The sequence below is a fragment of the Thalassotalea marina genome (genome assembly GCF_014656435.1).
Taxonomy (GTDB): Bacteria; Pseudomonadota; Gammaproteobacteria; order Enterobacterales; family Alteromonadaceae; genus Thalassotalea_C; species Thalassotalea_C marina.
The window spans coordinates 403,700-461,370 of sequence record NZ_BNCK01000001.1 but is presented as its reverse complement, the minus strand read 5'-3'; the positions used below and the strand labels follow the sequence as shown (position 1 = coordinate 461,370).

Annotated in this window: 47 protein-coding genes, 1 tRNA gene, 1 pseudogene and 1 riboswitch (1 of these 50 cut by a window edge); of the genes and pseudogenes, 21 read left to right on the top strand and 28 right to left on the bottom strand. The window is 39.3% G+C overall.

Features of this window, described 5'->3' with window-relative positions; genetic code table 11:
• Positions 1–245: 245 nt before the first annotated feature.
• Positions 246–785: a peptide-methionine (S)-S-oxide reductase MsrA gene (gene msrA, locus IE199_RS02015; protein WP_189767036.1), complete on the top strand. Its 540-nt coding sequence runs from the start codon at positions 246–248 to the stop codon at positions 783–785.
• A gap of 53 nt (positions 786–838) precedes the next feature.
• Here msrA and IE199_RS02010 read toward each other — a convergent pair whose 3' ends face one another.
• The 6 genes from IE199_RS02010 to folB all read right to left on the bottom strand — a co-directional run bounded on the left by IE199_RS02010 (position 839) and on the right by folB (position 7,178).
• On the bottom strand, positions 839–2,620 hold the full coding sequence (locus IE199_RS02010) for a DUF885 domain-containing protein (RefSeq protein ID WP_189767035.1): 1,782 nt from the start codon (positions 2,618–2,620) through the stop codon (positions 839–841).
• A gap of 414 nt (positions 2,621–3,034) precedes the next feature.
• Positions 3,035–3,883 carry a tetratricopeptide repeat protein gene (locus tag IE199_RS02005; RefSeq protein WP_229854485.1) on the bottom strand — a complete coding sequence of 283 codons (849 nt, stop codon included), beginning with the start codon at positions 3,881–3,883 and terminating at the stop codon, positions 3,035–3,037.
• A 178-nt stretch (positions 3,884–4,061) separates the two neighbouring features.
• Complete coding sequence (locus IE199_RS02000) at positions 4,062–5,219, bottom strand: acyl-CoA dehydrogenase family protein (protein ID WP_189767034.1); 1,158 nt, start codon at positions 5,217–5,219, stop codon at positions 4,062–4,064.
• Between the two features lie 278 nt (positions 5,220–5,497).
• A complete protein-coding gene (locus tag IE199_RS01995; protein ID WP_189767033.1) occupies positions 5,498–6,313 on the bottom strand; it encodes an undecaprenyl-diphosphate phosphatase in 816 nt (271 codons plus the stop codon).
• Positions 6,310–6,822: a 2-amino-4-hydroxy-6-hydroxymethyldihydropteridine diphosphokinase gene (gene folK / locus IE199_RS01990; RefSeq protein ID WP_189767032.1), complete on the bottom strand. Its 513-nt coding sequence runs from the start codon at positions 6,820–6,822 to the stop codon at positions 6,310–6,312. The genes IE199_RS01995 and folK overlap by 4 nt, the downstream gene beginning before the upstream one ends.
• Complete coding sequence (gene folB, locus IE199_RS01985) at positions 6,822–7,178, bottom strand: dihydroneopterin aldolase (protein WP_189767031.1); 357 nt, start codon at positions 7,176–7,178, stop codon at positions 6,822–6,824. The genes folK and folB overlap by 1 nt, the downstream gene beginning before the upstream one ends.
• Before the next feature lie 149 nt (positions 7,179–7,327).
• On the opposite strand from folB, the gene plsY reads away from it, so the two are divergent.
• The gene (plsY, locus tag IE199_RS01980; protein WP_189767030.1) at positions 7,328–7,924 is read left to right on the top strand and encodes a glycerol-3-phosphate 1-O-acyltransferase PlsY; all 597 of its coding nucleotides are present in this window, start codon (positions 7,328–7,330) and stop codon (positions 7,922–7,924) included.
• Here plsY and tsaD read toward each other — a convergent pair.
• Entirely contained in the window at positions 7,921–8,946 is a 1,026-nt protein-coding gene (gene tsaD, locus IE199_RS01975) for a tRNA (adenosine(37)-N6)-threonylcarbamoyltransferase complex transferase subunit TsaD (protein WP_189767308.1), read from the bottom strand. The genes plsY and tsaD overlap by 4 nt on opposite strands.
• A gap of 225 nt (positions 8,947–9,171) precedes the next feature.
• On the opposite strand from tsaD, the gene rpsU reads away from it, so the two are divergent.
• The 4 genes and pseudogenes from rpsU to rpoD form a co-directional block, all read left to right on the top strand.
• Positions 9,172–9,387 (top strand): 30S ribosomal protein S21, encoded by a 216-nt coding sequence (gene rpsU / locus IE199_RS01970; protein WP_011045067.1) that lies wholly within the window; start codon positions 9,172–9,174, stop codon positions 9,385–9,387.
• A gap of 30 nt (positions 9,388–9,417) precedes the next feature.
• Positions 9,418–9,864: a GatB/YqeY domain-containing protein gene (locus IE199_RS01965; protein ID WP_189767029.1), complete on the top strand. Its 447-nt coding sequence runs from the start codon at positions 9,418–9,420 to the stop codon at positions 9,862–9,864.
• Positions 9,865–10,007: 143 nt separating this feature from the next.
• Positions 10,008–11,765: a DNA primase gene (gene dnaG, locus IE199_RS01960; protein ID WP_189767028.1), complete on the top strand. Its 1,758-nt coding sequence runs from the start codon at positions 10,008–10,010 to the stop codon at positions 11,763–11,765.
• Positions 11,766–11,906: 141 nt separating this feature from the next.
• A pseudogene (gene rpoD, locus IE199_RS01955) lies at positions 11,907–13,784 on the top strand (RNA polymerase sigma factor RpoD); the annotation flags it as partial.
• A 69-nt stretch (positions 13,785–13,853) separates the two neighbouring features.
• Here the strand turns inward: rpoD and IE199_RS01950 are convergent.
• Both IE199_RS01950 and IE199_RS01945 read right to left on the bottom strand, forming a co-directional pair.
• Positions 13,854–14,975, bottom strand: coding sequence for an MbnH family di-heme enzyme (locus tag IE199_RS01950; protein ID WP_373304745.1), 1,122 nt, complete (start codon positions 14,973–14,975; stop codon positions 13,854–13,856).
• 8 nt (positions 14,976–14,983) lie between these two features.
• Complete coding sequence (locus tag IE199_RS01945; RefSeq protein WP_189767026.1) at positions 14,984–15,745, bottom strand: MbnP family copper-binding protein; 762 nt, start codon at positions 15,743–15,745, stop codon at positions 14,984–14,986.
• Between the two features lie 133 nt (positions 15,746–15,878).
• Between IE199_RS01945 and IE199_RS01940 the strand changes: the two genes are divergently transcribed.
• Both IE199_RS01940 and IE199_RS01935 read left to right on the top strand, forming a co-directional pair.
• Positions 15,879–18,635 carry a choice-of-anchor B family protein gene (locus IE199_RS01940; RefSeq protein WP_189767025.1) on the top strand — a complete coding sequence of 919 codons (2,757 nt, stop codon included), beginning with the start codon at positions 15,879–15,881 and terminating at the stop codon, positions 18,633–18,635.
• Between the two features lie 150 nt (positions 18,636–18,785).
• Positions 18,786–18,862: transfer RNA gene (locus IE199_RS01935), tRNA-Ile, on the top strand.
• A gap of 231 nt (positions 18,863–19,093) precedes the next feature.
• Here IE199_RS01935 and IE199_RS01930 read toward each other — a convergent pair.
• The 4 genes from IE199_RS01930 to IE199_RS01915 all read right to left on the bottom strand — a co-directional run bounded on the left by IE199_RS01930 (position 19,094) and on the right by IE199_RS01915 (position 23,924).
• On the bottom strand, positions 19,094–20,629 hold the full coding sequence (locus IE199_RS01930; protein WP_189767024.1) for a hypothetical protein: 1,536 nt from the start codon (positions 20,627–20,629) through the stop codon (positions 19,094–19,096).
• 265 nt (positions 20,630–20,894) lie between these two features.
• Positions 20,895–21,263: a hypothetical protein gene (locus IE199_RS01925; RefSeq protein WP_189767023.1), complete on the bottom strand. Its 369-nt coding sequence runs from the start codon at positions 21,261–21,263 to the stop codon at positions 20,895–20,897.
• 3 nt (positions 21,264–21,266) lie between these two features.
• Positions 21,267–22,829, bottom strand: coding sequence for a S41 family peptidase (locus IE199_RS01920; RefSeq protein ID WP_229854482.1), 1,563 nt, complete (start codon positions 22,827–22,829; stop codon positions 21,267–21,269).
• A gap of 183 nt (positions 22,830–23,012) precedes the next feature.
• On the bottom strand, positions 23,013–23,924 hold the full coding sequence (locus IE199_RS01915; RefSeq protein WP_189767021.1) for a LysR family transcriptional regulator: 912 nt from the start codon (positions 23,922–23,924) through the stop codon (positions 23,013–23,015).
• Between the two features lie 113 nt (positions 23,925–24,037).
• On the opposite strand from IE199_RS01915, the gene IE199_RS01910 reads away from it, so the two are divergent.
• The 5 genes from IE199_RS01910 (at position 24,038) to IE199_RS01890 (ending at position 29,145) form a co-directional block, all read left to right on the top strand.
• A complete protein-coding gene (locus IE199_RS01910; protein ID WP_189767020.1) occupies positions 24,038–25,387 on the top strand; it encodes a S41 family peptidase in 1,350 nt (449 codons plus the stop codon).
• 77 nt (positions 25,388–25,464) lie between these two features.
• Positions 25,465–26,232, top strand: coding sequence for a TSUP family transporter (locus IE199_RS01905; RefSeq protein WP_229854480.1), 768 nt, complete (start codon positions 25,465–25,467; stop codon positions 26,230–26,232).
• Positions 26,233–26,388: 156 nt separating this feature from the next.
• Positions 26,389–27,075 carry a response regulator transcription factor gene (locus IE199_RS01900; protein WP_189767019.1) on the top strand — a complete coding sequence of 229 codons (687 nt, stop codon included), beginning with the start codon at positions 26,389–26,391 and terminating at the stop codon, positions 27,073–27,075.
• Positions 27,076–27,156: 81 nt separating this feature from the next.
• The gene (locus tag IE199_RS01895; protein ID WP_189767018.1) at positions 27,157–27,888 is read left to right on the top strand and encodes a CPBP family intramembrane glutamic endopeptidase; all 732 of its coding nucleotides are present in this window, start codon (positions 27,157–27,159) and stop codon (positions 27,886–27,888) included.
• A 198-nt stretch (positions 27,889–28,086) separates the two neighbouring features.
• Complete coding sequence (locus IE199_RS01890; RefSeq protein ID WP_189767017.1) at positions 28,087–29,145, top strand: serine hydrolase domain-containing protein; 1,059 nt, start codon at positions 28,087–28,089, stop codon at positions 29,143–29,145.
• Here IE199_RS01890 and IE199_RS01885 read toward each other — a convergent pair.
• Positions 29,132–30,718 (bottom strand): winged helix-turn-helix transcriptional regulator, encoded by a 1,587-nt coding sequence (locus tag IE199_RS01885; RefSeq protein ID WP_189767016.1) that lies wholly within the window; start codon positions 30,716–30,718, stop codon positions 29,132–29,134. The two genes, IE199_RS01890 and IE199_RS01885, sit on opposite strands and share 14 nt — an antisense overlap.
• 297 nt (positions 30,719–31,015) lie before the next feature.
• Positions 31,016–31,104, top strand: a riboswitch (cyclic di-GMP riboswitch).
• Positions 31,105–31,176: 72 nt separating this feature from the next.
• Here IE199_RS01885 and gbpA point away from each other — a divergent pair.
• The 3 genes from gbpA to IE199_RS01870 all read left to right on the top strand — a co-directional run bounded on the left by gbpA (position 31,177) and on the right by IE199_RS01870 (position 35,560).
• Complete coding sequence (gene gbpA, locus IE199_RS01880) at positions 31,177–32,622, top strand: N-acetylglucosamine-binding protein GbpA (protein WP_189767015.1); 1,446 nt, start codon at positions 31,177–31,179, stop codon at positions 32,620–32,622.
• A gap of 138 nt (positions 32,623–32,760) precedes the next feature.
• Positions 32,761–33,669: a polysaccharide deacetylase family protein gene (locus IE199_RS01875; RefSeq protein WP_189767014.1), complete on the top strand. Its 909-nt coding sequence runs from the start codon at positions 32,761–32,763 to the stop codon at positions 33,667–33,669.
• A 136-nt stretch (positions 33,670–33,805) separates the two neighbouring features.
• Entirely contained in the window at positions 33,806–35,560 is a 1,755-nt protein-coding gene (locus IE199_RS01870) for a sensor domain-containing diguanylate cyclase (RefSeq protein WP_189767013.1), read from the top strand.
• On the opposite strand, the gene map is transcribed toward IE199_RS01870, so the two are convergent.
• On the bottom strand, positions 35,557–36,354 hold the full coding sequence (gene map / locus IE199_RS01865; RefSeq protein WP_189767012.1) for a type I methionyl aminopeptidase: 798 nt from the start codon (positions 36,352–36,354) through the stop codon (positions 35,557–35,559). The two genes, IE199_RS01870 and map, sit on opposite strands and share 4 nt — an antisense overlap.
• Positions 36,347–36,571, bottom strand: coding sequence for a ParD-like family protein (locus IE199_RS01860; protein ID WP_189767011.1), 225 nt, complete (start codon positions 36,569–36,571; stop codon positions 36,347–36,349). The genes map and IE199_RS01860 overlap by 8 nt, the downstream gene beginning before the upstream one ends.
• 151 nt (positions 36,572–36,722) lie before the next feature.
• Between IE199_RS01860 and IE199_RS01855 the strand changes: the two genes are divergently transcribed.
• On the top strand, positions 36,723–37,646 hold the full coding sequence (locus tag IE199_RS01855; RefSeq protein ID WP_189767010.1) for a C1 family peptidase: 924 nt from the start codon (positions 36,723–36,725) through the stop codon (positions 37,644–37,646).
• A gap of 64 nt (positions 37,647–37,710) precedes the next feature.
• On the opposite strand, the gene IE199_RS01850 is transcribed toward IE199_RS01855, so the two are convergent.
• A complete protein-coding gene (locus tag IE199_RS01850; protein ID WP_189767009.1) occupies positions 37,711–38,760 on the bottom strand; it encodes a WD40/YVTN/BNR-like repeat-containing protein in 1,050 nt (349 codons plus the stop codon).
• Positions 38,761–38,878: 118 nt separating this feature from the next.
• On the opposite strand from IE199_RS01850, the gene IE199_RS01845 reads away from it, so the two are divergent.
• Positions 38,879–39,721 (top strand): HDOD domain-containing protein, encoded by an 843-nt coding sequence (locus tag IE199_RS01845; RefSeq protein WP_189767008.1) that lies wholly within the window; start codon positions 38,879–38,881, stop codon positions 39,719–39,721.
• Positions 39,722–39,738: 17 nt separating this feature from the next.
• Here IE199_RS01845 and IE199_RS01840 read toward each other — a convergent pair whose 3' ends face one another.
• The 3 genes from IE199_RS01840 to IE199_RS01830 all read right to left on the bottom strand — a co-directional run bounded on the left by IE199_RS01840 (position 39,739) and on the right by IE199_RS01830 (position 45,749).
• A complete protein-coding gene (locus tag IE199_RS01840; protein WP_189767007.1) occupies positions 39,739–44,034 on the bottom strand; it encodes a PAS domain-containing protein in 4,296 nt (1,431 codons plus the stop codon).
• Between the two features lie 21 nt (positions 44,035–44,055).
• The gene (locus tag IE199_RS01835) at positions 44,056–45,183 is read right to left on the bottom strand and encodes a PQQ-dependent sugar dehydrogenase (protein ID WP_189767006.1); all 1,128 of its coding nucleotides are present in this window, start codon (positions 45,181–45,183) and stop codon (positions 44,056–44,058) included.
• Positions 45,184–45,374: 191 nt separating this feature from the next.
• Positions 45,375–45,749, bottom strand: a complete 375-nt coding sequence (locus tag IE199_RS01830) for a YacL family protein (protein ID WP_189767005.1) — start codon at positions 45,747–45,749, stop codon at positions 45,375–45,377.
• A 194-nt stretch (positions 45,750–45,943) separates the two neighbouring features.
• Here IE199_RS01830 and IE199_RS01825 point away from each other — a divergent pair, with 194 nt between their 5' ends.
• Positions 45,944–46,750 carry a hypothetical protein gene (locus IE199_RS01825; RefSeq protein WP_189767004.1) on the top strand — a complete coding sequence of 269 codons (807 nt, stop codon included), beginning with the start codon at positions 45,944–45,946 and terminating at the stop codon, positions 46,748–46,750.
• 82 nt (positions 46,751–46,832) lie between these two features.
• On the opposite strand, the gene IE199_RS01820 is transcribed toward IE199_RS01825, so the two are convergent.
• Positions 46,833–48,119 carry a polysaccharide deacetylase family protein gene (locus IE199_RS01820; protein WP_189767305.1) on the bottom strand — a complete coding sequence of 429 codons (1,287 nt, stop codon included), beginning with the start codon at positions 48,117–48,119 and terminating at the stop codon, positions 46,833–46,835.
• Between the two features lie 397 nt (positions 48,120–48,516).
• Here IE199_RS01820 and IE199_RS01815 point away from each other — a divergent pair, with 397 nt between their 5' ends.
• On the top strand, positions 48,517–49,386 hold the full coding sequence (locus IE199_RS01815) for an AraC family transcriptional regulator (protein ID WP_189767003.1): 870 nt from the start codon (positions 48,517–48,519) through the stop codon (positions 49,384–49,386).
• Between the two features lie 32 nt (positions 49,387–49,418).
• On the opposite strand, the gene IE199_RS01810 is transcribed toward IE199_RS01815, so the two are convergent.
• The gene (locus IE199_RS01810; RefSeq protein ID WP_189767002.1) at positions 49,419–49,658 is read right to left on the bottom strand and encodes a VF530 family protein; all 240 of its coding nucleotides are present in this window, start codon (positions 49,656–49,658) and stop codon (positions 49,419–49,421) included.
• Between the two features lie 193 nt (positions 49,659–49,851).
• On the opposite strand from IE199_RS01810, the gene IE199_RS01805 reads away from it, so the two are divergent.
• Positions 49,852–50,250, top strand: a complete 399-nt coding sequence (locus tag IE199_RS01805; protein ID WP_189767001.1) for a CBS domain-containing protein — start codon at positions 49,852–49,854, stop codon at positions 50,248–50,250.
• A 10-nt stretch (positions 50,251–50,260) separates the two neighbouring features.
• On the opposite strand, the gene IE199_RS01800 is transcribed toward IE199_RS01805, so the two are convergent.
• The 6 genes from IE199_RS01800 to aceE all read right to left on the bottom strand — a co-directional run.
• Positions 50,261–51,010, bottom strand: coding sequence for a substrate-binding periplasmic protein (locus IE199_RS01800; RefSeq protein ID WP_189767000.1), 750 nt, complete (start codon positions 51,008–51,010; stop codon positions 50,261–50,263).
• Positions 51,011–51,114: 104 nt separating this feature from the next.
• Entirely contained in the window at positions 51,115–51,480 is a 366-nt protein-coding gene (locus IE199_RS01795) for a hypothetical protein (RefSeq protein ID WP_189766999.1), read from the bottom strand.
• Positions 51,481–51,559: 79 nt separating this feature from the next.
• Positions 51,560–53,500, bottom strand: a complete 1,941-nt coding sequence (locus IE199_RS01790) for an alpha/beta hydrolase family protein (protein ID WP_189766998.1) — start codon at positions 53,498–53,500, stop codon at positions 51,560–51,562.
• 82 nt (positions 53,501–53,582) lie between these two features.
• Positions 53,583–55,016, bottom strand: a complete 1,434-nt coding sequence (gene lpdA, locus IE199_RS01785; RefSeq protein WP_189766997.1) for a dihydrolipoyl dehydrogenase — start codon at positions 55,014–55,016, stop codon at positions 53,583–53,585.
• Positions 55,017–55,248: 232 nt separating this feature from the next.
• A complete protein-coding gene (gene aceF, locus IE199_RS01780; protein ID WP_189766996.1) occupies positions 55,249–56,916 on the bottom strand; it encodes a dihydrolipoyllysine-residue acetyltransferase in 1,668 nt (555 codons plus the stop codon).
• Between the two features lie 20 nt (positions 56,917–56,936).
• On the bottom strand, positions 56,937–57,671 hold the final stretch of the coding sequence (aceE, locus tag IE199_RS01775; protein WP_189766995.1) for a pyruvate dehydrogenase (acetyl-transferring), homodimeric type. 1,944 nt of this gene lie beyond the right edge of the window; only the last 735 of its 2,679 coding nucleotides appear in the window; its start codon lies off the right edge, out of view; it ends in the stop codon at positions 56,937–56,939.

Sequence of the window (57,671 nt, the reverse complement as noted above, 5' to 3'; positions counted from 1 at the left end):
TGTGCAGTTATCATGTTGACCATGCATTCCCATAGGGCGAGCTTTAAAGGCTTATATGCTGTGTTATTGATTTTAATAAGGACGCTACAGGGATGTAGCTTATGAGAGAACGCAGGAGCACGTTCTCCTGAATAACCATTCTTTGCAATCAATGCCTTGCATCTAAGCCTTTAAACTCTCGCTAAGTGAGCAATCTCTTATACGGATTGGTATAATCTTGCCACCATTACTTGGGAATAAATCAAATGAGTTCAACATTAGCACAAGCAACCTTAGCTGGCGGTTGTTTTTGGTGTATTGAAGCGGCGTTTAATAGCCTACAAGGTATTGTTAAAGCAGAATCAGGGTATATGGGTGGACACACTGAAAACCCAACCTACAAGGCCGTGTGCGAAGGCAATACCGGCCACGCTGAGGTTGTACAATTAACCTTTAATCCAGAGCTAATCACCTACCGCGATATTTTAGAAATATTTTTTGCTCTGCATGATCCAACTCAGCTAAACCGCCAAGGCAATGATATTGGCACACAATACCGCTCTGCTATCTTTTTCCATGATCAAAGCCAGCAAAAAGCTGCGCTAGAGATTATTCAAGAAATGACAGATGACAATACTTGGCCTGATGCCATCATCACTGAAGTTAGTCCATTGGCGACGTTTTACTGCGGCGAAGATTATCACCAAGAATATTTTAACAATAACCCTGAAAACCAATATTGTCAGGCCGTTGTTTCACCAAAACTAGCTAAATTTAAGAAGAAATTTGCTGAGAAGTTAAAATAAGCAACACAGAAATCAGATCATAAAAAAGCCCACTTTTGTGGGCTTTTTGTTAGCTATTTTTTTGCTTTTTCTTTAGCAATAAATTCTTCAATTTTCAGCTCTAACACTTTCAGTGGTATCGCGCCATTGGCCAATACCGCATCGTGAAATGCTCGAATATCAAATTTCTCGCCCAGCTCTTGTTCCGCTTTTTTGCGTAAACGTTTAATGGTCAATTCACCAATTTTGTACGACAGTGCCTGTCCTGGCCAAGAGATATAACGATCAATTTCCGTCGTTACGTTATGCAGTGATAAAGCCGTATTACCAGCCATAAAGTCTAACGCTTGCTGACGAGTCCAACCCATCGCATGCATACCAGTGTCAACAACTAAGCGGGCAGCACGCCACATTTCATATGTTAAACGGCCAAAGTTGCTGTAGGGATCCTTATAAAAACCCGCTTCTAAGCCTAAGTATTCTGCATATAGTCCCCAACCTTCACCAAAGGCCGAAATGTAACTATAACGTCTAAAATTAGGTAAATGATCTAGCTCTTTGTTTAAAGATATTTGTAAGTGGTGACCTGGTACCGCTTCATGCAAAGTAAGCGCTTCTAATTCATATAATGGGCGTTTATCTAATGCATAGGTATTTACCCAATAAAAGCCAGCTTGATCATCACGGCTGGCACCACTGTAACGGCCAGTAGTATATTTTGGTGCTATTTCAGCTGGTACTGGCACTATCCCGTATGGTTTACGTGGCAGTAAGCCAAAATATTTAGGTAGTACAGCGTCGGCCTTTTTCGCGATAAATGACGCTTCTTTTAGCAACTCTTCTGCTGACGTTGCATAAAACTTTGGATCGGTGCGCAAGTAGTGAAGGAAATCACTGAATGAGCCGTCAAATTCCAACTCTTCAATAATAGTTTCCATCTCTGCTCGAATACGTTTTACTTCTTTTAAACCTAATTCATGCACTTGCTCTGGTGTCATATCAAGCGTAGTAAAATAGCGAACGCGGTTTTGATAAAACGCTTTACCATCTGGCAGTTCATAAGCTGCAATTTCTTTACGTGCATTTGGAATGTATTCGTTAACCATAAAGTCATAAAACTTTTGGTAACTTGGCAATACACTATTTTTAACCTGTGCTAAGCCAGCAGCTTTAAGCTTTTCCTGAGTGTCAGCAGGTATGTTATCAGGGAAGGTGGTAAATGGTTTAAAGTAAACACTTTCTTCTGCTGGAACTAAAAACGCTTCAATGCTTTGTTCAAAACCTTTAAGTACCACTTGAGCAGGCGTATTTCCTACCGCTAAGCCTTCTTTTAGCCACGAGGTTTGCTGATCAAAGTATTTTGGTAATGCACCTAACTTAGCAATATAGTTCTCGTAGGCAGTTTCTGTTTTAAAATTACCTTTGGCCATGCTAGCAATATAAGCATGAAAGCCACTTTCTGACGTCAAAGGAATTTGATGTGCTTTAAATCGATAGTTATCCACTGAGTTTTGCAGTTGATAAATCAAAATTTGTGCATTGATTTTCTGCTCAGCAGATAGCTTACTTTGGTTAATCGCTTTTGCGTCTTTTAACAGCTCTACACGTTTAGCATTTTGAGCAGCTAAGTACTCAGGAGATAAATCAGACAGCTTTTTCGCAGCGTCTTTATCTTTTTTATCTGCAGACGTTCTGAATTTCCATTCTCGATCAATCAGTTGACTAAGTTTTTTGTCTTCAGCTGTCTCATTAACAGACTGGCTAACCACTGATTCTACTGGTGCGGTGTTTTGACATGCTGAAACACCAAGCATAATAAAAGATGCCGCAATGAGGGGGCGAGTTTTAGATAACATTTTTTACACACATTCCTTTCATAAAAAGACTTGTAGCAAGTTCTTATTAAAGTGACAGTTTGTATCAATAAGCATCTAATTAACGACTTGCTTTTGGCCGATGCCCAAAACACAGAGCTGTAATATGATTAACTTATTGAGATCATGACGCTCTGTACCAGTGAATACAACTTTGTTCTCAAGAGGGGGTGTTACACAGCGTAAAACGATTTTTCATTAAAGGCTTAAGCTTAACAATTGCTGTGTTGACATACATAATAAATGCGGTCGATGAACTTAATAAATCGATAACACGCTATGTAATCAATAACGCAAACATTTATGCATACACTTTTGTGAAAACATAAAGAACCTTAAACAAAAAACCCTTACGTTTATCTCCATAAGGGTTTCGTATGCTTTCAGTTTACGCGTTTAATACATCAGTGTGTAGAGCTTTCTGCGGAATTTTGTCGCTAGAGGGTCGCCATCAGGTAAGGCTTTAAGTACATCTAGTAGTAATTGCTTACTATCAGTATCAGTTCTATCAGATTGCACTAGCCTAAACAAAATGGTTAACGCTTCTTCATTACGATTAACTTGGTTGTATTGTGCAGCTAACTTTTGCTGTAGCTCTCGATTATCCGGATCTGCTTCAAGTGCTTGTTCTAGCGCTTGGATTTCTGGTGAATCAGCCGCTTGCGTGGCTAACTCTAACTTGGCAACTAGCGCTGCATAGTCGCTGTTTTGATCAACCATTTTGATAGTTTCAAGCAACGCTTGTGCGTCTTCTAATTTACCTAATTGTAGCAATACATCAATTAATACAAACTTTATATCTGCTCTTTCATTTGCTAACTCATAGGCTTTAACAATAACAGTATAAGCTTCGTTTACTTGCCCTTGTGTTAACAATTCTTTAGCTTGAGTTAACAAGCCATCTTCTACTTTAGGTAAATGCTTACCAATAAATGCTTCGATACTTTCATCTGTTTGTGGGCCAGAAATACCATCAATAGGCTGACCATCTTTAACTAAAATAGCCGTTGGTAAACCTTGAATGCCAAACTGCATAGCAATTTGCTGTTCAACAGCGCAATCTAAGGTTGTCATCAGAACATGTTGCTCTGCACCTGCTACTCGCGCTGTAAGTTTATCTCTTAATTCAACACTTTCAGGCACTTGATCAGCCCAAAAAGCGACAAGTACCAATTTTTCTTTTGAGTCTTCCAAAATAATGTTTTGGAAATTTTCCATATTGATCGCAATGGCAGGATTTGACACGTTTTATCCTCTTAAACTGGGTGTTTTAAACAACAGATAAGCTAAATAATTGGGGCACTTGCTTGTGATTACAAGTCTTTTATTTAATGAGGTTTAGTGTAGGAAATAAAGGTAGAGATTTGTTAGAGCACGTGACAAAACATGCTCTAACTAAATGCAGTTGGTATGTAGCTAAGGGTTATTGCACTTCGCTTAATAATGCTCTGGCAATAATCACCTTTTGAATTTCGCTGGTACCTTCATAAATAGAAGTAACACGTACATCACGAGCAAAGCGCTCAAGTGGGTATTCTTTGATATAACCAGCACCACCCATCATTTGTAACGCGTCATAACAAGCAACATTTGCTTTTTCAGCGGCAAATAACTTCGCCATTGATGCTTGTTTGCCAAACGGTAAACCTTGCTCTTTGGTATAAGCTGCCTGCATTAATAACAAACGTGCAGCTTCTAGTTCTGTATAACGCTCGGCTAATTTCCACTGTAAACCTTGGAAGTTTGCTAGTGGTTGGTCAAATTGTTTGCGCTCAGTTAAATAGGCACGTGCATAATCCATAGCAGCTAATCCAACCCCTAACGCCAAAGAACCGATACCAATACGACCACCCGCTAATTCACCAACGGCTAAAGCAAAACCTTTGTTTTCTTCACCTAACATTGCGCTAGCTGGCACGCGGCAGTTTTCAAAATGCACTTCGTTAGTTGGTGAAGCTTTTTGACCCATTTTGTCTTCAGTTTTACCAATTGTCATACCAGGCGTTCCTGATTCAACAATAAAACACGAAATGCCTTTACCTTTTTTCGCTTGTGGATCGGTTACAGCCCAAACAACAAACACATCAGCAAAAGTACCACTGGTGATATATAGTTTACTGCCATTAATAACATAATAGTCGCCGTCTTTTGTCGCAGTTGTTTTCATTCCTGCTGGATCAGAACCCGCGGTATTTTCCGTTAAACAAAAGCCACCGGCACGATATTCACCACCACAAATTTTTGGCAAATAGTTTTGCTTTTGATCTTCATTACCTACTGCTTGAATGACCTCTGCCACCATATTGGTAACAGACGTTGTCACCGCCGTTGAAGCACAAGCTTTTGCAAGTTCAGTAATTGCTAAACTAAACGCAACCGTACCAGCTTCTACTCCACCGTACTCAGCCTTTATGTTTAATCCCATAAACCCTAGTTCAGTCAACTTGGCTAAATTATCTAAGAATATGGTTTGATCTTGTGTTTCATCTAAATGTGCAGCTACTGGCGCTAATTCCGACTCAGCAAATTTCTTTGCCATGTCTTGAATCATCATTTGCTCTTCAGTCAGCGATAAATTCATGTCACTACCCGTTGTTCATTATGTGTTGTGCGATAAGTGTTGCAGTTATTCTATACAAACTTGTTGCATTAAACACCTACTAATTTGACGTTTACGTAAACTTCAACACAGCAAAACTACAACATTTTTATTAGTGCTAGATACGAAAGGTTTTTATTGTTTGATCAAAAAAGCCAGTGATTTGACTCACTGGCTTCATTAAAACTATTTAACCTCAGATTTGAATAAGAAACAGCACTAAGTCAAATAAAACATAAACTTAGCAGTTTCTTAAAGTTCTAGTTCATAATAAACCAAACGAGGATTGCACCGAGTATCAGTCGGTAAATAACAAATGGCATCATGCCAAGGCGACTTACAATAATAAGGAAATAGTGAATACAAGCATACGCGCTAATAAACGCCAAAACGCTGCCTAGGCCTAATACTTGCCAATCAACAGATTCAGCTGTACTCACCAACTTATAAGTCAGGTATCCGCCCGGCATCATGATGCCTGGGATAGAAAGTAGAAATGAAAAACGCGCAGCGTTTTCTTTGCTCAAGCCCAACATCATTCCCGTTGTCATGGTAATACCTGAGCGAGATGTACCAGGGATAAGCGCTATCGCTTGCGATACGCCAATCAGTAACGCACCTTTTAAACCTAATTGCTCAACGGTAACATTTTCTTTAGCTATGATATCGGCAAAACCGAGTAACAAACCAAAAACAATTGTTGTTGCAGCAATCACGGCAACACTACGTAGATGGCTTTCAATAAAATCAGCCCCTAAAAAGCCGACTAGCCCTAAAGGAATTGAAGCAAATAAAATCCACCATGCTAGCTTGCCGTCAAATGAGCTTTTGTCATGTTTACCAGGGCCTACACCTAAAGTGCCAAACCAGGCCACCGCCATCGCGCCCACTTCTTTGCGAAAATATAGTACCACCGCCAACAATGTGCCAACATGCACTGCCACGTCAAAGTCTTGCCCTTGATCAGCCCAGCCGAGTAACGCTGATGGCAGAATTAAATGCGCCGAGCTCGATATTGGTAAAAACTCTGTGAGCCCTTGTATCAACGCAAGTAAAAATATTTCCATAAAACTCATAAATGTTTAACTTCCTTAGGTACTGTCCAAGTTAATGGGATTTTTGTTAATTGTTGTGAAGATTTATCAAATGCCGCCCACATATCGCCATAAGTTTTGCCGTTGACAGGATGTTTCTGCTCTGCCGCCAGTTCTGAAAGAGGCCACAAAACAAAAGCGTTAAAAGTGATTTCATCACGGGGCAACTGAGCTGGTGAATCACAAATAACGTCATCATAAAGCAGCAGATCAATGTCTATCGTGCGCGGGCTAAACTTTTTGGCGTCTGGCTCACGACCATGGGCGTATTCCATTTCACGTAAAAAAACCACAAGTGCCTCTAAAGCCATTGTGGTTTCAACTTTAACGACCATGTTGTAAAAGTCGGTACCTTCAAAACCAACCGAAGAACTATCAAACAACGATGACAGCTCTATTGATCCAAAGGCTTTATGTAAAGAAGTTAGGCAGGCATTAATACTTGCTTCGCGATCAACATTACTGCCTAACGACAAATAAATCGTTGCCATTAAGCCTTCACACCACGTTCAATTTCAACACCAACTGACACTGCATTGTGCACAGCGGTTGGTTTATTAATTCTAAGTTTTAACCATGGTATGGCGTATGTTGTCATTAAAAATGCCGCCATTCTTTCCGCTAACGTTTCCAATAAATCGACAGGATTATCATTGGCAAACGTGTCAATTTGTTGAGAAATGTCGGCATAATCTAGTGTTTTTGCCAGCTCATCATTTTTAGCGGCAATAGAAGTGTCCCACCCCATTTCTAGATCTATGACCAAAGTCTGTTTGATCTCTTTTTCCCAAGCGAAAAAACCAATAGTGGTTTGAATTGATAACCCCTGAATAAAAACTTTATCCATGAAACGTGCTTTATTGTTGTAAAAATTATTGGCGAGTTTACCTGTACAGGCTTAGAAAAACTAGCATATCGCTATTGATTATTTCAATTGCTTTGACGAAAGGCTACAATGACAACAACTTAGAATGATCAAGACGGATTTGGCTGTAAATGTTGGTTTTAACACTTGCAATGATAGTAGTTGCCTACCTAATGGGCTCAGTATCAAGTGCTATCTTGATCTGTCGACTACTTCAACTGCCTGACCCACGTTCTAAAGGATCTGGCAACCCCGGCGCAACTAACGTCTTACGAATAGGCGGTAAAATTGCAGCACTTTCCGTACTAGCCTTTGATGTACTAAAAGGCACTATTCCTGTTTGGGGTGCTTATTTTTTAGGTATTGAACCTATTTATCTTGGCGTTATTGCTATTGCGGCCTGTCTTGGCCACATGTACCCAATATTTTTTCAGTTTAAAGGCGGTAAAGCAGTTGCCACCGCTTTTGGAGCTTTATTGCCGATAGGCTTAGATTTAGGCGCTTTGTTGGTGATCACTTGGTTTAGCGTCGCAAAAATAACGAAATATTCTAGCTTGGCAGCCATTATCACGGTTTGTTTAGCACCGTTTTATACTTGGCTACTAAAGCCTGTTTATACTTATCCAGTGCTGATGCTCAGCATTATTATTTTAGTTAGGCACAGGCATAATATGGCTCGCTTAATTCAAGGAAACGAGCCAAAAATTACTGACAAAAAACTGAGTTAGATTGACGGTAAGGTATCAAGCGGCCAACGAGGTGTCGCTTTAAAAGATAAGTCAGCAAAATTGCCCGCTTTCAATCTTTGCATACCTGCATAGGCAATCATCGCACCATTATCCGTACAAAATTCAGGTCTTGGGTAATATACTTGGCCACCTAACTTTTTGGTGATAACGGCTAGTTTAGTTCTTAGTTCCGTATTAGCACTTACACCACCGGCAATAACTAGTCGATTAAGCTGACATTGCTCTAACGCACGGCGACACTTAATGGCGAGTGTATCAACCACAGCTTCTTGGAATGCATAGGCAATATCAGCATGCGTTTGTTCATCTAACTCGCCCTTTTCTTTTGCGCTGTTAATCGTATTTGCAGCAAAGGTTTTTAACCCACTGAAGCTAAAATCTAAACCAGGTCTATCTGTCATTGGCCTTGGGAATTTATAGCGCCCCTTGGTACCCGACTCTGCCATTTTGGCTAAAACTGGGCCCCCAGGATAATCAAGACCTAATAACTTAGCGGTTTTATCGAAGGCTTCACCAGCAGCATCGTCTACTGACTCGCCCAACATTTCATATTCACCAATACCGTTTACTCTCACTAACTGGGTATGACCACCAGAAACCAGTAAAGCAACAAACGGAAACTCAGGCACATCCTCTTCCAACATAGGCGCCAATAAATGACCTTCCATATGATGAACAGGCACTGCTGGAATATTCCAGCCATACGCTAAACTGCGACCAATAGAACAGCCAACAAGCAGCGCACCAATTAAACCAGGGCCAGATGTATAAGCAACACCGTCTAAATCTTTAGGTGTTAAATTAGCTTCAGCTAAAACTTCTCTGATCAAAGGTAAGGTTTTTCTAACGTGATCACGCGACGCCAATTCAGGTACTACACCACCATAATCGGCATGCACTTTAATTTGGCTATAAAGGCGATGCGCAAGAATGCCTTGCTCTTCATCATAAATGGCGATCCCCGTTTCATCACAAGAGGTTTCAATACCCAAAATACGCATATTTACTACTTTGACCATAAGCTAACTTAAACTGGAGGGCGATTTTACCTAGCAAAGCACAAATAAACCAGTTAAAAGCGAAATTAACCTTTACTTTCCACCTAGCATGGCAGTAGAATACCGCACCATTTTTTAACAGAGTGGGCGAAAGTAAGGCGTGAATAACCAAAAGCGCGTAAAGCATTTCGTCAAATCTATAGAGATACAACTAAGGTAAGAGGCACAATGCCAGTAATTAAAGTTAGAGAAAACGAACCATTTGACGTAGCACTACGTCGCTTCAAACGTTCTTGTGAAAAAGCAGGAATCTTATCAGAAGTTCGCCGTCGCGAATCATACGAGAAGCCAACTTGGGAGCGTAAGCGCAAGAAAGCTGCTGCTGTTAAGCGCGCTGCTAAGAAAGTATCTCGTGAGAACGCACGCCGCGTTCGTATGTACTAAGCCGACCTTAGTTGCATATCGAGAAGTAGCATGAGCCTACTTGAAAAGCTCAAAGAAGAAATGAAAAACGCTATGCGTGCCAAAGACAAAAATCGTCTTGGCGTTATACGCATGGCGTTGTCAGCGATTAAACAAGCTGAAATTGATCACGGTACTGAAGCAATCGACGAAAACGTTATTGCCGTTTTAACTAAAATGGTTAAGCAACGTAAAGAGTCAATTAAAATGTATGCTGAAGGTGGCCGCGAAGAATTAGCTGATAATGAAAGAGCTGAAGTTGCAACGTTAGAAGAGTTTCTTCCTCAAGCATTAACTGCTGAAGAAATTGCTCAACTAATTAACGATGCAATCGGTGAAACTGGTGCCGCTTCAATGGCTGACATGGGTAAAGTCATGGCAATATTGAAACCAGCGATGCAAGGCAGAGCTGATTTAGGCGCAGTAAGTGGTCAGGTGAGAGCCGCACTTAACAGCTAAGTTAAAAAGATTTAAGGAAAACCGTAAATGGCAACATTTGCGGTTTTTTTTTCTCTTAAAGTGAAAAAACCACTATTTTTCTGTTTGTTGTTTGTACTAAAGTACAACAAATGCTTATGTCATTGTTTGACAAGGGGAAACGAATGGCCGGGATGATCCCGAGACAGTTTATTGATGATCTATTAGCGCGTGCTGATATTGTTGAGATCATTGATTCGCGTGTTCCTCTCAAAAAGGCAGGTAAAAACTATCAAGCCTGTTGTCCTTTTCACACAGAAAAATCTCCATCATTTAGCGTAAGCCCCGACAAGCAGTTTTATCATTGCTTTGGCTGTGGTGAACATGGCAATGCAATTTCATTTTTAATGGAATTTGACCGGCTAGAATTCCCTGACGCCATTGAAGAACTTGCCAGTTTTTACAATATGGACGTGCCACGCGAACAGGCACATCAAACACCAGCGCAACTAAAACAGCAACAACAAGCATACCAGCAAAAGCAAGACGACTATCAGCTAATGGAAAACATTAGCCGCTTTTATCAGCAACAACTTAAAGTTGCTCAGGATAAAAACATTGCTGTTGATTATCTTAAAAGCCGTGGCCTAAGTGGTCAAATTGCCAAATCGTTTGGCATAGGTTTTATTAGCGATCAATGGGACGGCATGATGAAGGCGTTTGCCAACAATCGTAACGTTACTCAACAGTTAGTTGATTTAGGTATGGCAATCCCTGGCGAACGTAAACAACCTTATGATAGGTTTCGTGGTCGCATCATGTTTCCAATTCGCGATAAACGTGGTCGTGTTATTGGTTTTGGTGGCCGCGTTATAGGTGATGGCACGCCAAAATATCTAAACTCGCCTGAAACCCGAATTTATCATAAAGGCCAAGAGCTGTATGGCCTTTATGAAGCAAAGCTGGCCAATAAACAATTGCAGCGATTAGTGGTTGTTGAAGGTTATATGGACGTTGTTGCCTTAGCGCAACATGGTATCAACTACGCGGTTGCCTCCCTAGGCACATCTACAACACCAGAGCAATTACAGACCTTGTACAGAACAGTTAAAGAAGTGATTTGTTGTTATGATGGCGACCGAGCGGGTCGTGATGCCGCATGGCGCGCCATGGAAAATGCCCTGCCATTAGTGCAAGACGGCATATCACTAAAATTTGTTTTCTTACCTGATGGTGAGGATCCAGATTCTTTGGTCAGACAACAAGGGCAACAAGCCTTTGAGCAAATATTGCAACAAGCTACGCCACTATCGCAGTTTATTTTTGACAAGTTTTTAGAAGACAATCCTGCAAACAGCCATGAAGAAAAAGCAGCACTAGTTGACCAATTACAACCTTTGCTCAATAAAATGCCAGACAGCATTATAAAAAACAGCTTAATCGAAGAAATGGCGTCGCGTTTTAGTATTACCAGTGAAAAACGACTAATTGAATTGCAAAAGCGCAGTCAGCAACCAACCGCTGCTCAGACGGTACAAAAACGCCAAAAAGTCACGCCGGTAAGACTTGCTATTGCATTGTTAATAGAGCGCCCCAATATAGTAAATGCACTGCCTGATAGACACATGTTGCACGGTGTAGATTTACCGGGAGTAGCCTTGCTTAACCAGTTAATTGAGCTCACATACAAGCGCCCTAATGTAAACAGTGCACAACTGTTAGAAAATTTTAGGGGAACCAAAGAGGGTGAACAGCTCACTAAACTAATGTGCTGGGAACATCATGTGGTTGAAGAAGCAGCTGAGCAAGTTTTTATCGACAGTATTGAGAAGCTTCTTAGTCAATTTGTTGAGCAAAGAACAGAGTTTTTACTCGCTAAAGCGAGAACCGGCGAAATGTCGCCACAAGAGAAGCAAGAATTACAGGTGTTATTAAATGCCTAAAAACAGGTCTAATCAGCCTGCACTTGCTATAATTTAACTGATTTAAACAGAGCAGAGCAGTTTTTTAAGCTGGCAATTTTGCATTCAATTTGCTAAAATTTTCGGCTTTACTGTTCGTAATTTAACGTCAAACAAGGTGGACACTCGTCAATGGATCAAGCCCCACAATCTAGACTTAAAGAGTTAATAACCAAAGGTAAAGAACAAGGTTATTTAACTTTTGCCGAGGTTAATGATCATCTTCCTCAAGACATTATAGATTCAGACCAAGTTGAAGACATCATTCGCATGATCAACGACATGGGTATTCAAGTATTTGAAAGTGCCCCTGATAGCGATGAACTAATGATGTCAGAAGCTAATACTGATGAAGATGCAGCAGAAGCTGCGGCACAAGCATTAGCAACTGTAGAGAGTGAAATTGGTCGAACTACCGATCCAGTGCGCATGTACATGCGTGAAATGGGTACCGTAGAACTTCTTACACGTAAAGGCGAAATTGTTATCGCTAAACGTATTGAAGAAGGTATCAAAGAAGTACAACGTAGTGTTGCAGAATACCCACCAGCAATTAATTATCTATTAGAGCAATGGGATAACTTCGAAGCAGAAGAAGGTCGTTTAAGCGATATCATTCTTGGCTTTTTAGACCCTGACGCAGAAGAAGACGAAATTCCAGCTGCTGCAACACATATCGGCTCTGAGCTTTCTGATGAAGAGCTTGAAGACGAAGATGAAGATTTAGAAGAAGATGAAGACGATAACGACTCTGATTCAGACTCTGATGATGAAGAAGAAGATACAGGTCCAGATCCAGAATTAGCACGTGAAAAATTTGGCGCCCTTCGTGAAAAATACGAAGCAGCGAATAAAGTGATTGATGCTAAAGGACGTGGTCATGAAGACGCAGTAAAAGCGATTGATGAACTAGCTGATATTTTCAAAGAGTTCCGCTTAGTACCAAAAGTATTTGATCGCTTAGTGAAAAACATGCGTGAAGTCATGGACAGATTACGTGTTCAAGAACGCTTGATCATGAAGCACTGTGTTGTTGGTGCAGGCATGCCAAAAGCAACTTTCATCAAAATTTTCCCAGGTAACGAAACTGACTTTGCTTGGTTTGAAGCACAAAAAGCTGCTGGCGAGCCATGGTCGAAAAAATTATCTGACGTTGAGCCTGACGTAGAACGTTGTATTCAAAAGTTAGGTCAACTTGAAAAAGAAACCTTCTTAAACGTACACGGTATTAAAGATATTAACCGTCGTATGTCTATCGGTGAAGCAAAAGCTCGCCGTGCTAAAAAAGAAATGGTAGAAGCGAACTTACGTCTTGTAATTTCAATCGCTAAAAAATACACCAACCGTGGTTTGCAGTTCTTGGATCTGATCCAAGAAGGTAACATTGGTTTGATGAAAGCGGTAGATAAGTTCGAATACCGTCGTGGTTACAAGTTCTCAACTTATGCAACATGGTGGATCCGTCAGGCAATTACGCGTTCAATCGCTGACCAAGCCCGTACGATTCGTATTCCTGTGCACATGATTGAAACAATCAATAAGCTAAACCGTATTTCTCGCCAAATGCTTCAAGAAATGGGTCGTGAACCGACACCAGAAGAATTAGCAGAACGCATGGTTATGCCGGAAGATAAAATCCGCAAAGTATTGAAAATTGCTAAAGAGCCAATTTCAATGGAAACACCAATCGGCGATGATGAAGATTCGCACTTAGGTGACTTTATTGAAGATGGTAGCGGTGAGCTTCCTGTTGATTCAGCAACCTCTGAAAACTTAAAACATGCTACGCATGAAGTGCTAGCAGGTTTAACGGCTCGTGAAGCAAAAGTATTACGTATGCGTTTTGGTATCGACATGAATACTGACCACACGTTAGAAGAAGTAGGTAAGCAATTTGACGTTACTCGTGAGCGTATTCGTCAAATCGAAGCGAAAGCACTTCGCAAGCTTCGCCACCCTTCTCGTTCTGAGCAGTTAAAGAGTTTCTTAGACGGCGAATAAGCCGCTTAAGCTCAAGCATAAAAAATCCAGCCAATAGGCTGGATTTTTGTTTTCTGGTGACTTAAAAGTTTAGTTATTCGGCGCAGCATGTGCTGGATTAGTTAAAAACTGTTCATCGGTTAAAGTGAGTAAAAACGCAAGTAAGTCTTGCTTTTCCTGCTCTGTCATTTCTATACCTCGAACAAATTGACTTTTCAGCGGGTTATTTCTGCCATCACCAGCAAACTTGCCTGAGGTTAATAACCTGCCGCCAGCGGCGTAAAAGTCTATCACCTGTTCTAACGTCGCCAAACTACCGTCATGCATGTAAGGTGCTGTACGCTCAATGTTTCTTAATGTAGGTGCTCTAAAGCGGCCATTATCTCGCTCAATACCTGACACCTCAGCCAAACCAATATCTTTTTTAGGATAACCACCCTCTTGCTCAATAAAGTACAACCCAGTGTTATGAAACGGCCTGCGATCTATAACTTGCTGCTCATGGCTAGTTGATTGCGTAAAGTTAAACCCTCCATGACAGTGATGACACTCAAACTTCTCTGAAAAAAATAAATTCATGCCGCGCAAAGCAGATTCAGAGATGGCATTGTCTTGTCCTCTGTAAGCATAATCATCAAAAGGTGCATTTAGAGAAATAAGGCTGCGCACAAAACTCGCCAGCGCTTTGCTGATCAGTAAAAATGAAATATCTTCATCAGGATAAGCTTGTTCAAAAAGCGATTGATACTCTTTGGTTTTAAATCGAGCAAGCACTTGTTGTTCATGACCAGTAATACCTAACTCCACAGGCTCTTCACCGAACATTGGCAGCAACACCTGTTGTTCAATAGCGGTAATACCATCGTGTGCCCAAGTTAAGGTTTTGTTGTAGGCGACATTCACTAGTGCTTGAGAGTTTCTTCGGTGAACTTGCCCGGTAGAGCCCACTGATGTCGCGCTATTTTCTCCAAAGCCATATTGCTGTTGATGACAAGAAGCACAAGATTGTGTTTGATTGGCAGACAAATTAGTATCATAAAAAAGCTTACGTCCTAGTGCCACTCGCTCTGTCGTCATGGCATTGTCAGCAGGCACTTGCGGCAAAGGAAATCCTTTTGGCATTGGCCATTGATAGGGGGTTGATTTAGGAGCTGGCTTGCAACCAACAACCAAAGCAATAATTCCCCCTAGTAAAACCCAAGTTATTTTCACTATGACACCTATAAAACACTTTTAGCCAAGTTATTGAATATTTGCTGGCAATATTGGTTATCTTGAGCGGATTGGCAACTTGTTTGTTCAGCAATTTTTACCTCAGCAAACCAAGGTGCAATATCTAAATTGACCTTTTTAACCTTATCCGTTGTTTCTAATGGTAAGGTGACTGTGTACAAATTTGGATATTTACACGCTGCACTAGGTGACCTTAAAGCACTCGCCGATGAACACCCAGTAGAGCCCAAGTGAAATACCCATTGCTGATCTTGGTTTTCTAATTCAAAACGAACAAATTTATGACCCGTTTGCCAAACCCAAAACATATTTGACACATTAAGAGGGCTAGCCTGAGTTAAAGGGTTTTGATGATTTAATTCAAACGGTACACCAAGTGAAAATCGAATGGCAGTGGCTTGGTTAATATCGGCATTTTCAGCAAATTTAAGTTGCCAATGTGCAGGCTCTTGGCCACCGCACTCAGTACCTAACATCGCCACTTGCTGACTCTGGTATTTATTATCGGCAAGTGATACTTGACGCCACTTTTGATCCTGACCTTTCACTTCAATATGACTTAAATACAAATAAAATTGGCTCAGCTGCCACGATGTTTGTTGATCAACAATCAAACTGTCGCAACTTAAAGGCGCATCACCAAAACTAACTTTAAAATCAAGATGTTGCTGAGGTGACTTACTACAGCCAGCTACTAAACCTATACCTAAAACCAAAGCCAAAGTTGTATAAACTAATTGATTATTCACTACTTATTCCATCAATGTAAATGCCAAGCTGAGTATACAGTAACCAATTAAAAAATAACTCGCCAATATTTTAAAAAAGTGCTAACAATTGTTAAAGTGATGTAATAATGGACAGCTATCAATTGGATTGCATATGAAAAAATTAAACGCAGCCTTACTAGGCATAATGGCGCTCTCTTTGTCTTCAGGGGTTATAGCGCATTCAGAGCACGATAAAGCCCGCTTCGTCGCGCCTAATGGTAAAGATGAAGGACGATGTGATAACGCATTAAGACCTTGTAGTTCTATCGCCTATGCAGTTAAACAAGCCAGTAAAGGTGATCGTGTTTTATTGGCTGCTGGCCAATACGATATTGCTTCTGATGAAGAGCTGTTTTATTTAAAAAGTACGCTAGTACCAGTGCTGGGTGGTTACAATAGATATGATCACTTTCAGTCGCAAAGTCCAGCAACAAATATTACTTCTTTGTCAAACGTACCAAACGAAATGGCTGACGAGTTAAGACAACGAGGCTTTAAGGTACTTATTGATGGTAAGTCGATTGCTAAAAATAAAGCCCTTAGCAAAAAGTTAGATAGCTACAACAAACTAAGCTACAGCAAAAGTAACGTCGCTTGCGAAGGTGGAAAAGCAGATATTTACGATTGTAGTAATGTTGATTTATTGGCACATTTATCACTAGATGATATGTCGACAAAGCCAGTTGAAGGTAACGATATTTGGGGTCACGTTGATCTAAATAACAATCGTGAATACGCTATTATGGGTATACGCAATGGTGCTATTGTTGTTGATGTTACTGACCCAACCAATATAAAAGAAGTTGGCACAGTAACCGGTGTAGATTCTGGTTGGCGAGATGTTAAGGTATACCAATTCTTTGATAGTAGCTTAAATGTTTGGCAAGCATATGCATATGTTACTTCAGAAGGTTCTCGCCAAGGAGATGTGGATCACGTCACTATAATTGACTTAAATTCGCTACCTAACTCGGTAAGCTTGGTAGAAAACAGTAAAGTAGTCAACACTGCACATAATGTTTACATCAGCAATGTAGACTACACACTTAATATTCCTTTACCTAACCAAACCGCATCCTTGCAACTAGTGGGGGCAAACAATGTTGGCGGAGCATTCCAGAATTACTCATTGTCAAACCCTCGTTCTTTGTCAAAAAGCAATAATGAATATTTTGGCTCAGGTTACACTCATGATGGTTCATCAATAAATATCAATGATGCCAGAGCGCAAAGTGATTGTGGTTTATCCGATGGCAGTTGCACCGTATTCTTAGACTTCAATGAAAAAGAAATCAAACTTTGGGACATTTCAAATCCAGAAAACTCAAAGCAGCTTAGCCAAATTAGCTACAACGATGTACCCGTTAATAATCAATATGTTCATTCAGGCTGGGGTACTGATGATCAACAGTACATACTTGTACACGACGAGTTTGACGAAATACTTGGCGGGCTTAATTCAACCGTTCGCATTTTTTCGATATCAGACCTAAACAATCCCGTACAGGTCGGTCAGTGGACCGGTCCAACAGCGGCTATAGATCACAATGGCTTTGTTCGAGGTAACAGGTATTATATGTCAAATTACACTCGTGGTTTGACCATTCTTGACATCACTGATCCCACTAGCCCTCAAGAAGTAGGTTTTTTTGATACCTACCCTTCATTTAATAATGCGAGCTTTAACGGTGCTTGGGGCGTATACCCATTCTTACCATCGGGTAACATCTTAGTAAGTGATATCAACAGTGGTTTATACGTACTTAAAGACAATGCCAAAGAATCAGCCGTTGGGCAGTTTAGTTTTGACAGTAAACAAATTAACACTGAACAAAACGTTGAGTTAACCATCAATGTAAATAGAAACGGCAACACCTTAACTAGCGCAACAAGCGTCAGCTACCAAGTAATTCCTGGCAGCGCCAAAGCAGATGATGATTACACCTTGGCTGATGGCACCATAAACTGGGCGGCAAACGATAACGATGTTAAAACAGTTAGTATTAACATTGCACCAGAAGCGAGCGCAGACGAATTACCTGAATCATTTTTTATCCGTTTATATAATCCAACAAATGGTGCAACTCTTGGCCAGAATAGTTATGCCACGGTAAATGTTGCCGGCAGAATTGATACTGGCGCTGGCAGTTTTAGCTCACCAGAGGTCAAAATTGCTGAAAATGCTGGTGCTCGTTTAATTGAAGTTCATCGCACAGGTTCTTCAACAGGTGAACTATCGTTTACCTATGAAACCATTGCTGGCACTGCAACGTCAGGTGAAGATTTTGAAGAAGCAGCAGGTCAAATAACATGGGCTGATGGCGAAAGTGATGTGAAAACTATCAGTATTAATGTGGTAAATGACGATACAGAAGAAGACGCTGAAACCTTCACGCTGTCATTAAATAGTATTGGCGACAGCCGCCTAGGTGCAAACCCAACGGTGATAATAACGATTGCTGATGATGAAAAAAATGACGCGCCTAATGTCACCTTGCCAGAAAACTTTGAAGCGAATACTTCTGCACAAGTCTCGTTAACAGCATTGGTAACGGATACTGACGATGATGATATGACTTACCTATGGCAACAAACAGCTGGCTCTGATGTTTCACTTAGTAATGCAGAAAGTCTAACAGCAAGCTTTACAGCACCTACAGCAGCAGGGCAATTAACCTTTAGCTTTACGGCAACCGACTATAGAGGAGCGGCTACAACACAGTCAGTAACCGTAACCGTAGTTAAGCCTCCTGAAGTTATTACCGTTACACCAAAATCGTCAGGTGGCGGTGGCTCAATGTATTTATTAGGCTTACTACTATTGCCATTAACTTGGTTAAGAAAAAAAAAGCAGTTGAGCTCGCAGTAAAAAATGCTGACAAACCACTTATTTGATTAACAAATAAGCTAACGCACCACCGAATGTTAAATTTTATAACTTCGGTGGTGACAACAAAAAAATAATTGCTTATACTGCTCGCCGTTTTGGAACTACTGTAACAAAACACCTTTCTTAAATGGCCCTTTAGCTCAGTTGGTTAGAGCACCCGACTCATAATCGGTAGGTCCCCAGTTCAAGTCTGGGAGGGGCCACCATTTAAACTTCCTAACATGTACTTTGGGTTACAGACCGAATAAACCCAATAAAAACAGCATATTCAAGACTTACACTGTCCTCTATTGTCTTGCGTTGACTAGTATTTGTTGTACCATCAGATGTACCAACGAGACGACATTTCATAATTTATTGGTATTACATGCCTAACCAAGTGACACCATTAACCAGTTCGCCAAATTGGAAATTAATTGAGATCAGTCCCTCACTATTTATAAGTCAAACATCAGCACATCACCCTCAGCGTATATTCTACAGGCAGAGGTCAGGTTTTCTTGACGTCGGTATTTTTCACATACTTCTAATGCAGCTTGGTTTGCTATACTTTGGTTTGCCCTGTTAACATTCTGGCCCCATGCAAAGTTACCATCACTATCAATCGCTACAGCAAAAGCTTTAGATTCTTTATAGTTGTAATAATTACTAAAAGCTTTATTAATTGCATCTCGATAGTTTATAACAAGAGTTGATTCCTTAGACTTTTCTGCTTTTTCTTCAATAAGTGCTATGACATCATTTTTATTCGATAAACCATCTAAAAACTGCTCTGCCTTATTAGCGCTTCGATCTTTTAGTTGCAAATACAATTTTAAGTGGAATTCTGCTTGATCGTCTTTATCTAGCTCAATATCACCTATATGTGCTTGCACAAATTCTGGTCTTGAATAGATAAATCCATCTAATAACTCTACTTTGAAGCGATTTACATCTATCCCTTCTTGGCGTGACAACCAAATAAGCCCTTGTTCGGCTTTGTCACTAGGCCAACTCTGTACGATATCATTTAAAGCTTCATTTTTATTTTCTTCATCTAGTAACAAACTATCTGCTGCGTTTTCTGGATCTTTAATAAACCAATAGCGCTGGGCTTTCTCGATAAGCACTTTACGCTCATGTGCATCATCAATATCATTTAGTTTATTAAAAAGATCATCTGCAGATATTTCAATCCATTTATAAATGGCAGAATCAAGCAGGTTTAGATCATCAAGTTGTTTTAGTTGGTCAAATAAATTAGACATTTTATCGCTGGATTTTAAGTCACTGGAAATAGACCAAAGGCTACCACTTATATCTACCCCTTGTTTTTTATATTGCAGCAATGAATCCATTAATCGATTTAAATCGTGCTTAGCAAGCACTCCAATTAATGTTGAGTAAGAGGTGAGTTCAGTCTCGCTATTTGCGGTGTGAATATCCTCTAAAAATAATTCAAAGCCATACTCAGGATCTTGTTCAGCGATAGTCGCCTTTATCATGGCCAGATAATAATCACTCTCCGGTACAGGGTTGTATTGTTGGGCAAAAGATAACGCCTTTTTAGGATCAAGTTCGATTAGCCGACCAACAATTAGTTGAACGAGCATATTTCGTTGTGTTTCATTTTTATCGTTCAATGTTTGTATGACAGATTCTAGTTCTATTAGTGACAATTCATTGATATGGCTATATAGCGCTATTAACAATTTTTGGTCTTCAGGCTTAGTTTCTAAACTTTGTAAAAGCTGATCTATTTGCTCAAATTTATCCAAAGTAGCGCTGGAGCCGTCATCATTATGTGCTTGAGAATTTATTGTCTTATTACGCGTCAGTTCTATAGTCTTCTTCTCTGGAGGCATAGGCTGACTTGATGAAGTATTGTTTTCAACATTTGTCACTAAAGAGCCAATACTTGATTTTTGTTGTCCCAAGTAAAACCCTAAAACAAACGTTACAGCAATAATTAAAATCCAATATGTATTTTTCAATGAATTTCCTTATAAAATAATTTGTAAAAACAATGTTTTATTTTAAGTTTAAAGCGCAATTATCTTAATATTTTATTAATTTAAATAGCAAGGTGACATATCTATGATAGTTACTAAATTAAATAGGGTCTGTCCCTGGGCTAGAATAAAGGCGTTTTTGTTCACTATTAAAAGTGCGGGTGATATAAGCGAAAAACGCTTAGTACCAGTTATTTAAGAGGCACTAAGCGTATGTTGTTATTAACGCTAAAAGTAAAGTAACTCGTTAGCTATTAACGTTTTCGGGCTTACAACTTACTTTAGAAAGTTGAACGGTTGTCTCTTCATTTTGCAGAGATAGATAACAATTTTGCTGGTTATCAGTCATTAAGCGTAATTTAAGAGGCATTTCGGTAACAACGCCCAATACGGCGTTGTTTGATCTTTCTAACGTTAACCAACTAGAAGCGGTAAATACGTCCGGTGCTAGCGTTTTTATTGGCACACCAAAATGTTCTTTAATCGCAGCCTTTATCACACTTACGGTTTCTGAATTGCTTTTAGCAAGTACCGCCGGTTTAAGCAATTCTTTTGACGTTGTTTTACAGCCTGCCACGGAGATCATTATCAATACTAAACTAATCAGTTTATTCATTGGTTACATACCTCGGATCATGTTGTTACGCAATAACGTACTAATTCTGTCGTCTTTAATCATTAAGTCATTCGAATAAGTTGCGCGTTGGTAACGCGCAGGGCTTGCCATAGGCTGAACAGGGCAGCTACCGTTATTTCGGTATGATAATGCGGTAGACAATAAGCGCTCAGACACATCACCTAAAGGTTTACTGTAGTCATCACTTACTTCACAACCTTCAACAAGTGCATTTGGATCAGCAGCCGGATTTGACGAATTTATCGCAGAGAAACCGTCAGCGTATTCACCAAAGTTAATATGATTAACCCCCGTGAACTGAATGGTAAAATAGGTAGTTCCGCAGTTATCTGCTCCAGTAAAACCATAAGGCTTACCACAAGTAGTGCCACCAATTTGAATAACTTCTATATCGCTACCTAACAAGCCGTTCATCACCGCTTCACTTGCTGAACAGGTATCATCAGTAGTTAAGATAAATACTCGATTCAAGTTTAGAGTCGGAAGTGCTAAACCCGCTTGAAAGCCATCAGCAAAACCAAGGGTTTCTGTTACATAGCCTATTGTTTGACCTGCAATCTTATCGTTGTATTTAAACCGATAAAAGTCAGTACCATTAGTATTGTCACCAGCAATCATATAACCAAGCTGAGAAGCCATATACAATAAACCACCCGAGTTGTAGCGTAAATCGAGTACTAAGTCGGTAACATTATTTTGCTTAAATTCGCCAAATGAATCATAAAGTTGCTCTTCAGCTGGGGCAATGAATGAGTTAAATTGCATGTAACCAACGTTACCTGTAGGTGTTTCAATAACTTTAGTGGTTAATACTGGCGAGGTTTCAATAGAAGCTGAAGACAAAGTCACCGTAAATTCTTCACCATCAACAGCTCTAAATTTAAAGGTATGTGATTGATTTAATTCTTTTGGAAATAGCGCAGCATTAATTGCGTTAACTTCGCTTTGTGAGTTTGTATTAATAAAATCAATACCGTCTATTGCTAGTAACTCACTGCCACGGGTTATATTTTGTGCACTAGCAAATGTATTAGGTTCGGTATAAACAACCACTGTTTTTCTTGGTGGTTTAGGCGATATGATTGCCCACTCAATACCATATCCAAATACAACACCAGATTGACTACGTTGTTCCCACTCTTCTGTATCATAGGTAAAATGAAACTGATCTTTAGCTTTACCAGAAGGTGTTGTATCAGTCGTTTTTTGTGTATCAAAATAGGCTAACACTTCATAGCTTTTTGGATCGACATCGGCAATCTCGTCATACCATAAATAAGTTTCGTTACTCCAAGAACGAATCCACATTTTTTCATGCATAGACGTACCGTCTTTATCACTAAAGGCACTGCCTGAACGCGGTGCTTCACAGTAATTTTTAAATACACTAGCGTCTAAAAACTCCCCTTCTTTCCAAACTGGTGCGTCTGGCGCATTATTTCCTGGTGGTTGAATAATATTTTGCTTAGGCGATGACGATGAGCCTCCACCACAAGCGGAAATTAATAATGTGACAATGGCAATACTGGCGTATTTAATCTTCATGAACATCCTTTTTTGAGAGCACTTGAGATGTCGATAATTTACACAAATTAACTCCCAGAGTAAATTGCAACACTTAGTTTACAAATCAACACAAAGATACGACGTATTGCCTCTAATTTAAACAATGAAACAACACCTTATTAGCCAAGAAACAGAGCACTGTTTGATTAAAGCTCAACTGGTTCATTGATACCAAGGCTTTTGCCCTATTTTCTCTTTGAGCAATTCTAAAAACCGAGTCGTTCTGCCAGAACGTGAGCGTTGGTCTGTGCCTAATAAAGCGACTATATTGGCCGTTGGTAGTTCATATTGACTCAGTAATCTGACCAAGGCGCCACTTTTTATTTCAGCGGCAACGTCCCATTCAGACCGAGACATAATGCCATAACCATCGAGCGCCCATTGTTTGATCACTCGTCCATCGTTGCAGGCAAGTTTAGGTTGGATTCGAATTGATTCAGTGATGTTCGCCTCTGCATTATAAAACCTCCACATTGTTACATCTTCAGCGTTTTCTCTAAGGGCAAGACACTGATGGTGACGCAAGTCAGCGGGTTTAGTTACTACACCATATTTTTCAAGGTAACTCGGCGAAGCACATAAAAAGCGTTTATTTTCACTGAGTGTTAACATTTTTAATGACGAATCTCTTAACTCTCCAATGTAAATGATAATGTCCCAAGAGTGCTTGCTCGCCCAATCAGGATTGTCAGAAAGTTCAAGTTCAACCGACAAGTGTTGATATTGCTGTTGGTATTCGGTTAACAATGGCGCTATATAATCACGACCAAATCCCAGCGGCGCTAAAACCTTTAAACAGCCAGTAACTTCATGACGTTGACTATATAAAGACTCATTTAGGTCATCCATGTCTGCAAGAATAATTGCCGCTCGCTCAGCTAACAGTGCTCCTTCATCAGTCAATGTGATACTTCGTGCATGCCGCTCAACTAATTTTAGTTTCAATTTTTGCTCAATGGTTTGCAAACGTTGTGTGATACTCGGCGGTGTCACATTCATCGCGCGTGCCGTTGCGGCCAAGGAGTTATGGCTCGCGATCATTTGAAAAAAACGCAGATCATCGCTATTCAACATTAAGTTAAACCTTAACCATTAACTAAGTTTAAATTAATGTTAAACCACACCATCGTTAAGTACAATAACTTCATTATTGCTGATGTAAAAACTAAAAGAATAAAGAGAGAAAAATGTTTAAAAGATTAATCTTCATGATGTTAGTTGTGTTTAACTCTAGCAACCTATTTGCGACAACACTTGAACACTATCAATCGATGTTGCAACCGAGCGAAGCAAAAAAAGATATTGAACAATGGTTGGATTTTATTGACAAAACGCATCCTGATTTAGCTTATACAACCAAAGATATTGACGCTTTTTACCAACAAGTTAACCAATTCAAAAATAGTATTAATGAGCCAATTTCTGTGCGAGATTTTTGGTTGAAAATGATGACCTACAATAGCATTATTTCTGATGGGCATGTCTCACTTACCCCCTCTAAAAGAGATGCATTGATCGATGACTACTTAAAAAACAATGGCACTTTTTTTCCATTTCATGTGGTTTTTCAAGATGAGCAACTACTTATTAAGGAAAAGCTAAATGGTCAATCATCAAACTTGTCAGGCCACGAGATCACCAAAATAAATGGCATTACTATTGATACAATATTGGCGCAGCTACTTAAGCGAACCCATGGTGATAGCGACAATCAACGAAAGGCCCTACTTGCCCCTAGGTTTTCCTTCTATTACTGGTTGTATTTTGGTGAATATAAAACCTTCACCTTAGATTTAAAAACAGCAGAGAAAACGCTGGTAAACCTCAGCTTTGATGCGGTTAATGAAATTAAAGGCAATGTTGATAGTTTTGACGCCAATTTTCAATTTAGTGTGTTAAATAATAAAACAGCACTTCTTACTCTTAATACTTTCAGTTGGAGAAAGGACGAAGCAAGAGTATTTAAATTTTTACAATCAGCATTCCTGACGATTAAAGACCAGCAGTTAAGTCATTTAATTATCGACATTAGGAGAAATGGCGGTGGAGACGATAACATTTGGATAAAAGGTATATTAGCCAATATTGCCGATAAACCTTGGCGTACAGGCTCCGATTACAAAGTTAAAGTATTAGCGGGACGAGAAAATAAAGGGCAAAAAGCTGGCGACGTGGTTAGTGGAGAAATAAGTACAATACAACAAGTTCAACAAGACAATCCGTTAATGTTTAATGGCAAAGTATCAGTATTGGTTGGCCCTTATACTTATTCATCATCAATTTTGTTTATGAATGTAATGCAAGACTATGGCTTTGGCGAATTAGTTGGTGATAAAACGGGTGGAAAAAGTGGTCAAACTGGCGGCACGCAATACCTTACATTAACTCACTCCAACTTATTAGCGGTTGTGCCTCGCTTTTTGCTGAGTCGACCTAAAGGGGGTCATAATTTAGAACGCTCTACTTTAGATATTCAAATTGATTATGACCAAACTAAACCCTACGAATTAATCGACAAATTATTAGCACAACAATAAACAGCAAATTGCTCCCCCTTTTAACCGTTATCAGCCTCATTGTTGGCTGATAACTTGTTAGTTAGCTAAAGAGAATAATGATGGACTTAGCGCAAATTACCATAGAGTTATTGTTAATTTTATTTATTGTTGCAATGGTTGCAGGCCTTTTGGATACCTTGGCTGGCGGTGGAGGATTAATTTCTGTTCCCGCATTAATTTTAAGTGGTGTTGGCCCACTTGCGGCACTTGGCACCAACAAACTGCAGGGGTGTATGGGCACAGCAACTGCAACCTTGATGATGCTAAGAGCTAGAAGAGTCACTTGGCATCAAGTAAAGGGATTAATGTTATGCGCTTTTTTAGGAGCAATGCTCGGTGCAACAGCCATACAATTTATCAACACTGAACATTTAAATTATGTAATTCCAATCGTCATATTATTTATTGGCCTTTACTTTTTAGTGTCTCCTACTCCCGTCAACGTTAACAGTAAACCGTTAGTTTCAAAAAAGCGTTATCAATACCTTATTATTCCCACAGTTGGTTGCTACGACGGACTGTTTGGTCCAGGTACTGGCTCTTTTTTTACCTTAGCTGGCGTTTCACTGCGGGGGAAAGACATCATCACGTCGACCGCTATCGCCAAAACACTCAATTTTTCAACCAACATCGCCTCTTTAATTATTTTTTTAATGGCAGGGAAAATCGTCTGGTCGATTGGGCTAGTAATGATGCTTGGTCAAATAATTGGTGCTTGGTTAGGTTCTCATTGCTTGTTTTCAATCAACCCTAAATACCTCAGAATATTGGTGGTAATAATGTGTTTCGGCATGTTAATCAAGTACAGTTATGACATGTTTTGACACTATGCAATAACAAGTTGCTTGAGTAATGATGAATTTACAACCACATATCGCACTATGGCTGGTATTAAACTCATTATTGGCACCGTTAATTGCTTTCCTTGGGATCTCGTGTTTAACTTTGATTAGGTCAATGGATTTCGAATATCTAACCTCATGGAAACACAAATACACTCTGACACAGATAAACAGCGGGTTAGGCTGTTACTGAACAAGTTTACACTGGGTACGTTAGCCCTTTGGTTAACGGCGGTGTTATTTGTGCTGACCTTTGTTGTTGTTTTTATCTGGCCTGAATTTTTCCCACAAGATCAGCACTTTCTTATCATTCCTTTATTATCACTGTGGTTATTTTTACTGCGACACTACCCGGCTAGGTTGATGCAGTTGAAGCAAGACATAACACAAGGTGCGATTGCAGAAGTTAGTGGCTTAAGCATTATTCATAACAAACCTGGATTTAAGATATTGTTTGCACCCGACGTTCAATTAAGTGTCGGTAACATGAGTTTTGATTTGCTAAGTTATCCGCCTGCACATTTGCACATTGGCCATCAAGTAAAGGTGAGATATTTAAGCCATTCAAAGTTATTGTTGTCGGTACAACTAACATCAAACCCGCAACAAGTTAATAAACCTCAAACACAACTGAGTGATATTGAACTTGCCATCTTAAAATTGATGGCTAGTGGTGAGCCAGATAAAATAATCGCGCGTCAATTATCGTTAGAGCCAACAACCGTTAGAACATATAACACCAATATTTATCGAAAACTAGCGGTTAAAAACCGTAAACAGGCAGCGGCTAAAGCTGCAGATATCGGGCTTATTAGTGTCAATTGACATCAACTAACACCTTAATCACTGCTAAATCTAATCAAGATCATTAAGCTAAGTCTTATTACTCCCCTTTGAGAATTAGCTATGTTGACTCACCGTTTAACCAGCCCTTGGAATTTTAAACAAGGCTTTTTGATTTTACTGTCCTTTGTTGTTTTGTATTTAGCTTTATCCGCTGGTCATATGATTTGGGTAAAATACACCGTAGGAGTAGAGCAATATTTAACAAAACAAACTGACTTTTTCGTCAAGGTGATGATCACAAGCCAAGCGATTAAGGCGCTGGCCATTATTTTAGTTATCGGGCTTATTGCCACTAAGTATTACCGCGTTAGTTGGCATGCTTTGGGGTTTAAAGCAACAAGTTGGCGCTGGGTTTGTATTGCAATAGTTGCCGCCATATTAGCCTTTATCGTTCGCTTATATCTAATGAAGTGGCTCGCTACTGAGGTGCCGGCTTGGGTTAAGTTTATGCAGCCACCTTTGCAAGACTTGTCACTTTCAAATGCTTCACTCGCAACTTATTTACTGTTAACCATTATTATTACCCCCGTTGTAGAAGAGATATTTTTTCGCGGTTTTTTGTTTCAATGGATGAGTAGCAATCGCCCGGTTTGGTTAGCTGCCATCGTCAGCTCTATCATGTTTGGTGTTTCACATATTGTTCCACCACAAGCCATAGCCGCTGCGGTTTTATCACTGGTCATTATCGTCTTGTTTGTTTGCAGCGGTTCAATATGGCCTGCGATTGTCGCCCACGTTGTCAACAATACATTGTCTGTTGGTTATAACCTTATGTTGCACTTAAATGACTAAATAAATGGCGGTACTTTTACTTGAGTAAACCAAAATACAGCCTTCAAACTGGTGTATCAGAGCAACCGACAGGTTACAAAATAAACCTTATAAAACATAACACTAAATAAAACTTCAAGCTTCTTCAACCAACTTTAACAGCTTTTATTTCAAGTTCAGTTTAGCTTGTTTACATCAAAACAAACGAGGTACGTTGGAATGAAAAATAAGTTAACAACATTAATGGTTGGGCTGAGTTTATTGTCAGGTATTAGCTATGCACAAGATTCACTTAACATCACACAACAAATAAAGGAACTAAAGCCCCAAAAACTCAGTAGTGTTTTAGTGATAAAAGACAATAAGCTGCTGCACGAATCTTACTATAACGAAGCAAGCGCACAATCGTTGCACAATATTCGCTCTGCCAGTAAAAGCTTTACCGGTTTGATGTTTGGTGTTGCGATCAAAGACGGATATTTTGAGTCAGTACAAGACAAAGTATTACCTTGGTTTAAAGACTATCAGCCACTGTTTTACCCGAGCGATGAAAAAACAAACATGCGTTTTTTTGACTTGTTATCGATGACAAATCCTCTGGAGTGTGACGATATGAACTCATTTTCAGCGGGCAATGAAGAGCGTATGTATTTACGCAAAGATTGGATTGAGTTTTTCCTTAATTTGCCAACACGCGGTAATCCACCTTGGATGCCAACTTTTGAACAACAAGCTTACGGTCGAAGTTTTGCTTACTGCACCGCGGGGATTTCGATTACTGCTGCGGCAATTGAACGAGCTTCTGGAAAGTCACTAGCTGATTACGCACAAAGTGCCTTATTTGATAAATTAGATATCAAAGAAGTACATTGGCCAAAATCTCCTATGGGCATTACTCAAGGCGGCGGTGGTGTTGATATAAAACCAAGAGATCTAATTAAAATAGGTCAGCTAGTATTAAACAAAGGTAAATGGGGTAATGAGCAATTGATCCCACAAGACTGGATTGAAAAAAGTCTGCAATCCTATTCTGAGTCTATGCCTGAACTTAACGCCACTTATGGGCTAACTTTTTGGCACTTCCCGTACCAAGTAAATGGTAAAACCATTGATTCTTATGCTGCTGCTGGCAATGGTGGCAACTATTTATACATAGTTCCTGTATTAAATTTAACGGCTGTTATCACATCAACTGCCTACAATACGCCATATATGCATAAACAATCACAAAGCATATTTTCACAGGTGATCTTACCTAAAATTGTTAGTCAACCTTAGGAAGTTGTAATAGCTTAATTTTATTTGCTTCTTTTTGTGCTAACTGTTCCATTTCATTGAGGATTTCTTGAAACACTTTATGATCAGTTAGCACGTTAAAGGGAGGTAAATTTTTCAAGTATTTATGATCTAAGTACCCTTGATCTACCGCCATTTTTAATGTCGATAGAGCCTGTGGTAAATCGCCATCAGAAATCTGCACCATACTTTTGTACACATATAAATTAGGCCAACTTTCAGCAGAAACTTCTATCTCAGGTTTTAATAGTTCAGTTTGCCCTTTCATTTGATGTTCAAGCCAATATTTAATTACTGCCGACTTCATGCTGGTACTACTTAGGGTAATTGCCTGATCCAGTACTTTTAAAGCCAAGTCATTATTGTCAGCGTGAATATGGATCACAGCCAACACCACTAGGCTATCTTCAGTAGCCGGTTCAACTTGATGCAGTTTGTTAATCACCTGTTGGGCGTCGGTATAGTTTTTATTGGCAATTAACGATTTGGCATACGTTACCGCGGTAAAATTATCGTTAGGAGCCATAGTGTAAGCTAGATTGAGCCATTGTTGTGCTTCGGGCTCCATGCCAGCTAAATATAAAAGCTCTGCAACCTGTAAAAACTTATAGGGGCTTTCGCGATTAAAGGCGGTTAAATTTAAGTTTAAGGCCTCATACAACTTACCTTTTTGCACGTATAAATACGCTAGTGCGCTCGCTATTTTATTTTTATCACCATAGTCATGAGACAGGGCTTTTTCATAGTGCGTAATCGCCTTATTTATCTGCCCTGCTACGTCATAAAAATAACCTTCAAGCCAAGGCAGCGCCTCGTGCATTTGTGGGCTTAACGTTAACGTATCTATTATAGCTTTTGCTTCATTCAGTGTATTTTGCTGACCATCAAATTTAGCCACTTTTTCAATCAGTGATTGTGCTAATAAAATTTGCGCGTCTTGGTTTTGTGGATTTTTATCAAGGTACTGTTGCAGAATGTTTATGGCCAATGCATTGGCAGCAAAGGTATGTTGATTTATTAACTGTTGAGCTCTGGCAAATAAAGGAGAAGCACTTAAATTTTGATTATTTTCAGCTTCGGTAGCCCCCACCTCTTGTTGTGACTTATTGACTAAATAAAACATTAGCCATATTGCGCCGACCAAACAAACAACTATCATGCCCCAGAAAAGACGAGGTTTATTGATATGATTAGCCGCAGGCTTATCCACAACGGCTTCAATCGTTACATTGGGATGCCACACATAACCTTCGGCCCGAACAGATTCAATACAATCTGCTATTGAACTACCTACCGCTTTTCTCAGTAATGACACCCGCTGTGCAATGGTTTCGTCACTGACATAGTCTTTTCGCCACACTAATTTAGCCAAGGTTTGCGCCGACAATATTTGCCCAGGATTTAGCAAAAACACTTCTAACAACCGGTAACTTAAGCCAGTTAGATTAATCGGTTGATCATCCACCAACACTTGGCGGTTACGTGTATCAATACAAATAGAATGAGAGCGAATATAGCTGCTTTCGGGTAGCAATGTGTAATGAGAAGCTGTCATGTGCAATACCATAACTTGGATTGAATATTGGTGAAATCAATTTTTTTCAATTACATACCATATTTTTTGCTTATGACTTAGTTTAAAAGTAACTAATGGTCTGTTTCATAAGCAAAATTCAGCGCAATGCTATCAAAATAAAAAATAAAGCTTACATTTCAAGCAATTATGTAATCTTACGTATACATTTAGCTGAGTTTAGACCAGTTTAATGCGATAAAATAATGCTTGTTGTAAATTTTAGTTTTACCTAATATTGTCGCGTTCTTAACAGAACATTTACATTTAGTTTTTTAACAGGGAAATTGGCAAACTGCTTGAAAAAGCAGGACGCAAAGCTACCGATCTAAGGCCAGTTTATTGGCTATGATAGCGGAGCTGCAGAGTATAGCTGTTTCTGTCAGGCTGTACTTTTTTCTGCGGACAGAGCCAAATGACCCATTTCTAAAGGGTTTTTTATGAAAAACTTAAAATTAACACTGTTATCTCCACTGATGTTGGGGATGTTTTCTATTGTTCCAAACCAAGTAGCCGCACATGGCTACATCAGTAAACCAGAGTCGCGTGGCTACTTATGCCGCTTAGGTGAAAACCAGCGTTGTGGTAATGTTGTTTATGAGCCGCAAAGTATTGAAGGAAGAGATCGCTTTCCTGAAACTGGCCCAATGGACGGGCAGATTGCCAGCGCGGGTCTACCGGTTTTTTCACCGTTAAATGCTCAAACCATTAGCCGATGGACTAAACGTCCGATCAGCGCTGGTGCCAATGAGTTTATTTGGACATTTACCGCAGCACATTCTACTCGAGACTGGCGCTACTTCATTACTAAAGCAAACTGGGACGCAAATGCGCCACTAACACGTGACCAATTTGAGTCAGTGCCGTTTTGTAGTTACGAAGGTCATTATAAACAACCACCAAGAACTTTAACCCATCTGTGTAACGTGCCAGCTGATCGTAATGGTTATCACGTTATATTGGGCGTTTGGGACGTGGGTGATACACCAATGAGTTTTTATAACGTAATGGATGTGATGATAGATAACGGCGACCAATCTGAAATACAGTGGCTGGATGTTGGTGATATCAACGCAATTCATGATTTAAAACAAGACGATAAAGTTATTGCTCGCGTTTTTGGAACAAGTGGTGAATTAACCGCATTAAAAACTGAGTTAACGATAACATCCGATGAAGAAGGAAGCGCCACTTTTTGGCCTAAATTAATGGCACAAACCATTAATGCTAACCAGTCATGGTTACAAGCCGGTGTTTTAAATGCTGAAAATGAAATAGTGCCTGTTGATGGTAAAAATGAAATTTTTGCACAATCTGGTTCAGGCATCGAGCGTGTAGAACTTAGTTACGTGAAAGCGCCACCACCGCAAGCTGAGGTATCAATTGAAGGAGTTAAACATCACTACTACATTGACAATGATCAGGTAGCCATTGATTTTACTTATGACGTTGACATGCCTGCCACCGTTAACGTGACGTTAAATAGCCACTACAATTCAGTAGTGCAATTTACCGAAACAGTTGAAGCGGGGACTACTGACTTTTCTTTAGTTTATGAAAATGCAAAAGCTGGCCACTATAATTTAACGATAGAAACCCAAGCGGAAAATGGCAGCCAAAGCCAACTAGGTTTCCATCTCAACATTACCGTTAACGATGGTACAACGCCACCTGAGCCTGGTACACCTGATGAAGCTGAATTTAGCTTTCCAGAAGGATTGCCACAATATAAAGCGGGCACAGTGGTGTTCCAGCCCAAGACAGGTAAGTTGTATCAATGCAAACCATGGCCATACAACGGTTTCTGCGTGCAATACTCGGCAAGTGCAAACCAATTTGAACCTGGTGTAGGTACGGATTGGGAAATGGCTTGGCGAGCACTTTAATACCAGTTATTAATTAAACTCGTTTAAACGCAAGAGGCAGATTTTCTGCCTCTTATTTTGTAAGCAATTTCTTCAGCTATAGCATTGACCACTATTTTTCTGCACAATTAAAATTCTATATGGAGTTAAGGGTAAGTCATGAAGTTAAAGTTGGCCGTTTCATTGTTTGTTATTTTTTGTCTAAATCAAAGTCAGGCTAAAGAAATAGCCATTACTTTTGATGACTCACCAAGGCATGCCACTGGTTATTTTGACGGTAAAACACGAGCACTCAAATTAATTGAACAATTAAAACAACATGATGTACCACAAGTAGCATTTTTTTCGGTGAGTAGTCGCTTAGATAAAGAAGGCATAGAGCGATTAAAACTATACGCCAACGCAGGCCATGTAATTGCCAACCATACCCATAACCATCCTAATTTTAATCAACTGACGCTAGCCCAATATCAGGAAAATTTCTTACTGGCCGACGAAAAACTTTCAACGTTTAAAAACTATAAAAAGTGGTTTCGCTTTCCCTACCTTAGAGAGGGTGATACACAAGAAAAACGCGATGGGATGCGTAAAACATTGGCCGACAATGGCTATTTAAATGCTTATATCACGCTAAACAACTACGATTGGCACATAGAGAGCTTATTCCAAAATACGATAAAACAAGGTATTGCCATTGATATGCAACGTATGAGTCAATTTTATGTTGAGCAACTGATCGACAGCATTAATTACTACGACGAACTGGCGATAAAACATTTAGGTTACTCACCCAAACATGTGTTGCTATTACATGAAATGGATATATCTGCATTGTTTATTGGCGATCTAGTCACTGAACTAAGAAAACAAGGCTGGAAAATTATACCCGTTGAAGATGCTTACACCGACAAAATTACTGACTACCAAACAACAAGAATTTTCAAATTTAACCCCGGTAGAGTTGGCGAAATAGCAAGAGATAAAGGGCAAAAGAAAAACCTTTGGCATCACAGCTTAGATGAAAAATATTTAGAGCAGAAATTTAACCAACAAGTATTGATGCAATAACCCAACTTATCCTTTTGTTGATATGGTGTTGAAACTTTTTAGCCAATTTAAATTTTTCAGCTGATATTCAACAAATTATCCTCGACATTCTTTACTAAAACAGTAAAAATTTAACTGATAATTAGGATTGGAGAAAATGTCGTTGAAAGGGACTGGAATACCCCTGATATTAAAAGTGTTTTTAACAACACTACTGCTAGTGGTGCTCAATGGTGTGCCTTCAGCGTTCGGTGCTGACGAACCGACGATTGTCGTCGAGTCAGCGAAAGTAGAGTTAGCAGAATTTCCCATGAGTTACTTTATTGATAGCTCAGAAGAAATGCCATTTTCTGAAGTAATACAACAATCCTTTACCCCTTCAACAAGTATGTTGACCTTAGGTACCAACGCTATGGTTACTTGGTCGAAAATACAAGTGTTCAACCAACACAGTGAAAAAATTCGTCTGTTTGTACACCACCCTTACGCTTACCATCTAAAAGCAGTAAGTTTTTATGAAACTCAGCACCAACAGGTGTTAAATCATATTGATATTCCACTTTACCAAAGTGGCGACAAACCTATGATGTACGGTGGTACAGCAGTATTTTCATTTGAATTAGCACCAAATGAGTCAAAGACAATTTATGTGAAAAACATCTCTTTTTCGCATCAATGGTATCAGCTAAGTTTGTTTGATGAAGAAGCCTCTAAAAAAGCATTAGTATCTACCGGCAATTATATTGCCCTGTTAGTCGGTATGATGCTGGCACTAATGATATATAACTTCTTTTTGTATATCTCTGCGCACAAAATTGAAAATGTTGTTTATGCACTTTATTTGATTTCAGGCACTATTTGGGTGTCACTTTCCTATGGTGTAGCTGCCAACTTTTTTGGCGTTTTTAGTGCAGAAGTTTTTCAATTTAATTCCACAGTATTGAGCATGCCTAGCTTTTTAGTACTGTTTATCATGTTAATTTTTGACACGCGTAAACGCCATCCAAAAGAGCATATAGCCTTATGTTTATTGCTTTTACTGCTTGTCGGCGACTTCATCTATAGCTTGATTGATATTACCGCCGCGCTAAAACCTGCAAGTACATTAGCGGCGATTATGATGTTAATCACATTTGGCGTTTCTATTTCACTTTGGCGCAAACGAGAGCCGCTAGCAAAGTACTTCTTTTTAGGGCACTTTATGTTTATCGCATTTAACATGTCAGCGGTATTTTATTACAAAGGAATTAGTGAATTTAATCAGATTAATAGCCATGGTGTGGGCATTGGTATTTTACTTGAAGCCCTAATGATGGCATTTGTTTTATCTTACCGAATTAATGAATTAGAACGTATTAAAGGTAAACAGGAAGAACTTAAAAGGCTGGCAGATACAGACCCAATGACAGGCCTTTATAATCGTCGATATTTTGAAATTGCAGCAAAACAAGCAATAGAGCAAGCCAAAAGGACAAAAACAGCGGTAAGTTTAATGGTTCTTGATATCGATCACTTTAAGAAAATTAACGACAATTTTGGCCATTTGGTCGGTGATGATGTCATTATCGCGTTTGGCAAACTATTAAAACAACATCAACGAAATGTTGATATTGTTTGCCGTTTTGGCGGAGAAGAGTTTTTGCTGTTATTACCCGATTGTGACGCCAGCAATGCCTATAAGGTCGCTGAACGTATTCGCCTTGCTGCCAGTAATTTTAAAATGCAAGCAGACGGCGATACCCAAATTACCTTTACCGTTAGCGCTGGTATTCATCAATTTAATTTACCAGATGAATCCATTAAGAGTGCAACAGATGCTGCAGATAGAGCCCTTTATTTGGCAAAATCTTCAGGGCGTAACCAAGTAAAAATAACGCCAACAGAAACGATTGCTATCGCCCCATCCCACTAGCCATATTTTGAGAAACCTAGCTGGGCTTCCTGTTCACGAAAGCTCAGCACTTCAAATCCGGTTTCGGTGACCAAAATAGTATGTTCAAATTGCGCTGAAAGCTTTTTATCTCGAGTGATAACAGTCCAACCATCTTTTTTGGTTTTTGTTTTATAAGTGCCTTGATTGATCATAGGTTCAATGGTGAATGTCATGCCTGGCTTTAAAGTTAGGCCAGTATTTACTTTGCCATAATGCAATACATCCGGCCCCTCGTGCATTTCTCTGCCAATGCCGTGACCACAATAATCTCTTACTACACTAAAACCGTGTTTTTCTGCATGTTGTTGAATAGCAAAACCGATATCGCCAAGCTTAACATTCGGTTTTACTTGTTTTATGCCCTGCCACATCGCTTCTTGGGTTACTTTAACTAAATGATTTGCCCTAGGTGTCGCCTCTGGCATCACAAACATTTTGCTTGAGTCGGCAATAAATCCATTTTTCTCTAGGGTAATATCAACATTGACTATGTCTGTTGCTTTTAACTTTTGAGTGACACTCGGCATACCATGGCAAACAACTTCATTAATTGAGGTGTTTAGCGAATACGGATAATCATATTGCCCTTTACTTGCCGGCCTAGCATTTAAACTATTGACGATAAAATCTTCAACTTTATTGTTGATCTCCATCGTTGAGATCCCTGGCGTTATAAAACCATCAAGCATTTGAAAGACCTGAGCAAGCAGCTGACCTGACGTGCGCATTAACTCAATTTCAGCAGCATTTTTAATGATTACTTGCTTACGCATTATCGGTTTGAGCCTTTTCAACGATTGGCATTTGATTTATCTGAGCCGCTTTTAGCAACTCAAGCATCAACTCATTAAAGCTTAGCTGCGGATTTAATTCTGCCTGCATCCCCACTTTGATCCAAAACTCAGCTTGCGCATTGATAGAACGAGACATCACTGTGCTGGCTTTTCTCACTTCTTCATGTAATTCATCTGAAATTTTTACGATTCCCATAACTCACCAAAAATATGATTCATATATAAATCATATATAATTCACATATAAACATAAAGTTTTTATTTTGCTGTTTAATGGTAAGCGCTGGCTTTAATCGACATTTACTTTTAGAGTAGCTAAAAAAATAATGCGAATCATAAGGACATATATGCGTCACCTATACTGCCGTACGGTAGAGCCTAACCATAATTGCCAAGCCCCCACTCTTTATCAACCTGGCTGTTGTTCAAATGGTTGGTGCGAAATAACTGAAAAAATTGATTTACGCCCTTACCTGTTATCACCAGTATTAGACCAAGGTTTACTTAATTCATGCAGTGGCTGTGCGCTTTCAGCAGCAGTAGAAATTACCCTTAACCGTGAACAAGACCACTTTTTTGAATGCGGCAATGGGTCAAAAGCATCCGCAATGTTTATTTATTATTACGAGCGCTTATTAAGTAACAAAGAGCTGGAAAACACTCCAGTTTATTTGGACGATGGCTTTACCGTATTAACCAGTTTTGGCGTTTGTTGTGCAGAGCTTTGGCCTTACCCTGAAACGTCAGTGCCACAATCACTTTGGCAATTAGCAAAAGATGGCACATTGGAAGAAATTACACAGGAGATGAGCCGGATTTTACAAGAAAAAGAATCGCTGATTAAATCCTTACTTGAACAAAAACCCTCTGAAGAAGCCAAAGTACAAGCGAAAGAATTTAACAATATCAAGTACACACAGCTTTCAATAGAAAACGGAATGAACGAAATCAAACATGCGCTTAGCAATAAAACGCCTATTGTTTTTGGTTTTATCGAGCCACAAAGTTTCTTTGACATTGCGGCAAATGGCGAGATGCCTATGCCTGCCGAAGACGAACTTCGCATTGGTGGCCATGCTGTGTGTGCGGTAGGTTTTGATGACGAGAAACAGGCAATATTGATCCGCAACTCTTACGGGAAAGACTTTGGCATAGATGGCTATTGTTATATGCCGTATGAATTTATTTTAGGACAATACACAGATGCAGAGGGCAACAAACACCCCAACGCCTTTAACTTTTACTGTATCTTAGAAGAAGGCAACAACTAAGTTCATGTGGTTACAAAACAGGCTGACCAATCAGCCTGTTTTAATGTTAACTCAAATAAGTGCGCTATTTTACAATTAAAACGCCGACTTTACCTTCAGCGCCAGCGCTAACAAAAATGTTCCCATCATTTGCCAAGGTATAAAAACCTCTATCACCTTCTACAGCTTGTAAATTATCTAAAGGTTGCCAAGTTTTTCCGTCATCGCTTGAATAGTCGCTACCTGTTTTGCCTGTGGTAATACAGATTGACTCATAACAACTCATCGCGGTTCGTAAACCTCGCTCTTTGGCATCAACTTGGTACCATGTATCTAATTTAGTTGCTATGTTTGCATACTTTGCAGGGCGTTGTTGAAAGTCACCGCCAAGGACAAATATTTGCCCTTGTGTATTTTGAGCCAATCCATAACCACCTGCAGTTTGTGTTTCACTATACAAAGGTACCGCTTGGCGTTGCCATGTTTCTCCCCAATCATTTGACTCATAAACAGACGCAGAGAATCCACCTGTGGTGCTCCAAGCTTTACCCTCTTCTCCAACAATTAGCGTATTGCCACTGGCAGCAAAAGCAGATTCTTTTTCAATAATCGCTGGTAACTTACTTTTGGCAATTCGTCGCCAAGTGTTACCACCATCTGTTGTTTTCTTAACAACATAATAGCCATCAACCGGATCGCCGAGCATTAAGCCAGTTTTATCATCCCAAAAATCAATCGCATCAAAAAAGCCTTCCTTATCTTTATTTTGATAAAGTAGTGCCCAGCTGTTACCGCCGTCTTGAGTTTTTAATAATTTTGAATCGTCTCCAGAGCCAACACTCATGATAATCGCGGTTTGTTTATCAAACACGTGAATATCACGAAAATCCAGTGACTTATATTGGCTAGGTGAAACATTTCGCCACTGCTGGCCAAGGTTTTCACTGACATAAACACTCCCTTTAGTTCCAGTTACCCAAAGTTTATTATCAACAGCAGCACTGCCACGCAATGATGCTTTATTGGGCAATTGACTTACCGTCCATTGAGGTAGATGAGTTTGCTCGCTACTTGCATAGCTATTAAATGTGGCGAGAGATAAGGTACATAGAATTATTTTTTTTAAATTGTTCATTGTTTGATTTGTGTTAAATAAAGGCTGCTATAACTTACTTTGTCATTGTAAGTTAAGTCAAATTAAGCCATAGTAAATAGCTATACCATATGCATTTATCAACTATGCAGTAAGAGCTATGTTACAAGTAGATCAAAAAGTACTGGATGATATTGGGCGCGGATTTTCGGTCCCTGCGCAGCCAGAATTACTCGTTAAACTACAACAATTAATGGCAAGTCCTGAGCCAGAAATCAATGACATTAGCCGAATTATTTCCCAAGATATTGCGGTCGCATCAACGGTATTAAAAACCATAAATTCGCCAATTTATGGCCTGTCCCGTTCAATTTCAGATATTCATAAAGCCTGCCGTTTTATTGGTATAACCGGCATCACGTCACTGGTAACCAATGTTTTAATTCAAAAAAGTTTTGAACAACAAGAGTGCAGTATCACTTTAGACGACTTTTGGCATAACACACAAAATATTGCCAATACCAGTGTGTTTATTGCAAAGCGATTAAAACATCAAGTATCCATTGATAAACTATTTTCATTAGGTTTATTTCATGATTGCGGCATTCCTGTGATGGCGATGAAATATCCAGACTATGCTGAAACCTTTGAACACGCGATTAAAACACCCAGTGAAACATTAACCTCGATTGAAGATTCCGTGTACAACGTAAACCATGCCACTATTGGTTACTACGTTGCATCGTCTTGGCGATTACCACGCGATATTTGTCAGCTTATCTTATCTCACCATGATCGAAACTTTCTCGACGTGAAAGCAGATATTGATCAACAGTTTTATTTTGCCGTACTGAAATTAGCCGAGAACTTAGTACATAATCATAAGTACTTTAGGGATTCTGCAGATTGGCCTTTCCTAAAAGATCAGATACTCACTACCCTAGATTTAGACGAGGATGATTTACAAGATCTTCATGAAGATACGTTAGAGATTCAACGATAAGCTCGCATCTTAGGTTTTTAAGCTTTTGCTAAAAGTGAGTTTAATACACTGATTATTTTATTTTGTTCAATTGGCTTAGCTACATATTCATCCATACCTGCAGCTAAACATTTCTCTTTATCGCCCACCATCGCATTGGCTGTCATCGCGACAATCGGAATATATTGAAAATCGGCGCCGGCTTCTCCAGCCCTAATCGCTTGCGTCGCCTGATAACCGTCCATTTCAGGCATCTGACAATCCATTAGAATTAAATCGAAGTGTTGACCTTCACTATTGCTCTTTAACAAATTCAACGCTTCTAAACCGTTATTTGCGACATCACAAGTTAAGCCGAGCTTTTCAAGCAAGCCTTTAGCAACGGCTTGGTTAATTCGATTATCTTCCACCAATAAAATATGTGCATTAAGTGAACTGTTTAATTGATTATCTATATGGTTAGCTAACTTAGCTGGTGTGTTATCTACTTCTATAACACTTTCTTCTTTGCTGCGGCTAGTCAACAATTGAATCAAGTTTTCACTGGTTATCGGCTTAGTAACTTGTTCATGAACATTTAACGCCATTAAAGATAGTAAATTACTTGGCATGTTGATAGGTGTCATGAGCACCATTTGCATGTCATCAAAGTGACTATCAGCATCAAGTAATTGTACCAAGTGCTGATCGCCTATTTGTGCTAACTCAACATCTATAAGTGCTAAGTCGAATAATGGCCGCTCACTGGCAATGAGTTGCTGACAAAAATCTAACGCTTCTTTGGGCGTGTTCATGGTATAACAAGTCCCACCCCATTGCTCAAATTGCTTTTTAATAACTGCACAGTTGCTTTTGTTATTATCAATAACTAACACTCTGGGTAAACTTTCTAAATTCGGCTTTGAAGGTACATCTTCAGCTGACTTTTCTAATAATATACTGCATTTGAAAGTACTACCTTTACCGGGCTCACTTTCAACATCAATATCTCCTGCCATCTCGTTACATAGGCGTTTAACAATCGCTAGGCCTAAACCTGTACCACCAAACTCTCGGGTCGTTGACGCATCTAATTGTTGAAAAGCACTAAACAACTTATTTTGGCGCTCTCTTGGAATGCCAATACCGGTGTCTTTCACAGTCATCACAATTTGCCAATGTGTGCTTGAGTGTTCTATCTGCTCAATAGTCACTAACACTTCGCCCTCTTTGGTAAATTTAATAGCATTAGCAACCAAGTTAATTAAAATCTGCCTGATACGGTTGGGATCACCAATGACAAAGTTTTGCTTAACCTCGGTTGTATCTAATATGAGATCTAATCCTTTTTGCTGTGCTTGTAATGCCATAGAGCGCGCAAAACTAGACACAGTATGGATTAGATTAAAGGTGATCTGTTCAAGCTCTAATTTGCCAGCATCAATTTTAGAAAAGTCTAAAATGTCATTGATCAACGTAAGTAAAGAATGTGCACTTTCTTGTGCAATTGACACCCTTTGTTGCTGCTCTTGATCTAAGTGAGTATCTTGCAATAGATCTAACATGCCAATAACACCATTCATCGGTGTTCTAATTTCATGACTCATACTTGCCAGGAATTCGCTTTTAGCCTTTGCCCCAGCTTCAGCTTGTTGCTTCGCTTTAGTCAGGGCAGTTTCGGTATTTACCCTGTCAGTAATATCATAGTTAACCCCGATCATTGACTGTGCATGATCATGTTCGTTAAACAGCACAATCGCAGCAGCTCTTATATGCCTGACTTCACCATTTGGCCAAAGAATTCTAAATTGAGTATCAAATTTATCACCACCATTTATCGCTTGTTCAAGTTCAGCAACCGCTCTTTGTGCATCGTCGGGATGAATACCATTTTCCCAAGCTTCATAGGCACCTGAAAAATTTGCTTCACTGATGCCATACAATTTAAACATCCATGGATCCCACTTCAGCTCATTGGTCACCACATTGTATTCCCACACACCAATACCCGCAGAGTCGGCAGCCAATGTCATTCTTTGGTTCATTGAGTTGATTTCACTGGCAACTTGCTTTTGCTCAGAAATATCAATGTGTGTACCTATCATTCGCTTGGCTGTGCCGTCTTTATGCCATTCAACTGATTTACCAGTGCTTAAAATCCAAACCCAGTGCCCCGCTTTATGCTTCATCCGCAACTCACAGGTATAATATTCGTCTTCACCACGCCAATGCGCTTCTAATTGTTGTTGAGTCAAACCTTTATCTTCTGGGTGTAAATAGGTTAGCCACGTATTAACGTCGACTGGTTCTAATTCGCTAAGGGAATAACCTATGATGTTTGCCCAGCGCTCATTAAAAACGGTTTTGCAAGTATTAATTTCCCAATCCCAAATACCAACGGCGGTTGACGCCATCACAAAGTCTAAGCGCTCTTTCTGCACTCTAATCATCTCTTGAGAAGCAACTCTTGATGAAATATCTTGAATTGAACCAAAGATTCGCACACATTGACCATGTTCAAAATCGGCTTTACCTCTAACAGCTATCCAAATACTGTTACCTTTGGCTGTCAACAGTTTGCATTCAAGGTTTATCGGTGTGCCGTCATTTATTGCTGCATCAAGTGCTTTTTCAATTATCGCTTTGTCATTGTCTGTATGATAAAAATCTATCGCTCTCTCTAAAGTTGGCTGATAAGTGTCGGCGACTTCATGAATGGCTTTTGTCATCGGCGACCAAAACAGCTTACGATTCATTAAATCTAATTCCCAAGCGCCTATTTTTGCTTGTTGAGACATTTCTGACATCATTTGTTGTTGAGCCAACACTTTTTGCCGTTGCTGCTCTCGGGTAAATGCTGCTCCTATCCAATTACCAAATAACCGAACTAAACGAAACTCCCGGTCTGAAAAAGGCCTCGCCGACTTTTCAATGCTGGAAAAGTTTAACGTGCCATATCGCTTGCCCGCGACAAAAAGTGGGATGCCAATATAACTTTCTAACCCAAAGTTTTTGTAACAAGGATGGGATTTAATTTCACTTTCGCCTACATGATGAAAGCCTTTAGGGCCGTTAGCGGCAAAGGTATGCACACAATAGGTTTGTTCAAATGGAAACTGAGCGCCAGGTAGTAATCCATCGTCTGGTGCAACGCAGTGTAATACCGTATAAATACCATTTTCGATGTGGCTAACAATTGCAATAGGCAAATGAAACAATTGTGTACCAAGCACTAGTAATTCCTGAATTTTTTCATCCAGATTTAAGTGTTGGTTGGTGGTGATTTTATGTAATTCATTTAAGGCAAATTCAATATGTTTTTGTTCACTGATATCGTTTTGAATAACGATAAAATCCACAATTTGGTTTTCAACATTTTTAAGCGGCACTAAGGTTGTTTCAAGCCACAAGACTCGGCCATTTTTAATTTTGTTTAATGACTCACCACGCCAAAACTCCTCTTTATCACAGTGTTGTAAAATATTGGCAAAATCTTTTTTGCGATAGGTATCAGCACAAATAAGGCGAACATCCATGCCAATAACATCTTGCTCTTGATAGTGATAAAACGCTAAAAAGTTAGCATTAACGTAGGTAATTTTACCTTTAAGATCGATTTTAAAAACAATGGCATGTTTATTAATCGCAAATTGAAACTCGGCACTTTGATTTTTTGCTTTTAATAATGACAGATAATTACGTTTGATTAGGTTTTCAGTAGGCCTAAATAGAGCGATATAAAAAAACAAGAGTAGAATTAAGGTAAGCAACCAATTGACCATTTCGTATTTGTGAAGCTCTTCAACTCTGCTTTGTGAAGCTTGTTCTAATAACGTTACGGCGTTATCCAAATGAGCAAGAATCTCGCTAACACTTTTTTGATTAAAGTGCTGCTCGATAAAAAGTTGCGCCCTTGATGGCTCTGTGATTGAAGTTAAAGCCCTAGCGTTTTTTGCAAAGGCTTCAACTTGTTGATTTAAATTTAATTTTGAAGACTCTGAAGTATTGTAGAGCCTTTGCAGCTTATTAAGCTCATCATGTTCATTTGCTGAAATCTGCTTAGATAAATACGTTTGGTTCGCAATAAACTCATCGGTAAGTGACTGCAGATTATTTACTGTATTTGTCACTTCTTTGTTTAAATAGAGTTGATTGACATAAACATAGGATTGCTGCGCAATTCGTTGCGACAGCATTCTTTGTTTACCACTTAAGTTAATTAAATTGGCATCGCCAGATTGTTGCTCGACTAACCAATTTAAAACAAAATACGACACACTGGCCAATATGGCTAAAATGAGCAACGCAGCAATATTTCTTTTACCAACTTGCTGAATGAGCGAATAACCTTGCAAGGTACCTTCCTTGTAATACGATTAGTTGATTAGCTTTTTGATACCACCACCGTCGAGGCCTATGTAAATAGTACCATCAATACCTTGGTGTAAACTTCTTACCCGTCCTAAATCACTTAATAATTGTTGCTGATTCACCACGTTACCTTGTTCAACAGTAATAACTACAATATAGCCAAACTTAAGCGAGCCAAGTAAATATTTATTTTTAAGTTTAGGATATTTTTCAGAAGTTACTTTGATAAATGCACTTGGTGCTATAGAAGGATCCCAATATAAACTAGGCTGTTCCATGCCCTCTTTTTCGGTTAAATCAGTAAATTTTGTGCCAATGTAATTGATGCCATAACTGATGACTGGCCAACCATAATTTTTGCCCGCTTCAACTAAATTGATCTCATCGCCACCTCTTGGGCCATGCTCGTGTGACCACAATTTTTTAGTATTTTGATCAAATAAAAGCCCTTGTGGATTTCTGTGACCATAGGAATAAACGGCAGGCCTTTCACCTTTAATAAAAGGATTACTATCCGGAATGCGGCCATCAAGGTGTAAGCGATATATTTTTCCACCATCACGAGATAAATCTTGCGGATTTGTGTCTCTATCTCCTCGATCACCAATCGAAAAATAAACAAACCCTTTGTCATCGAAAGCTATACGACTACCGTAATGACGGCCACTAGTGGTGTTTTCTTGTCCCTTATAGAGCACCTGAACTTGTTCTAGTTGCCATGTTTTTTCATTTAATAATGCACGCGCTAGTGCCGTATTACTACCACGACCTTGGCCAGATGAGCTAGCATAAGTAAAATAAAGCCACGGCTCTTTATGATAACTTGGTGATAAAGCGATATCGAGTAGACCTCCTTGACCATTATCATCAATGTCAGGCAATCCAGAAACTTCAATAGCTGTTAATTGATTTGGCTTAAAGGCTAATAATTTACCACTTCGTTCAGACACTAACAGCACACTGTTTGGCAATTGAGTTATTCCCCAAGGAATACTCACATTGTTAACAACCTTTTCTGTGCGGTACTTGCCTGCAAATGAGTTTTTATCTAATTGATGAGAGTCTCTGGCAAAAGTTAATGGCGCAAACATTATCGCTACCATCAAACATATGAGGCTTTTGGGGTTGCTCATGATAAATCCTGTAATTCCTTTGTACCGTTAAGCCTACACAATATCAAAACAGCACAAAATAGCTACAGAACAAATAATGTTAGTTTCCACTACGAAGGTAAGTGCGGAGGTTATAAAAAACAAATGAAACAATAAGCCTAGAAAGGCTAAGATACCTTAATACTTATAAATATTAAGGCAGCTTTTGCGCGTTAAAAATTCCTAAAATTAGCCCAAGAACGCAGTAGTTCTCTAAAGTCGTCTACGCCACAACTGGCTCCTTCAGTGTAATCGAACGATAACGCGTCAGATGTTAACTCATCAGGCATAACCATTTCGCCATTTAACATAACGTTCATGTTTACGCACACATCCTCGTGGTTAATGGTTAAGGTATACTCTTTACCAACTAATTGAAACTCTTGTTGTTGGTGTTCTGCGGCATCTAATGCTTTTAATACATTTGATAGTTTTTCTACATCTTGGCCAATCTCTGTTTCAAGCCATGGTCCCATCAACTGATGTTCTAATGAAAATTGTGCACGGGCAGATCCAGTAATGCCATCGTGAATAAATTCGTACTCCATACATGCCTCTGAAGTTTTCGTGATTAATGAAATTATAGAAGAATTATCATCGCTACGCTCCATTAAAATAGAGTACTAATGCGCTTTTGCTGCAATAATAATCAGCTTGTAGTGCATATCCTGAATAAAGGTTTTCTATTAAAACTGAACCTATCTTTTATTATTAGGTCTATTGCACTGATAAAATTAATAAAATGAAGTTTGTAGTGTTAAACGGAAGTTCAAAAGCCATCACACTGTCGGTAGTTGTTCACCTATTAATAGTTTATTTGTTAAGTTCAACTATTACTGTATCACCTCATATCGCTCAACCGGTTCACCAACCGATTGACAGTTATTTGTATGTGCTGCCTACCCAAGAGCAATTAGAGCCAATTGTAGAGCCTGAAGAAGAGCAACAAGCAGAGCCGTTACCTGAAGCTGAACCTGAACCAGAGCCAGAACAAATACCTGAACCTGAAACTGAACCTGAGCCAGAACAAAAACCTGAGCCCAAACAAGAAGAACTTGATGTTCCAGTTGTAGAAACAGAAATAAAAAACAGCGACACCGAACAACAAGAAGTTAACGTTTCGGTCGATAATCAGCCCTCTACCTCGGTTAACAAAAAATTCAGTGCGGCGACATCTTTAGACCAGTTAAGAGCGTTAAATGACCAATTAGAAGATGAAATGTTTGAACAAGTTTATATAGAAAGAACTAAACCTAACTCTGGCTCTATAATGCATGGTCAAGCTACTTCGGTACCTCATTCAGTAAAACAACAATCAGAAGATGAAAAAAGAGCCCAGGCGACTCAACAGATGGGCGGAGGTTTTGCTGTCACCAAAGGAGAAAATGGCAGCTGTACTATTACTCGTGATTTAAGTCATGTAGGTATGGAAGGTTTAACTTCAGTAGAGAGCTTTAGCTGCGGTCAAACAGAAATACAAAAAGCCTTTAATCAGCATATGAAGAAATGGAAAAAGAAATACGGCAAGAATAATGATTCATCAAATTAACCATGCAAACTAGAAGTGATAAAAATTAAAAAAATCTCGCCAAACAATGGCGAGATTTTTTAATTAGTAAAAACTAAATAGATTAAAGTTTATCAAACAGTGTCACTGAGGCGGCAGCATCAGGCTCCCAACCTGTTTGAGACGTATGATCAATCGTAACGCGATAAGTGGCGTTTTTGTATACGACTTCCTCACCCGCTTTATAGGCGACATTGCTAGCCCATAAACGACTCGCCATATCGACTACCCAAAGGTTACTACCATCTTTGACTGGAGCCCATGGCGCTTGTGAAGTATGCGCAATAACGGCTTTGTAAATTACATTACCTTGTGATACGTAGTCACCCGCTTGGTAACTAACGTTTTCTTGCCAAGCTGGTGCATAGTTATCTAATGTGTCAAAAGTATAACCAGCAGCTTTTGCTAACGCTAAGAATTCTCTTAATTTAGGTAAGTTTTTAGTTGCACCTTGACCACGCTTGCCGTCTTCAAATAAGAAGTCATGTGTTAATATGACAACTTTGTCATTATGCAATGGATGCCCGCAAGGGAAAGTATGACTGGTTGAGTTATCTGGCTTCAAAGTTTTAGGCGCACAACTGTTCATAGCAGCACCAACTTTAGCAACTAATACATCAGGCTCAGTTAAACTTTCCGCAGGAAATTGAATACCCCAGTTTTCAGGCGCCCAATCTAGATCCCAACCATGAATAACATAACCTTTATCAGCCAGTAAGCTGGAGACTTCAATCCCCATCAAAGAGCTGTGGAATGGATTGGCTGGATCACATTGGTTACGAGGGTCCCAAGGTTGAAATTCATCTGTGGTTGCACATAATCCATCACTCTTAAAGTCACGACTAACACGCCAGCCATTGGTATATGGTAAACGAGCAAGGCTAGTTCCCTTAAAATTTGGGTAACTATCAATATTAGGAATATATTGACGGAAAGAGCCTAAGTTTTTATCAAACTTTGAAGCATCCAGTGCGGGGTTTTGATAAGAGCGTACATTATGCATAGCAGTAGCATTACATTCAGCACCACTGTTTGCGTCAACATCAGTTTTACCAACACAATTATGTACCATATGACTATAACTGTGGTTTGCAATGATATGACCAGAATCTAATGCTTTTTGCAGTGCAGCAACAGCCTGATCTTCGTTTTCATCGCCGATGCCATCAAAGTGCCAACCATTAAAATAGAAAGTCGCCTTTACGCCTGCTTCATCTAAAATATCGATTAGTGCTGGTGTAGCATTCATCGGACCATCATCAAACGTTAAATAAATAATTTTATCACCTGCTGACGCAGCAGTTGTAGCTACAGCCAATGCAATACCACAAGCTAAATGTGTAAGTTTCATCATCCTTTCCTCTTTTGCAACTGTGTTTCAATGTTGAGCAAAAGCTGCTCAACTAACTGACATTTATCCTAGAGCAGTAGAAAAAATTAAGTGGTACTAAACTCGCAAATTTACGTTAATTTCTAACATTGTTGAATAAACGTACTTTTACGTATATTTGTGTCATGCAATATTTGTGTCATTAGAAGTACGATCAGTTTTGTATGTTTTTGCAGACCACATAAACAGCTACATATATGAATTTGTTATATTTTTATAAATAAACATTTCTATATTCTCACTGCCAAAACGGTATGCTTTTTGAGCACTTAATAGTGTTCGTCATGATTAATGTAAAGCAAGGAAGTTGTCGAAAATTACGACAAAAAGTGTAAACATTTGATGAAAGGAAGCAAAAATGAAAGCTATGTGTGGAAAGTCTATTCCTAGTGACAGCTGTTCTTGGCGTTTTGCCAAGGTCGACTTATCATCGATAGAGTTTAACTGGCACTATCACCCGGAATATGAAATTTGTTTAACACTTAATAGTGGTGGTTCAAAACATATAGGCGATCACGTCAGTCAATATGAACGAGCGGATCTGGTGATTTTAGGCCCTTATCTCCCCCATAGCTGGTTTTGCAAGCCAACTAAAGGAAACCATGAATTGACCGTGTATGTTGCGCAGATCCCGAGTCAATGGCTCAATGAACTTGTTCAAAAAAATCCGGAATTATCAATACTAGACTCATTTTTACAGCGCACTAAACGAGGAATAGAATTTGGACGAGCAGCCACCTTAAAGTCCATCAATCTATTTAAAGCCATGTGCCAGGCCGATCCTTTAGAGCGTTATTTGTTGTTAATTGAGTTACTCAACTTAATGGTAAAAGATAAATCCGCTAAACAACTCTCTACCAGTACTTTTGATAACAAAACACCACAAAACACAGCCATCGCTAAATTAGATAAAGTCATCAATTATATATATGAACATTATACTGAGCAGCTAACTGCTGAAAAGCTAGCGTCATTGGTACATATGAGCACCAATCATTTACATCGCTTTTTTAAACAGCGCACTGAATACACCATTAACCAATTTATCAACCAATTGCGCATAGGAAAGGCCTGTAAATTATTGATTGATAGCGATACACAAATTTCGGCAATCAGTGACCAATGTGGTTTTAATAATATTTCTAATTTCAATAGGCGTTTTAGAATGATCAAAGGTGCAACGCCTAAAGAGTATCGCAATATGCTGAAGGCACCTGCGATCATTTAATCGAATGTAGCTTTAACCTTGGGTTTTAACGGTTAATCGCGTTCTGGCCAAGAAAAGCCATGAAAGGTATTAATGTACATTTCTTCAACTTTTGTACGTGCCCACGGTGTTCTGCGCAGAAACTTTAAGCTTGATTTGATTGAGGGCTCATGATTGAAACAACGAATATCAACAATCTCTCCCATGCGCTGCCAACCAAGTTTTTCAACGAGTTCGTTGAGCATGGTTTCTAAGGTTTTACCGTGTAAGGGGTTATTGGGTTGGTTTTCCATGAAGATCCTAAATGTGCAGTTACAAAGTCATAGCCGAGGTATTTTAAGCTATTTGTCCCCCTTGTTCACTGGAAATATTACCACCAAAAACAATCGAACATTTGGTAAACAAGTACTCTGCTGCATTAATTTAAGCTGTAAACTTGCGCTATAATTAACTAATCGACATTAGATTATTGTAAAAGGATTTGTGATGAATCAGCCGATTAGCGACATTATGCAAAAAAACGTTATTGTTGCCCACATAGAAGACACCATCCAAGAAATTGAACAGTTTTTAGCGCAAAATCATTTATCGTTTTTACCCATCATTGACGATCAAGGAAAGTGTTTTGGCGTCATAAGCGATTATGATTTACTAAAGTTTCATAAAGACATGGGTAATTCGCAAGTAGAACATGCTTGGGAAATATGTTCTCATGCCATCATTGAAGTGACAGCTAATACCCCCATATTTTCAGCAGCCGAGCTTTTAGTCTCGAAGAAGATTCATCATTTAGTAATTACAGAACAAGATAAAGTTGAGGGCGTCGTTTCTGCAACCGATCTTTTACGCTATTTTATGGATATAAAACCACTAACGAATAAGTAATAAACATGATTTATTTGTTTTCTTCTTGCAGTGATTTTTTAACTTTTATCATTGCTTGCTTAAATTTTAGAACCGTTTCGTCCGGAGTGTCTTTATTAAACGCTAAATATAACGCAGTGTTATCAAAACAAATGATGGTTTTTAGCCTCTCTTCGGTTTTGCCTCGCCCGTATTGCATGTAATGCTCTAACACTTGTCGCGGCAGCCCAATAATGTCAGCTCTTCCTGCCTTAAGCATTTGCAGTGAACTCTCAATCGATACTGAATCAATTAAATTTCCCCCCCGGATAAAACCTGCCTTGGTCAAAACAATACTAATATGACCTTGTAATTGGGTAACCACCCGAAATTTTTTTGCTTGTTCTAACGTATAAAGCGGTTCAATAACGCTGCTTTCAAAAGCAAACAAACAGGTTTCGACCGCTGAAATTGCCCCAACCCATTTAAACAGTTTTTCTCTTTGTGGGTTACGAGCTAACGAAAAGATTAATGTATTGGGTGTGTTTAACGCATACTCGTAGGCTCTAGCCCAAGGTAACACTTGATAGTTTGCAGAGGCTTTAAGTTCTCGAAAAACCGAATCTACTACATCGACACTCAAACCAACGAGCTTACCATTGTCGAGATAGTTATAGGGCGCAAAGTCTTCCGTAAATACCTGATAACTTTCAGCAGCTATTGCACCTCTATAAGGGTGCAACAAGGCTAACAGTAAGCTCACAAAGAAAAATGCCACAGACGACTTTTTTGGATTAAACATCAAGAGCCCTTATTTAAAGTCCTTTTTAAAGTATAGGCATGGTTAGAACCCTTTGAGGTAAATTTACAATATTTACCCCAATGCCCAACCAAAGGCTTTTGCTGTTATTGCTTAGCTGGGCACTCCAGATTCGCCGATAAAGAAGGAATAATTAAATTAGGATGCGCTAGCCTGTCGTCATATTCTTCTACGCCCCCTAGGACTTCCAATTTAAATCCGTAACTTTTGCAGGTTTGTAGAGCTTTACGTATTAAAAAAGTGGCTAAGCGATTAAAAGGAACTTTTTCATCTGATCTGACTAATATGTGAAAACGGTTATCACCAAGCTCTTCTTTTTCAAAAAAAACGCCATGATCAAAGTCATATTGGCTACTGTTTGCTTGACTATTTGGTGTTGCACACCCCGTGGCTAAGGTAAACAACGTAGCTACAATTAACAGTTTTGCTAAAAACTTTATTGAAAACTTCATTTGAAATATCTAACTCCTTTCCATAACCAAAACCCCAAAAGCTCTAAATGATGATTTAGAGCTTTATAAGTTTATTCATTTAGTTTAGGTGTTTTTCCAAAAATTCACCGATTTCTTTAAATGCTGACAACCTATTGTCATTTTCATCTAGGAAATGTGTACCAAACTCATATTCTATATGCTGAATATCAAGATCAGCATCTTTAGCTTCGTCAAAAAACTTTCTAGATTGTTTTATAGAAACTCGAGTGTCTTTTGCACCGTGAATTAATAAAATTGGCGCTTTAATATTTTTGACGTAGTTAATCGGCGATATTTCTCGCATATTATTTACGTCATCATCTACCTTTGGATGCCCTATGGTATTTTCTACAAAAGATCTCAATGTCGGCATCAAATAAGCAGTATCTGCTAACGCTTTAACATCACTTACACCAGCAACGGATACGATACATTTATAGTCATTCGGCTTTTCGGCCGCGGCTGTAAGTGCCACATATCCACCATAACTAGCACCTACAAAACAAACTTTAGACATATCCACTTTGTTTTGAGTTGCTAACCAATCTACGGCTTCATAGACATCGCTTTGCATTTTAGCGCCCCACTCTCGATATCCTGCTGTTTCATAGCTATTACCAAAACCAGTCGATCCCCTAAAGTTAACCTGTAATACTGCATAACCTTTGTTAGCAAAGTACTGTACATATGGGTCAAAATATTGATAATCCCTTGCGTTAGGACCACCGTGTGGGTAAACGATTAACGGCGGCTTCCCATCCGAATTATTTGGCATAGTTAAATAACCATTTAGCAACATTTTGTCTTGTGTTTCAAACTCAAATGCCTCTACGTTTGCTAAAGGCTTGTTTTCCAAATGTGGGTATTTACTAAACCAAACTCCAGCTTTATTTGCTTGTTGATCAAGCCAAAAATATTTCGGTGGAGAATTATCTTTTACCGCCAATACCAGTACTTTGCTTCTATCTAAACTAAAATCGACAATACTTGTTTCATATTGCGAAAATATTTTTGCAACTTTGTTATGAATATTATTTTCATTGGGGTCAAAAAAATGATTTCTACGGAAATGATCATAATAAACAGCTCCAATCACCTTCGACTGATCAGGGCTTAATAAAGCAGAATCAACGTCATATTTGTCATGTGAAAATAAAACCTTTTCAAACTTGCCACTAGGTATGTCATAGGACCATAAAGCTTGTCGATACAATTCATGATCTGTTAAAACTATTGCTTTATTGCCGTCTACTTTAATCGGAGTAAAGGTAGTACTATCGTACAACTTTCTTGAATGTAACAATTTCCATTCATCATTATTATTCGTTCTATGCCAAATATTTATTGTGTCTTTTTTATTATTGTTTCCATCATATTGCACACCTAAAACGACTTGACCATCTCCGTTGGCATACCACGAGCTCACTTTATACTTGTTTACAAATAACTTTTCATAATCGCTGTCGTAAACATTAACTTTAAATACAGACCATCCTTCATCTTTTTCATCATAAGCTTGTATCAAGATGTGTTTTTTATCTTTCTCAAGCAGAGAAACGATTCGTGTCGTGCTGAGCACATCCATCCAATCAGGACGATTCTTTGCTTTCTTGTCTTGTAATAAAACAACATCAGTACCATCTTTATTTACCGCATACATCCGGTTTACTCTTGTATAGCCACCATAAGATAGTTTGGGGTAACTCGCAGATATCACGATACGTTCACTATTAACCCAAGTTAAACCATCAATACGATCCTTTGACTTAGATAGACGAGCCACAACTGCAACCTTTCTTGAAGCAAATGGCGAGACAACGACACTGGGTCCATCTTTACCATTGTATACCGCAGCGATCATTTTACCATCAGGGGATACAGTGGCATGCTGAAACATAGGTAGGTGACCAAAATGTTCGTATGTCAGCTCCTTATTTTTTGCTAACACAGGCAAGGTCAAAAACAGGTAGAGTAAAATAGTACGTAACACTAGATGCATATCAATTCCTTGATTTATTTATTCTTTAATAAAAAAAAGCAGCGACGAGCGCTGCTTTATTTATACTAGAGTTTAAAAAGAATTACTTCTTCTTTTTAACTGCTTTAGCATTTGGAAGGTCAGTAATTGAACCTTCAAAGATTTCAGCTGCTAAGCCGATTGATTCGTTTAATGTTGGGTGAGCATGGATAGTTAATGCCACATCTTCAGCATCAGCGCCCATTTCAACGGCTAGACCGATTTCACCTAACATTTCACCAGCATTGATGCCAACAATTGAACCGCCTAGTACACGACCAGAGTCTTTATCGAAGATAAGTTTTGTTTTACCTTCAGTGCGACCTGATGCAATGGCACGGCCAGATGCTGCCCAAGGGAAGTTTGCTGTTTCAACATTTAAACCTTGTTCTTTTGCTTCACGCTCAGTAACACCTACCCACGCAATTTCTGGGTCAGTGTATGCAATTGAAGGAATTGCACGTGGTTCAAATACGTGTTTCTTACCAGCAATAACTTCTGCAGCTACATGCGCTTCATGAACGGCTTTGTGCGCAAGCATTGGTTGGCCAACAACATCACCGATTGCAAAAATGTGACCAACGTTTGTACGTAATTCGTTAGAAACATTGATAAAGCCGCGCTCATCAACGTTAACACCAGCTTTGTCTGCAGCAACTAAGTGACCATTTGGCTTACGGCCAACAGCAACTAAGATCTTGTCGTAACGCACTTGGCCTTCAGGCGCTTTTTTGCCTTCAAACGTTACGTATAAACCGTCTTCTTTTGCTTCAACTGCAGTTACTTTAGTTGAAAGCATGATTTCTTTAAAACGTGTCTTGTTGTGTTTAGTGTAGATTTTAACAACATCTGCATCCGCTGCAGGGATCAACTGATCAGCAAATTCAACAACAGAAACGTTTGAACCTAATGAGCTATATACAGTACCCATTTCTAAACCGATGATACCACCGCCTAGTACTAACATTTCTTCTGGTACGTCAGCTAGTTCTAATGCACCTGTTGAATCAATTACACGTGGGTCGTCATGTGGAATAAATGGCAATTCAACTACAGATGAGCCACAAGCGATAATTGCATTGTCAAATGTTACTGTTGTTGTACCGTCTTCGCCTTCAACTTCAATCGTTTTATCTGAAGTGAATTTACCGTAACCGTAAACAGTAGTCACTTTGCGTTGCTTAGCCATACCACCTAAGCCACCAGTTAACTGACCAATTACACTGTCTTTCCATGAACGAACTTTATCTAAGTCGATTTCAGGTGCACCAAAAGAAACACCGTGAGACGCCATTTCTTTTGCATCATCAATCACCTTAGCGACATGAAGTAATGCTTTAGATGGAATACAACCAACATTTAAACAAACACCACCTAACGTTTTACGGCTTTCAACTAATACAACGTCTAAACCTAAATCCGCAGCACGGAATGCTGCTGAATAACCACCAGGGCCTGCACCTAAGACGACCACTTGTGTTTTAATTTCGTTACTCATGCTAACCTCAATTAACTGTGAATATTTAATGCTACGCTAACGGCTGCTAAGCACTAAATTAAGAATTTATTTTTATTTGGCGAAGTTTACTGAAAAACGAGTCAAATCGCCATCGATTAAACATTTTAATCTTGAATCATTCTATATTGAGGCAAAGGTTATAAATCAAACCACTAGCCAAAATATAGATAGACTTTGGTCGAAATAATCAACCAAAGTCCACAATGTGCACTTACAATACTAACTTACGAATATCTGAGATAACAGAAGCTAAGTGTACTGAGAAGCGAGCTGCTAATGCGCCATCAATCACACGATGATCGTATGACAATGATAGAGGCAACATTAAACGAGGTTCAAACTCTTTACCATTCCACTTAGGCTTCATATCAGATTTAGATACACCTAAAATAGCAACTTCTGGTGCATTAACAATAGGCGTAAACGCTGTACCGCCAATTCCACCTAAGCTAGAAATAGTAAAACAACCACCTTGCATATCCGCAGCTTTTAACTTGCCATCACGTGCTTTTGCACTGATTTCAAGTAATTCTTTAGATAACTCGTAAATACCTTTTTTATCAACATCACGTACTACTGGCACAACAAGTCCTGTAGGTGTATCAACTGCGATACCGATATGGAAGTATTTCTTAAGGATCAAGCTTTCACCGTCATCACTTAAGCTTGAGTTAAACACTGGAAATTCTGCCAATGTTTTTGCTGCCGCTTTCATTAAAAACACAAGTGGTGTGATTTTAAAGCCCATTTTTTGCTTTTCACAGATCACATTTTGTTCTTTACGGAATTTCTCAAGCTCAGTGATATCCGCTTCATCAAATTGTGTAACGTGTGGAATTGTTACCCAATTGCGGTGTAAGAATGGGCCAGAAATTTTCTGAATGCGAGTAAGCTCTTTTGTTTCAATCTCACCAAATTTTGAGAAATCAACTGACTTAGCTGCAACAACCTGTAAACCACCTTCTCCAGAAGCAACAGAACTACCTGCGTTAGCTTTAGGACGAGAAAGTTCATATTTCACATACGATTGAACGTCTTCTTTTAAAATACGACCTTTACGACCCGTGCCTTTAACTAGCGTTAAATCAACACCAAATTCGCGCGCTAAACGACGAATTGAAGGTGAAGTGTAAACTTTACCTGTAGCTTTAAATTCACCTGCCGATGGGTGATGAGGAACAGGCGCTGCTTTTTTCTCTGGTGCAGCTGCAGGAACTACTTCTTCAGCTTTTGCTTGAACAGCTGGTGCTTGTGGTTCTTCAATCGCCGCTGGTGCGCCGCTGTTGGTTTCAAGTTTAACCACAACGCCGCCAGTGCCAATTTTACCACCAACACTAACAAGTACTTCTTTTACGATACCCGCGTGTGACGACGGTACGTCCATCGTTGCCTTATCTGTTTCTAATGTGATCAGTCCATCTTCTTCTTGAACTTCATCACCTACAGCAACAAGCACGTCGATAATATCAACTTCACCGTCTTCACCGATATCAGGTACCACTACTTCAATGACTTCACTTCCGCCTGAAGCAACAGGTGTCGGAGCAGCTTCAGCTGGTGTAACTTCTGGCGCAGCCGCTGGCTCTTCTTTTACTTCTGGCTCTTGTGCTGGCGCTGGTTCAGCAGGCGCTTCATTTGCGCCAGCTGCTTTCATTTCACCAATCACGTCACCTTCTTTGATTTTGTCACCTACGTTAACTGACAGTGAAGTTAATTCACCAGCCATCGGCGCAGGAATATCCATTGACGCTTTGTCGGTTTCAACGGTAACAATACCTTCGTCAGCTTCTAATGTGTCACCTACAGCAACACATATTTCGATAACTTCAACTTCTTCGCCACCTACATCAGGAACTAGAATTTGTTGAATATCAGACATAATCTTCTCCTCTAGCTCTATTACGCGTATAGCGGGTTAAGTTTTTCAGTGTCGATATCAAAACGTTTAATCGCTTCTGATACCACTTTACGCTCAACGTCACCGCGGTTAGCTAATTCGTATAACGATGCAACCACAATGTAAGAAGCATTAACTTCAAAGTGACGACGTAAGTTTGCACGGCTATCTGAGCGGCCAAAACCGTCAGTACCTAAACAGCGATAGTCTGTATCGATAAAGGCACGAACTTGGTCAGAGTATGCTTTCACATAGTCAGTTGCTGCTATAGCAGGACCAGCGTCTTTAGTGATCACTTGGCCGATGTATGGCACTTTCGCTTCTGCTTCAGGGTTTAACATGTTGTAACGGATAACATCTTGACCTTCACGCGCTAACTCGTTGAACGAGGTCACTGAGTAAACATCAGATGATACGCCATAATCTTCTGCTAAGATGCGAGCTGCTTCGCGAACTTGCAATAAGATAGTACCTGAACCCATTAACTGAACATTGGCTTTAGCGTTTTTCGCTTCAACACGATCAAGTTGGTAAATACCTTTGATGATCTTCTCAGCAATGTCTTTATCTTCTGGCATTGCAGGGTGCTGATAGTTTTCATTCATTAAGGTTAAGTAGTAGAAAATATTTTCATTATTTTCGTACATACGACGTAAACCTTCCTGAACGATAACAGCGATTTCGTAGCCATACGTTGGATCGTAAGTTAAACAGTTAGGAATTAAGTTCGCTTGAAC

Coding starts and splice junctions, on each gene's coding strand:
- IE199_RS01830 (WP_189767005.1), bottom strand. CDS start 45,749: ATGGAGTACGAATTTATTCACGATGGCATTACTGGATCTGCCCGTGCA.
- IE199_RS01815 (WP_189767003.1), top strand. CDS start 48,517: ATGAAAGCTATGTGTGGAAAGTCTATTCCTAGTGACAGCTGTTCTTGG.
- msrA (WP_189767036.1), top strand. CDS start 246: ATGAGTTCAACATTAGCACAAGCAACCTTAGCTGGCGGTTGTTTTTGG.
- IE199_RS01820 (WP_189767305.1), bottom strand. CDS start 48,119: ATGAAACTTACACATTTAGCTTGTGGTATTGCATTGGCTGTAGCTACA.
- aceF (WP_189766996.1), bottom strand. CDS start 56,916: ATGTCTGATATTCAACAAATTCTAGTTCCTGATGTAGGTGGCGAAGAA.
- IE199_RS01925 (WP_189767023.1), bottom strand. CDS start 21,263: ATGAATAAACTGATTAGTTTAGTATTGATAATGATCTCCGTGGCAGGC.
- folB (WP_189767031.1), bottom strand. CDS start 7,178: ATGGATAAAGTTTTTATTCAGGGGTTATCAATTCAAACCACTATTGGT.
- IE199_RS01995 (WP_189767033.1), bottom strand. CDS start 6,313: ATGAGTTTTATGGAAATATTTTTACTTGCGTTGATACAAGGGCTCACA.
- IE199_RS01790 (WP_189766998.1), bottom strand. CDS start 53,500: ATGCATCTAGTGTTACGTACTATTTTACTCTACCTGTTTTTGACCTTG.
- IE199_RS01870 (WP_189767013.1), top strand. CDS start 33,806: ATGTCGTTGAAAGGGACTGGAATACCCCTGATATTAAAAGTGTTTTTA.
- tsaD (WP_189767308.1), bottom strand. CDS start 8,946: ATGCGTATTTTGGGTATTGAAACCTCTTGTGATGAAACGGGGATCGCC.
- lpdA (WP_189766997.1), bottom strand. CDS start 55,016: ATGAGTAACGAAATTAAAACACAAGTGGTCGTCTTAGGTGCAGGCCCT.
- IE199_RS01800 (WP_189767000.1), bottom strand. CDS start 51,010: ATGTTTAATCCAAAAAAGTCGTCTGTGGCATTTTTCTTTGTGAGCTTA.
- IE199_RS01875 (WP_189767014.1), top strand. CDS start 32,761: ATGAAGTTAAAGTTGGCCGTTTCATTGTTTGTTATTTTTTGTCTAAAT.
- dnaG (WP_189767028.1), top strand. CDS start 10,008: ATGGCCGGGATGATCCCGAGACAGTTTATTGATGATCTATTAGCGCGT.
- IE199_RS01885 (WP_189767016.1), bottom strand. CDS start 30,718: ATGACAGCTTCTCATTACACATTGCTACCCGAAAGCAGCTATATTCGC.
- IE199_RS01795 (WP_189766999.1), bottom strand. CDS start 51,480: ATGAAGTTTTCAATAAAGTTTTTAGCAAAACTGTTAATTGTAGCTACG.
- map (WP_189767012.1), bottom strand. CDS start 36,354: ATGCGTAAGCAAGTAATCATTAAAAATGCTGCTGAAATTGAGTTAATG.
- IE199_RS01920 (WP_229854482.1), bottom strand. CDS start 22,829: ATGAAGATTAAATACGCCAGTATTGCCATTGTCACATTATTAATTTCC.
- IE199_RS01810 (WP_189767002.1), bottom strand. CDS start 49,658: ATGGAAAACCAACCCAATAACCCCTTACACGGTAAAACCTTAGAAACC.
- IE199_RS01845 (WP_189767008.1), top strand. CDS start 38,879: ATGTTACAAGTAGATCAAAAAGTACTGGATGATATTGGGCGCGGATTT.
- IE199_RS01965 (WP_189767029.1), top strand. CDS start 9,418: ATGAGCCTACTTGAAAAGCTCAAAGAAGAAATGAAAAACGCTATGCGT.
- IE199_RS01890 (WP_189767017.1), top strand. CDS start 28,087: ATGAAAAATAAGTTAACAACATTAATGGTTGGGCTGAGTTTATTGTCA.
- IE199_RS01940 (WP_189767025.1), top strand. CDS start 15,879: ATGAAAAAATTAAACGCAGCCTTACTAGGCATAATGGCGCTCTCTTTG.
- IE199_RS01850 (WP_189767009.1), bottom strand. CDS start 38,760: ATGAACAATTTAAAAAAAATAATTCTATGTACCTTATCTCTCGCCACA.
- IE199_RS01915 (WP_189767021.1), bottom strand. CDS start 23,924: ATGTTGAATAGCGATGATCTGCGTTTTTTTCAAATGATCGCGAGCCAT.
- IE199_RS02000 (WP_189767034.1), bottom strand. CDS start 5,219: ATGAATTTATCGCTGACTGAAGAGCAAATGATGATTCAAGACATGGCA.
- IE199_RS01855 (WP_189767010.1), top strand. CDS start 36,723: ATGCGTCACCTATACTGCCGTACGGTAGAGCCTAACCATAATTGCCAA.
- plsY (WP_189767030.1), top strand. CDS start 7,328: ATGTTGGTTTTAACACTTGCAATGATAGTAGTTGCCTACCTAATGGGC.
- IE199_RS02010 (WP_189767035.1), bottom strand. CDS start 2,620: ATGTTATCTAAAACTCGCCCCCTCATTGCGGCATCTTTTATTATGCTT.
- rpsU (WP_011045067.1), top strand. CDS start 9,172: ATGCCAGTAATTAAAGTTAGAGAAAACGAACCATTTGACGTAGCACTA.
- IE199_RS01805 (WP_189767001.1), top strand. CDS start 49,852: ATGAATCAGCCGATTAGCGACATTATGCAAAAAAACGTTATTGTTGCC.
- IE199_RS01860 (WP_189767011.1), bottom strand. CDS start 36,571: ATGGGAATCGTAAAAATTTCAGATGAATTACATGAAGAAGTGAGAAAA.
- IE199_RS01905 (WP_229854480.1), top strand. CDS start 25,465: ATGATGGACTTAGCGCAAATTACCATAGAGTTATTGTTAATTTTATTT.
- IE199_RS01895 (WP_189767018.1), top strand. CDS start 27,157: ATGTTGACTCACCGTTTAACCAGCCCTTGGAATTTTAAACAAGGCTTT.
- IE199_RS01910 (WP_189767020.1), top strand. CDS start 24,038: ATGTTTAAAAGATTAATCTTCATGATGTTAGTTGTGTTTAACTCTAGC.
- IE199_RS01825 (WP_189767004.1), top strand. CDS start 45,944: ATGAAGTTTGTAGTGTTAAACGGAAGTTCAAAAGCCATCACACTGTCG.
- gbpA (WP_189767015.1), top strand. CDS start 31,177: ATGAAAAACTTAAAATTAACACTGTTATCTCCACTGATGTTGGGGATG.
- IE199_RS01835 (WP_189767006.1), bottom strand. CDS start 45,183: ATGAGCAACCCCAAAAGCCTCATATGTTTGATGGTAGCGATAATGTTT.
- IE199_RS01900 (WP_189767019.1), top strand. CDS start 26,389: ATGGAAACACAAATACACTCTGACACAGATAAACAGCGGGTTAGGCTG.
- folK (WP_189767032.1), bottom strand. CDS start 6,822: ATGGCAACGATTTATTTGTCGTTAGGCAGTAATGTTGATCGCGAAGCA.